The organism is Streptomyces sp. SGAir0957, from assembly GCF_043523415.1.
In genome coordinates this window covers 7,246,623-7,301,293 of the sequence record NZ_CP027293.1, presented here as the reverse complement: position 1 = coordinate 7,301,293, position 54,671 = coordinate 7,246,623, and the positions used below count along the sequence as shown (strand labels likewise).

Sequence of the window (54,671 nt, the reverse complement as noted above, 5' to 3'; positions counted from 1 at the left end):
CACGATCTCGCAGGGGGCGGCCTCGCCGGCCTGCACCGCGGCGGCTATCCGCACGGCGGTGTCGTAGGGGGTGAGCGCCCCGTTGTCGACGAGGTAGGCGTCGGCCGCGAGCCAGCTCGCGAGGGCGGCGCGGTAGGGCCCGATGTCGGCGGGGAGTTCGCCGCCGGGGTCACGTCGGCGCAGGATCGTTTCCCCTGGAGCAAGGAGCACATGGCACACGGGGATGCGGCGGGCGGCGAGACCGCCGAAGATCTCGTCCCGGTACTCCTGGCGCATCAGCCCCATCGGCACCACGAGGACGCCGCCCAGCTCGGCGAGGAGGGCAGCCGCGGTGTCCACCACGAGCCGCCGCCAGATCGGGAGATCCTGATGCTCGTTCACCTCGGCGAGCCGCTTGGCCGGCAGCAGCCGCTCCAACTCGCCGTCGATCACCGCGGGGTCGAAGAGCGTGCAGTTCGGGATCAGGTCGCTCAGCTCCCGTGCGGCGGTGGTCTTGCCCGCGCGGGACGTGCCGTTGACCCAGACGATCACGGTTCCCCCTCATCCATCGGCCCCCTGAGGCTTGCCCGCAACACCCTGCCATGGAAACCAGCCGCAGATCAGAGCCGGTACGCGCGGCGCGCGGAGCCCGCCGGTCACCCGTCGGACCGCGGCCGTTCATTACTCGGAGGCGCGTTGTCAGTGCCGCCCACTAGGCTCTCCACATGACCTTCACCGAGAACCGCGCACCCGCGCGGTCCGCCGACGAGCTGAACGACCGCATCCGCCTCCTCATGACCCACTCCGGCGGCAGCCTCAGCGAGTCGCAGCGCCGGGAGTACGAGGTCCTGGTCGTGGAGTGGGCGGCGGCGGCCGGCGGCGACATCGTCAAGGCGGCGTGACCCTCCGGGGGTTGAGCGGGCGACGACGTCAGCGGGGCGGAGGGGGCGTTAGGCGGGGCGCCGCAACAGCACCCTCCGTACCGCCCCACGCAGCGGACCGCACATCACGACGCCGGGCCATCGCAGCCCCAGGGCACCGGGCAGGGCGAGCGCGCGGCCCGAACCCCGACACAACGGCGCCCACCAACCGGCGCCGCCCAGCCCGCCACACCACCGGCCCCGCTGCCCGCTGCCCGCTGCCCGCTGCCCGCTGCCCGCTGCCACCACGCGGCCACCCGCGCCAACCCGTCGCCGGGCCCGCTGAGGCCACCGTCACCCGGCCGGACAGGTCCCGTCACCCGGCCGCACAGGTCCCGTCACTCGGCCGCGCAGGCCCCCTCACCGGGGCGCCCAGCCCCCCGCCCCCACCAACCGCACCGCATCCGCCGCCGCAGGCGACAAGCTCGTCGCGTCGAGGTTCGTGAGCGGGAGCCACCTTGCCGCTTCCGTGGTTCCGTCGACCTCCACGACCTCGGGGGCGGTGTCTCCGTCGAGGTCGACCGCGTAGAACAGGGCGATCAAGTGCCAGTCGACGGCGCCCCGCCGGACCGTGTAGGCCCGGCTGTCGAGGAGGCGGGCGTCGGTGAGTCGCTGGCCCGTCTCCTCGCGGAGCTCCCGTTCCAGCGCCTGGACGGGCTGTTCGCCGTGGTCGATGCCGCCGCCGGGCAGATGCCACAGGCCCGGCGCGAAGACCGGTGAGGTGTCCGCGAGGCGGGCCAGGAGGATCCGGCCCTGCTTGAGCGCCACCGCGTACGCGGAGACGCGGGTCCGCGCCTCGTACCCCATGCTGCTTCCCTCCCCCGGGACGGTCCCCCGTCGCGATCATGGTGAGGGCACTCTACGGGCCGCCCGCGCACCGTCTCAGGGATGTCACGGCGGCGGGCGCCCCGAAGACCCGCGCGGAGAACCGGAAGGCCGGGGTGTCCGCCGCTGCCCGACGGCGTACCACCGGCCCATGTCCGGCCTCCCGGTGTCTCCACTACGCAGTGAATCGCAGCGGGGCGGGCGCCAGAAGCGTGTGCGGGGACGCCGTCGCGGCGCGCTTTTCACACGGGTGCGAACGAAGCACACGCCCCGCGGCGCCGCGACGTACGTCCTACCCGGCGAGGGCCGCCCGGATCTGCCGCTCCGTCTGGGCCCGGACCCGCGGGTCGCTCGCGGCGTACGCCGTGTGGGCGGAGAGGCCGGTCGTCAGCGCCCACCCGCGCCCGCGCAGCCAGGTCGCCTCGTCGACGCCGAGTGCGGCGCGGAAGACGGCGCGGGCGGCCGGGGAGAGCAGGGTGAAGGCGACCATGAGGTCGACGGCCGGATCGCCGAGGCCGAGGCCGCCGAAGTCGATGACGGCGCTGAGCCGGCCGTCGACGGTGAGCAGGTTGCCGGTGTGGAAGTCGCCGTGGAACCACACGGGCGGCCCCTGATGTCCGGGGCAGGCGAGCGCGGCGTCCCACAACGCCGTCATCGCGGGCGCGTCGAAGGCACCGGCGACGGCCGCGATCGCCTCCCGCGTGGACCGGTCCCGCTCCGCCAAGGTCTCGGCCGCCCCGGCGGGCCCGTCCTCACCCGCGTCGAAGCCCCACAACACCCGCAAGAACGCGGCCAGTTGACCCGCCGCCTCGGTCGAGGCGCCGAGCCCCTCGACCGTCGCCACCTCCCCCTCCAGCCACCGGGTCACGGCCCAGTCCCACGGGTACCCGAGCGCCGGTTCGCCCACCGCCACCGGGACGGGCACGGCCAGGGAGAGCCGCGGCGCGAGCCGGGGCAGCCAGTACTGCTCCTTCCTCGCCTGCCCGACGGCCCCGCGGTGGCGCGGCAGACGCACCGTCAGTTCGTCGCCGAGACGGTGGATGACGTGGTCCGATCCGGCGGGGTCGACGAGCGTCAGGGGCAGCCCGGCCCACTGCGGGAACTGCCGGTCGACGAGGTCACGGACGAGCGCCGTGTCGATGTGCGGGCGGTCCGTTCCACCGCTCAGGACGCCCACATCGAACCCCTTTTCCGTTCACTTGTACCTTTAGATGTCAAGCACTTCATTCTCAATTCACTCCATCAAGTGATGTGGACGATCGGGAATCGTTACGCCACAACGCCGTACGGAATATGCCGATACGGTGACCGACCAGGCGCCCCAGTCCCCGGCGACCTCCCGATTCGTTCGCACGAAACATGTGGCAGCGCGGACGGCTCCCGTGGAGCCGGACTAGTGCTCGGCCCCGGGGGGACCGATGCGACAGGGCAACCGACAGAACTACGTCTCCGGCGACTGCGGAGACCACGACGGCACCGCCGGCATGCCGGGCTCCGAGGAGTTCCTGCACCCGCCCGTGGTGCACACACCCGGCGACTGCGCGGTCGTCGAACTCCACGGCGAGATAGACCTTCTGGCCTTCCAGCGGATGGCGCCCCTGCTCGACACCGTGGCGGCGGGCCCGTACCGGGTGGTGGCGATAGACCTCACCGGCACCACCTTCTTCGACTGCTCCGGGCTCTCCCTCCTGGTGCGGGCCCACCGCAGGGCCGCCCACCGGGGCGGCCGGGTCACCGTGGTCTGCCGTCACCGCCTGACACTGCGCATCATCGAACTCTCCGGGCTCACCGAGGTGCTGACTCCCGTGGCGACGGTGGAGGAGGCGCTCCGGCCGTCACCGTGAGTATCGACTGCGGGTGCGGGTGCGGGAAAACGCTTTTAGCGTGGCAGCTGTCTTGGCTCACCTACTGAGGAGCGAACGATGGGCGAGAGCGGCATGGACAAGGCCAAGGGCAAGGCCAAGGAGATGCTCGGCCAGGCCACGGGCAACGAGCGCAAGAAGTCGGAGGGCAAGGTCGACCAGGCCAAGGCCAAGGCCCGCGAGACCGCCGACGACATGCGCGACCGGGCCGACGGCGCACGCGACTCCCTGCGTGACGACAAGTAGCCGCGCACACGGGTGGGCCCCCTCGAACGAAGAGGGGGCCCACCCGTGTACGCGGGGAAACTCTAGAGATTGGGCGGCCCACAGATCAGCCAGCCCGCAGATCAACCAGCTCACAGATCAACCGGCCCGCAGGTAGGCGGAGTTCGCCACCTGCCCCAGGAACCTGAACCGGCTGGCTCCCCCAGGAACCTGAACCGGCTCTCCCCAGCCCGGCCGCGGAGTGGGTTCCGCCTACTCCAGATCGGCTCCGGAGCGGCGGCGACACCGGGCCGCGGAGCAATCACCAGCAGGGCCCGTCGCCGTGATCGTCACACCGCCTGGCGCTGCGCCCCGCCGAGGACCGCGTCGGACTGCAGCGCGGCCGCCGCGGCGCCCACCAGGCCCGCGTCCGTGCCCGTCGACGCCGGGGCCACCGTGAGCCGCTGCACGAAGGAGAGCGTCGCGTAGTCGCGCAGAGCGCGGCGCAGCGGGGTGAAGAGGACGTCGCCCGCCTTCGCCACTCCCCCGCCGATCACCGCGATGTCGATCTCGACGAGCGTCGCGGTCGCCGCGATGCCCGCCGCCAGGGCCTGGGCCGCGCGCTCGAAGGAGGCGACGGCCGCGCGGTCCCCGGCGTGGGCGGCGCGGGCCACGGCGGCGGCGGACGTGTCGCCGTCCTCGCCCGGCTGCCAGCCGTCGCCGAGGGCGCGGCGGGCGATGTTGGGGCCGCTGGCGATGCGCTCGACGCAGCCGCGCGCGCCGCAGGGGCACGGGTCGCCGTCGAGGTCGACGCTGATGTGACCGATGTGCCCCGCGTTGCCGGTGGGGCCCGGCCGGAGCTGGCCGTTGAGGATCAGGCCGCCGCCGACGCCCGTGGAGACCACCATGCACAGCGCGTTGTCGTGGCCGCGCGCCGCGCCCTGCCAGTGCTCGGCGGCCGTCATCGCCACACCGTCACCGACCAGCTCGACCGGGAGGCCGCCCGCGAGCGCCCGTACGCGGGAGACGAGGGGGAACGCGCGCCACCCCGGCACGTTGACGGGGCTGACCGTGCCGTTCGAGCGGTCCACGGGGCCCGCGCTGCCGATGCCGACCGCCCGGACCCGGGGCCACAGCTCGGAGACGGTCAGCTCGGCGAGGACCGAGTCGACCGCGCCCATCACCGTCTCCCCGTCCTCCTGCGCGGGGGTCGGACGCTGCGCGCGCGCCAGGATGCGGCCCTGGTCGTCCACGAGGGCGCCGGCGATCTTGGTGCCGCCGATGTCGAGCGCGGCGACGAGGTCCATGTGCATCAGTGTCAGATCCCCTGGAAAAAATGGCAGGTCGGAGAAGGAAAGTTTAGGAAGCCAAGTAGAGCGGTGCACAGTCTCTCCCGAGCCTGACAACGTTGTCCAGGCCCTATGCTCGACGGCACACGCCCGTGCAGGATGATGAGCCCTGACGCATCGGGCCCGTCACCCGTCCGGGTGGCCGGCTTTCCCGGCAGCGACGACAGGACAGGACAGCGCATAGTGGACCGCACCGCCCGCCGCACCGAGAACCGCTACGGCAATCGCCCGACCATGAAGGACGTCGCCGCGCGCGCCGGGGTGGGCCTCAAGACGGTTTCCCGGGTCGTCAACGGCGAGCCGGGCGTCACCCCCGACACGGAGCGCCGCGTACAGGAGGCCATCGCCGCGCTCGGCTTCCGGCGCAACGACAGCGCGCGGGTCCTGCGCAAGGGACGTACGGCCAGCATCGGGCTCGTCCTGGAGGATCTGGCGGACCCGTTCTACGGACCGCTCAGCCGCGCCGTCGAGGAGGTCGCGCGGGCGCACGGGGCGCTGCTCATCAACGGCTCCAGCGCGGAGGACCCCGAGCGCGAGCAGGAACTGGTGCTCGCGCTGTGCGCGCGGCGGGTCGACGGGCTCGTCATCATCCCCGCCGGGGACGACCACCGCTACCTGGAGCCGGAGATCGCGGCCGGGGTCGCGACCGTGTTCGTGGACCGGCCCGCCGGGCGGATCGACGCGGACGTGGTGCTCTCCGACAGCTTCGGCGGCGCGCGCGACGGGGTCGCCCACCTGATCGCGGGCGGGCACCGGCGGATCGGCTTCATCGGCGACCAGCCCCGTATCCACACCGCCGCGGAGCGGCTGCGCGGCTACCGGACGGCCATGGAGGACGCCGGGATAACCGTCGACGAGCGGTGGATGTCGCTCGGCGTCACCGACCCCGAGCGGGTGCGGCGCGCCGCGGAGTCCATGCTGAAGAGCGAGGAGCCGGTCACGGCGATCTTCGCGGGCAACAACCGTGTGACGGTGACCGTCGTCCGGGTCCTCGCCGAGGCCGGCCGCAGCGTCGCCCTGGTCGGCTTCGACGACATCGAGCTGGGCGACCTCCTCCGGCCCGGGGTGACCGTCGTCGCCCAGGACGCGGCGCAGCTCGGCCGCACCGCCGCCGAGCGGCTGTTCCGTCAGCTCGACGGGGCGACGCTGCTGCCGGAGCGCATCGAACTCCCGACACGGTTGATCAAGCGGGGCTCGGGCGAACTGCCCCCGGCGTGACGAGGGGCCCGGCGCCTGCGCCGGGCCCTCCCCTTCCTCTGGGCGATGTCAGGCCTTGACCGTCAGGTCGCCGCGGCGCGGCCCCGCGTAGCCCTCCAGGTCGGCCCGCGTCAGCCCGCTGAGCCGTGCCACCTCGGCGACGTCCAGGGCGCCGCAGTCCAGGCCGCGCAGGAGGTATCCGGCGAGGGCCTTGGCGGTGGCGGGCTCGTCGGCGATGTCGCCGGAGGCCTGCCGCGCGTAGGCGGCGAGGCGGGCGGCCGCCTGCTCGAAGCCCTCGCGGTAGAAGGCGAAGACGGCGGCGTAGCGCGTCGGGATGTGGCCCGGGTGCATGTCCCAGCCCTGGTAGTAGGCGCGGGCGAGGGCGCGGCGGGTGAGGCCGTAGTGCAGCCGCCAGGCGTCGTGGACCTTGGCGGTGGTGCCGACGGGCAGCACGTTGGTGGAGCCGTCGGAGACGCGGACGCCCGTACCGGCGGCGGCGACCTGCATGACGGCCTTCGCGTGGTCGGCGGCCGGGTGGTCGCTGGCCTGGTACGCGGCGGAGACGCCGAGGCAGGCGCTGTAGTCGAAGGTGCCGTAGTGCAGCCCGGTGGCGCGCCCCTCGGCGGCGTCGATCATGCGGGCGACGGCGGCGGTGCCGTCGGCGGCGAGGATGGACTGGCTGGTCTCGATCTGGATCTCGAACCCGAGCCGCCCGGCGTCGAGACCGTGCGCCTTCTCGAACGCTTCGAGGAGCCGGACCATCGCCGTGACCTGCTCGGGGTAGGTCACCTTGGGCAGGGTGAGCACGAGCCCGTCCGGCAGGCCGCCGTGCTCCATGAGGCCGGTGAGGAAGATGTCCAGGGTGCGGATGCCGCGGTCGCGGACCGCCGCCTCCATGCACTTCATGCGGATGCCCATGTACGGGGCCGCGGTCCCCTTCTCGTACGCCTCGGAGATGACGCGCGCGGCCCGCGCGGCCGTCTCGTCCTCGTCGGCGTCGGAGGCGGGCCGGTAGCCGTCCTCGAAGTCGACCCGCAGGTCCTCGACGGGCTCGCGCTCCAGCTTGGCCCGTACGCGGCTGTAGACGGGCTGGGCGAGGTCGTCGCTCAGGCCGAGCACCTCGGCGAACGAGGCCGCGTCGGGGGCGTGCTCGTCGAGCTGCGCGAGGGCCTGGTCGCCCCAGGAGCGGATGGTGCCCGCGTCGAAGGCGTCACCGGGGACGTACACGGTGTGGACCGGCTGGCGGGTGCCCGGGTCTCCGGGATAGCGGCGGCCCAGCTCCGCGTCGACCGGGGCGAGTGAGGCGCTGATGCCCTCGCTGACCGCGCCCGCGAGGCTCGTCGACACCTTCTCCTGCTGACCCATCCCTGCACCCTCCATACGCTCACTGTTTCCGCTTCACGGAATCAACAATCCGTATAGCGAAGTTAACGGCCGGGGTGATCGGCGTCAATGGCCCCCCGACATGGTCCCGGTACGCGGACGGGGCCGCGCGGCGATGAACGCCACACGGCCCCGTCGAGGCAGCGGAACAGGTCAGCCCTTGCGGGTCTTGACCTCGTCGGTGAGCTGCGGGACGACGTCGAAGAGGTCGCCGACGACGCCGTAGTCGACCAGGTCGAAGATCGGGGCCTCGGCGTCCTTGTTCACCGCGACGATCGTCTTCGAGGTCTGCATACCGGCCCGGTGCTGGATCGCGCCGGAGATGCCGTTGGCGATGTACAGCTGCGGCGAGACACTCTTGCCGGTCTGGCCGACCTGGTTGGAGTGCGGGTACCAGCCCGCGTCCACCGCGGCGCGGGAGGCGCCCACGGCCGCGCCGAGAGAGTCGGCGAGCGCCTCGATCAGCGCGAAGTTCTCCGCGCCGTTCACGCCCCGGCCGCCGGAGACCACGATCGCGGCCTCGGTCAGGTCCGGACGCCCGGTCGACTCGCGCGGGGTCCGGCCGGTGACCTTCGTACCGGTCGCGGCCTGCGAGAAGGACACCTCGAGCGCCTCGACCGCACCGGCCGCCGGGGCCGCCTCGACGGCCGCGCTGTTCGGCTTCACGGTGATCACCGGGGTGCCGGCCGAGATCCGGGACTTGGTGGTGTAGGACGCGGCGAACACCGACTGGGTCGCCACCGGGCCCTCCGCGCCGGCCTCCAGGTCGACGGCGTCGGTGATGATGCCCGACTTGATCCGCAGCGCCAGACGCGCGGCGATCTCCTTGCCCTCCGCCGAGGACGGCACCAGCACCGCGGCCGGGGAGACCGCGGCGACGGCGGCCTGCAGCGCCTCCACCTTCGGCACCACCAGGTAGTCGGCGTACTCGGCGGCCTCGTGGGTGAGCACCCGGGTCGCCCCGTGCTCGGCCAGGGCGGCGGCGGTGTCACCGGCGCCGCTGCCCAGCGCCACCGCGACCGGCTCACCGATCCGGCGGGCCAGCGTCAGCAGCTCCAGGGTGGGCTTGCGGACGGCACCGTCCACGTGGTCGACGTAGACCAGAACTTCAGCCATGGGACTTCAATCTCCTGCAATCACAAAGAAGGTGGGGTGAACCTGCCGGAACGGCCTGCGCGGCCGTTGTTCGGGCTAGATGAACTTCTGGCCCGCGAGGAACTCGGCGAGCTGCTTGCCGCCCTCACCCTCGTCCTTCACGATCGTGCCCGCGGTCCGCGCCGGACGCTCGGCCGCCGACTCGACCTTCGTCCAGGCACCCTCGAGACCGACCTCCTCGGCCTCGATGTCCAGGTCGGACAGGTCCCAGGACTCCACCGGCTTCTTCTTCGCCGCCATGATCCCCTTGAACGAGGGGTAACGCGCCTCACCGGACTGGTCGGTCACCGACACCACCGCCGGCAGCGAGGCCTCCAGCTGCTCGGAAGCGGTGTCACCGTCACGGCGCCCCTTGACGACACCACCCTCGACCGCGACCTCCGACAGCAGCGTCACCTGCGGCACACCCAGCCGCTCGGCCACCAGCGCGGGCACGATGCCCATCGTGCCGTCGGTCGAGGCCATGCCGGAGACCACCAGGTCGTAGCCGGCCTTCTCGATCGCCTTGGCCAGCACCAGCGACGTGCCAAGCGCGTCCGTGCCGTGCAGGTCGTCGTCCTCGACGTGGATCGCCTTGTCCGCGCCCATCGACAGCGCCTTGCGCAGCGCGTCCTTGGCGTCCTCCGGACCCACGGTCAAAACGGTGATCTCCACGTCGTCGTCGGAGTTCTCCGAGATCTGCAGCGCCTGCTCCACCGCGTACTCGTCCAGCTCCGAGAGCAGCCCGTCCACGTCGTCACGGTCGACGGTCAGGTCATCGGCGAAGTGCCGGTCGCCGGTGGCGTCGGGCACGTACTTCACGGTGACAACGATCCTCAAGCTCACGCCGGCTCTCCTACTGCAATCGTCTTGTACGGGGCGTCTCTGCCGCTGCGGCTGACAGCGCCTTCTACCAGGCAGCATAGGCGCCCGTTGCGGACAACTCCGGTCGGGGCGGCCCGCGCTCCGAACGAAATATTACTCGTCAGTACATCGAGTCGATGCCCACTAAGCAAGCGCTTTGAACTGTGACCTCAGTCGCGCAGCCCGTTGAAGCGGCCCTGGTGGTACAGGAGCGGGCGGCCGGCCCCCGCGGGGTCGCCGCAGATGGCCTCCGCGAGCACGATCCGGTGATCGCCCGCGGGCACGCGCGCGATGACCTTGCAGACGAGCCAGGCGAGGACGCCGTCGAGGACGGGGACGCCCTCCGGGCCCTCGTACCAGCGGGTGGGCGCGGCGAAACGGTCGGCGCCGCTCCTGGCGAAGGTGGCGGCGAGGTCGGCCTGGTGCTCGCCGAGTATGTGCACGCCGACGTGGCCGGCCTCGGCGACGGTCGGCCAGCTGGAGGCGCCGAGGCCGATGCCGAAGGAGATCACCGGGGGTTCGGCGGAGACGGAGGTCAGGGAGGTGGCGGTGAAGCCCACGGGCGCAGCGCCGGGGGCCGTGATCACCGCGACCCCGGCGGCGTGCTGCCGGAAGACCGAGCGGAGCAGGTCGGGGGTGGCGGGCCGGGCGGTGCGCAGGTCGGGCGTGGCCGTCATGGAGTTGTCCTTCTGCCGAGGGGTTCGGGCGGGGTCCGTGGCTTCGTCAGGAAGCAAGACAGCGCGCGCTCGAACAGCGGGCCAGGTCGACATGGACCCGCCCGTACAGAAGGAGTTCCTCAGGCATACGGTCAGACTGACGATACGTGGCGCGTGCAGTCAAGTGCGCCCCGTCAACTGGGAGCATGATCACTGACCGCGAGGCCGAGCGCGGCGATCACATCCGCCTTGCGCGGCTGTCCGGCCGCGCGGCGCACCTCACGGCCGTCGGCCGCCAGGACGAGCACGGTCGGCGTCTTGACGACGCCGCTGCGGCGTACGAGGTCGAGCCGGTCCTCGGCGTCGATCTCGATGTGCGAGACACCGGGGACCATCGAGGCGACGTCCGCGAGGACCCGCCGGGTGGCGCGGCACGGGGCGCAGAAAGCGCTGGAGAACTGGACGAGCGTGGCCCGCTCCCCCAGCTCCGCACCCAACTGCTCCGCATCGAACGTCACTTCACCCGCGGTCATCGTGCGCCTCCTCCATCCGCCGCTCCCCTTGCAGCACCGAAACGTCCGGCCGCATTCCCGGGCACGTGACGAGGATCTCGCGCGCGGCCGGAACCAGGACTGTTCTCCCGGCCGTTCTTGGGGCACGATCTGCGCAAGCCGGAAAACCTACGGCTGCGTAACTTACCGCGCGGGAGCCGCCTCGACCGAAAAGCCTTCGGAAGAAACTCCCCACGGCAATAAGAAGGGTCCACCCCCTCCATGGCAGAGCTCGTCTACCGTCCGGTCATCGGCGTCGCCAAGACGTTTTTCAAGGCGCTCGACCTGAAGATCGACTGCAAGGGCTCGGAGAACATTCCGCGCTCGGGCGGAGCCGTCCTGGTCAGCAATCACATCAGCTACCTGGACTTCGTCTTCGACGGCCTGGCCGCGCTGCCCCAGAAGCGGCTCGTCCGCTTCATGGCGAAGGAATCGGTGTTCCGGCACAAGGTCTCCGGCCCGCTGATGCGCGGCATGAAGCACATCCCCGTCGACCGGGCGCAGGGCGAGCACGCCTACCAGCACGCCCTGAAGGCGCTGCGCTCGGGCGAGATCATCGGGGTCTTCCCGGAGGCGACGATCTCGGAGTCGTTCACCCTGAAGAGCTTCAAGACGGGCGCGGTGCGGCTCGCGCAGGAGGCCGGGGTGCCCCTGGTTCCCGTGGCGCTCTGGGGCACGCAGCGCCTGTGGACGAAGGGCCGTCCGCGCAACTTCAAGCGGCAGCACATCCCGATCACGGTCCGCGTGGGCGAGGCGCTCGAAGCCTCCCGCGACCAGTACGCGGGCGCGCTGACGCGCAAGCTGCGCGAGCGCATGCAGGAGCTTCTGGAGGCGGCGCAGCGGGCCTACCCGGTACGCCCCAAGGGGCCGGACGACACGTGGTGGATGCCGGCGCACCTCGGCGGGACGGCCCCGACCCCGGAAGAGGTCAAGGCCGCCGAGGCGCGCTGACGCTGCCGCTCAGAGCGCCGGGTGGACGACGAGGCGGGCGCCGGGGCTGAACTTCTGGAGCAGCTCGGCCAGCTCGGCCCCCGCCTCCTCCAGGCCCGCGTGCGCGCCCATGCCCTCCAGGAGGAACAGGGCGTCCACGGAGGTGTCGGTGAGGCGGGTGCGGGTGCCCTGGCGCCAGTTCCAGCGGCGGCAGGTGACGCCCTCGTCGTCGCACCAGACGACCTCGCCCGCGTCCGGGTGCTCGACGGTTTCCTCGCCGGAGGCGACGGTGGCGAAGTCCTCCGCGCCGGTGGCCCTGATGAGGCGCATGCCGCCCTTGATGTGGCCGAGGTCCTCGCCGCCGACCGGGATGAGATGGGCGACGCTGATCGCGTTGTAGACGTCCACGAGCGTGTTGATGCGCGGCAGCCCGCCGTCGGCGAGGGCCCGCTTGGCGAGCGCCTCGGCGGAGTTGCGCGTGCGGTTCGGCTTGGCGCCGAAGGCGGTGTACGCGGCGCGCCAGGCCACCATGTGCGGGTCCTCCTGCGGGGCGCGCCCGTCGAGGCGCCCGGCAAGGCGGCTCGCCGCGTCGTCGAGCAGCGCCGACGTCTCCGGCGTACTGGGCGTGTTGACGAGCCCGTAGGCCTCGATCGCGAGGTGGTGGAAGTCCGGGCCGAGGGCGCGGACGTCGTCGGAGACGGTGATCTTGAGGGGCATGGCCTGCCTTACACGTGGAACTTACGACGGGAGCGAGTCGGGGAGGTTCTCCCAGAGGTACGGGCGGTCCGGGGCGCTGCGCAGGACGTCGAGCACCACCGGATGCGGTGCATCAAAGAGTACCGGATAGTCCATCTCATTGGACTCGGCATCGGGTATCCACGCCAGTCGCTCCCCGTCGAGCGAGAACTGGGCGTCGACGCCCGGCTTGTTGCCGCGCGCGTCCTGCCGGTGCCATGCGCCGTGGAACCGTACGGCGACGAGGCCGTGCACGCACCAGCCCGTGCCCGCGTCGTGCGTGAGCCGCTGATAGCACAGGGCGGTGGGGATGTCCTCGGCGCGCAGGAGCGCGGTGAGCGCGTGGGCCTTGGCGTGACAGATGCCGGTGCGCCGCTCCAGGACGTCGGAGGCGCGCCAGGTGACGCGCGGGTCGCCGCTGTCGGCCGAGTGCGGAATCGCGTCGCGGACGTACTCGTAGGCGGCGCGAGCGTATGCATATGAATCGGCCGCGTGGCGCGCGAGGCCGGCGGCCACCTCCCGGACGAGCGGATGATGGTGGTCGATGACGTCGTCCGCCGCCAGATACGCCGACAGATCAGGGTTCCGCTGGATCAGCTGCATGGATCGGAAGCATAGAAACGCGACCGGCCGCGGTCAATGGAATTGCGGCCGATCGCATACCTATGCAGAGGGTGAGTGGGGCGACTACCGCGCCATCTCCTCCTTGAGCGCCGCGACGAAGCCGTCCACGTCGTCCTCGCTCGTGTCGAAGGCGCACATCCAGCGGACGTCGCCGGCCGTCTCGTCCCAGAAGTAGAAGCGGTAGCGCTTCATGAGGCGCTCCGCGACATCGTGCGGAAGGCGGGCGAAGACGCCGTTGGCCTGCACCGGATGGAGGATCTCGACGCCGTCGACGGCGCGGACGCCCTCGGCCAGGCGCTGGGCCATCTCGTTGGCATGGCGCGCGTTGCGCAGCCACAGGTCCTTGGCGAGCAGCGCCTCCAGCTGCACCGAGACGAACCGCATCTTCGAGGCGAGCTGCATGGAGAGCTTGCGCAGGTGTTTCATGTGGCGCACCGCGTCCTGCTGGAGGACTACGACGGCCTCACCGAACAGGGCGCCGTTCTTGGTGCCGCCGAGCGAGAGGATGTCGACCCCGACGGCGTTGGTGAACGTACGCATCGGCACGTCCAGGGACGCGGCCGCGTTCGCTATGCGCGAGCCGTCCAGGTGCACGCGCATGCCGCGCTCGTGCGCGTGATCGCAGATCGCGCGGATCTCGTCGGGCGTGTAGAGCGTGCCCAGCTCGGTGGACTGCGTGATCGAGACGACCTGCGGCATCGCGCGGTGCTCGTCGTCCCAGCCGTACGCCTCCCGGTCGATCAGCTCGGGGGTGAGCTTGCCGTCGGGGGTCGGGACGGTGAGCAGCTTGAGGCCGCCCATGCGCTCGGGGGCGCCGCCCTCGTCGACGTGGATGTGCGCGGACTCGGCGCAGATCACCGCGCCCCAGCGGTCGGTGACCGCCTGGAGCGCGACGACATTGGCGCCGGTGCCGTTGAAGACCGGGAACGCCTCGGCGCCGGCCCCGAAGTGGCTGCGGATGACCCGCTGGAGGTTCTCCGTGTAGTCGTCCTCGCCGTACGCGACCTGGTGCCCGCCGTTGGCCAGGGCCAGGGCGGCCAGGATTTCGGGGTGGGCGCCCGCGTAGTTGTCGCTGGCGAAGCCACGGACCGTGGGGTCGTGGTGCCTGCGGGCGTCGGTCCTGGGAGGATTCACGGCTTCTCGGTCAGCCACAGACGGGTCCCGTTCACTTCGGCGGCGGGCTTGTCCCACACATCGGCGATGGCGTCGGCCAGCTCCGTGACGTCGGTGAAGCCCGCGAACTTCGCTTGGGGGCGCTCGGCGCGCATCGCGTCGTGCACCAGTGCTTTGACCACCAGGATCGCAGCCGCCTGACGTGGGCCGGACTCGCCCCCCGCCTTGCGGAACGCGTCCCCGAGGGCGAGCGTCCACGCCTCGGCCGCGGCCTTGGACGCGGAGTACGCGGCATTGCCCGCGGTCGGCTTCGAGGCGCCCGCGGCGCTGATCAGCAGGTAGCGGCCGCGCTCGGAGCGGCCGAGCGGCTCCTGGAAGGCGAGCGAGGTGTGCTGCACGGTGCGGATCAGGAGCTTTTCGAGCAGGTCCCAGTCGGCGAGGTCGGTCTCGGCGAAGTTCTTGCTGCCGCGCCAGCCGCCGACGAGGTGGACCAGGCCGTCGACGCGGCCGAAGTCCTTCTCGACGCGGCCGGCCCACTCGCGCGTCGCCGCCAGGTCGAGCAGGTCCACGGTGTCGCCTATGACGGTGGCGCCGCCGTGCGCGTAGCGCGCCGCGTCGACCGCCTCGGCGAGCCGCTCCGCGTCCGCGTCGGCGCCGATCACGGTGGCACCCGCCTCCGCGAGCCGCTTCAGCGTGGCCCGCCCCGCGGGCCCGGCCGCTCCGGCGACCGCGATCACGGCGCCGTCGAGGGAGTCCCTGGTGGCTTCGGTGTCGGTCATGGCAGTCGCCTCCTGTACGGAATCGCTCACGCGGCGACCCGCTCGCGGCCCGACGCGGTGATGCCCTTGGTTGAGGCGATCACATGCTTCAGCTTCTTGGACAGGGCCTCGTAGAACATGCTGAGCGGGAACTCGTCCGGGAGCACCTCGTCCACCAGTTTGCGCGGCGGCAGGCTCGTGTCGAGGGCGTCGGGGCCCTTGGCCCAGCGGGAGCCGGGGTGCGGGGCGAGGTAGGCCGACACCAGGTCGTAGGCGGCGAACCAGTGCACCAGCTTCGGGCGGTCGATGCCCTCGCGGTACAGCGTCTCGATCTCGCCGCACAGCTGGTTCGTCACCTCGGGGGCGCGGTCCCAGTCGATGTGCAGCTTGTTGTCCGTCCAGCGCACCACGTCGTGCTTGTGCAGGTAGGCGAAGAGGAGCTGGCCGCCCAGGCCGTCGTAGTTCTTGACGCGGTCGCCGGTGACGGGGAAGCGGAACATCCGGTCGAAGAGGACCGCGTACTGCACGTCGCGGGCCTGCGGTACGCCCTCGGCCTCCAGCTTCACGGCCTCCTTGAAGGCGGTGAGGTCGCAGCGCAGCTCCTCCAGGCCGTACATCCAGAACGGCTGGCGCTGCTTGATCATGAACGGGTCGAAGGGCAGGTCGCCGTGGCTGTGCGTGCGGTCGTGGACCATGTCCCACAGCACGAACGCCTGCTGGCAGCGGTCCTGGTCGCCGACCATCTCCGCGATGTCGGCGGGCAGCTCGACGCCGAGGATGTCGACGGCCGCCTCGGTGACGCGGCGGAAACGGGCCGCCTCGCGGTCGCAGAAGATGCCGCCCCAGGAGAAGCGCTCCGGGGCCTCGCGCACGGCGATCGTCTCGGGGAAGAGCACCGCCGAGTTCGTGTCGTAGCCCGAGGTGAAGTCCTCGAAGGTGATGCCGCAGAACAGCGGGTTGTCGTAGCGGGTCGCCTCCAGCTCGGCGAGCCACTCCGGCCACACCATGCGCAGCACGACGGCTTCCAGATTGCGGTCCGGGTTGCCGTTCTGCGTGTACATCGGGAAGAGCACGAGGTGCTGGAGGCCGTCGCGGCGCTGGGCCGCGGGCTGGAACGCGAGCAGCGAGTCCAGGAAGTCCGGCACGCCGAACCCGCTGTCGGCCCAGCGGCGCAGGTCGGCGACGAGCGCCTCGTGGTACGCGGCGTCGTGCGGCAGCAGCGGGGCGAGCTGCTCCACGGCCGCGACGACGCGGTCCAGGGCCAGGTCGGCGGCGGCCCGCGCGGGCGCGCCCTCGGCCTCGAAGTCGATCGACCCGTCCGTGCGCTGCCAGGTCCTGATCTCCTCCACGGCCTCCTTGAGCACAGGCCACGCCGGGTGGTCCACCACCCTGTCGCCGACCACCGGAGCCGGAGGAACGATTCCCTCCGCACCCGCCTGCACAAGAATTTCCGTCATGTCCCATCCTCCACAGGAGAACCTCGCGTCAGACCACCGTATGCGGGACCGGTTCTCCTGGACAAGGGGAGACGGAGGGGAGATTCAGGAAATCATCCGGCGAACCCCCGGGTGTCACCGCCGTTTTTCCTGTCGCGGCCGTTTGAAACGATGACCCCTGCCACAGCGGCCCGCGCAGCTCCGTCCGGGAACGCGGGCGTCCGGCCTAGGCTGTGGCCCGTCACCACCCGACCACCCCTGGGAGCCCGCCCGTGTCCGACGCCGCCGCGCCGCCGTACCCGTACCCGTACCCCGACAGCGACCGGCCCGACGGGGCGCCCGGCCCGCATTCGCTGCTCACGCCCGTGCTCGGGCTGCTCGGGGTCTGGCACGGGCGCGGACGCGGCGGGTATCCGACCCTCGACGGGGAGTTCGCCTACGCGCAGGAGGTCACCTTCACGCACGACGGCCGCCCCTTCCTGCGCTACGAGGCGCGGGCCTGGCTGCTCGGCGACGACGACGCGCCGCTGCGCCCCGCCGCGCGCGAGAGCGGCTGGTGGCGGATGCAGCCGGACGGCCGCGTCGAGGCGCTGATCACCCAGCCGACCGGCATCGCGGAGCTCGCGGTCGGCCGCGTGGCCGACGGCACGGTCGCCCTCGCGACCGACGGAGTGGCGCTCACGCCGACGGCGAAGAAGGTGGAGGCGACGACGCGCCGCTACGTCCTGAACGGCGCCGACACCCTGGAGTTCACCCACGAACTGGCCGCGGTGGGGCAGCCGTTGCAGCACCACCTGTCGGCGCGCCTGCACCGCCGGTAGCCGGACCCGTCGATCTCGCGGAACCCGACGCCCACGTCGGTCCCGTCGATCGGAGCCGTCGATCGGTCCCGTCGATCGGAGCCATCGTCAATCGGCGACGCACCGACCCGCGAACGAGTGAGGCCAACCGTTCGCCCAGGACCCGCCGCGCCCCCTCGCGGCGAAGCCGCACCCCGGTGCGGGCGGGCCGTTAGGCTCGGCCGGAGCCGATCCGCTGTCGACGGAAGCGAGACCACCTTGAACTTCCTCACCATCGGGCATCGCGGAGCCATGGGCGTCGAACCCGAGAACACCCTGCGGAGCTTCGTCGCCGCAGAGCGCGGCGGGCTCGACGTCATCGAGCTCGATCTGCATCTGAGCAAGGACGGCGCTCTCGTCGTCATGCACGACGCCAACGTGGACCGCACCACGGACGGCAAGGGCCCCATCGCCGAGAAGACCCTCGCCGAACTGCGGACCCTGGACGCGGGGCGCGGTGAGCGGGTGCCGGTGTTCGAGGAGGTGCTCGACGCGGTGAGCGCCCCGTTGCAGGCGGAGATCAAGGACACGGCCGCCGCACGCGCGCTCGCCGAGGTCATGCTGCGCCGCGATCTCGTGCACCGCGTCGAGGTGATCTCCTTCCACGACGAGGCCGTGGCGGAGATCGCGCGCCTCGTGCCCGGTGTGCGTACGGCGCTCGTCGCCAGCCGCTACGGCACCGACGTCGTGCGGCGGGCGGTCGCCGTCGGCGCCACCACCCTGGTCCTCAACATCCGCCGCCTCACCCAGGAGATCGTGGAGCACGCCCGCAAGGCCGACCTGCGGATCATCGGCTGGACCGTGAACACCCAGGACGACCTGCGGCTCGTCCGGGCGCTCGGCCTGGACGGGGCGACCACCGACTACCCGGAGATCAAGCGCACCGGCCGCTTCACCGCGTGAGCCTCAGCCGAGCGGCTTGACCAGGAGCTCGAACTCCAGGTCCGCGCGGAGCGGGATGCCGAAGCGCTCGTCGCCGTACGGGAAGGGGCTCATCTTTCCCGTACGGCGGTAGCCGCGCCGCTCGTACCAGGCGATCAGCTCCTCGCGCACGGAGATCACCGTCATGTGCATCTCGCGCACGCCCCACGTCTCGCGCGCCGTGCGCTCCGCCTCCGCGATGATCACCTTGCCGAGCCCGGCGCCCTGGAGGGCGGGGCTGACGGCGAACATGCCGAAGTAGGCGTGGTCGCCGCGGTGTTCCAGCTGGCAGCAGGCGACGATCGCGCCGTCGCGCTCGACAGTCAGCAGGCGGCTGTCAGCGTGGTGGACCACATCGCGCACGCCCTGCGGATCGGTGCGCCGGCCCTCCAGGATGTCCGCCTCCGTCGTCCAGCCGGCCCGGCTGTCGTCCCCGCGGTAGGCCGACTCGATGAGCGCGACGAGCGCGTCGACGTCGGCCTCGGTGGCCTCGCGGAAGCTCAGGCCGTCGGTGGCGGGGTGCGGGGCGGCGGTCATGGGCGGCTCTCCGAATCTGCTGCGGGGTACGGGATCTGGTGCGGGGTACGGGATCTGCTGCGGTGTACGGGCCTGTCGGCGCCGTCGAGGTTAACCCGGTCGCAGTACTCTCCGTCGTCATGGTGCACGTACTGAGCAGCAGGGTTCTCATCAGGCCGGCCGACCCCGAGCGGTCCCGCGCGTTCTACGGGGAGGCGCTCGGGCTCGCTGTGTACCGCGAGTTCGGCACCGGGCCCGAGCGGGGCACGGTGTACTTCCTCGGCGGCGGTTTCCTGGAGGTCGCGGGGCGCTCGGAGCCGCCCGTGCCACCCGGCCTGCAGTTGTGGCTCCAGGTGGCGGACGTGGACGCGGCGCACGAGGAGCTGGTGGCGCGGGAGGTGCCGGTGCTGCGGGAGCCGCGTACCGAGCCGTGGGGGCTGCGCGAGATGTGGATCTCCGATCCGGACGGCACCCGCATCTGTGTGGTGGAGGTCCCCGAGGATCACCCGATCCGGTCCAGGCCGTCCCTCTGACGTGCCCGCTGACGTGCGGTGACGCGGGGCGCGTCGGACGATGGCGAGGAGTCAGGGGATTCGGCGGCGTCGATCCGGATACATGACCGGGGCAACGCTCCTCGCCTGTCCGTCCACCGTCCAGCCCAGGAGAGATCCGATCATGACCGCTCCCCGTACCTCGACCGTGCCCCGGATTCTGATCATCGGCGGTGGGTTCGCCGGGATGGAGTGCGCCCACAAGCTGGAGAAGGAGCTGAAGCCCGGGGAGGCGGTGCTGAAGCTCATCAGCCCCATGGACCATCAGCTGTATCTGCCGCTGCTGCCCCATGTGGCGTCCGGTGTGCTGACTCCGCAGTCGGTCGCCGTGCCGCTGCGCCGGATGCTGCGGCGCACCTCGATCATCCCGGGCGGCGCCATCGGCGTGGACCCGAAGGCGAAGGCCGTCATCGTCCGGAAGATCAACGGTGAGTGCACCATCGAGCGCTACGACCACCTGGTGCTCACGCCCGGCAGTGTGACCCGGCAGTTCGACATCCCCGGGATCGACGAGCACGCCGTCGGCGTCAAGACGCTCGCCGAGGCGGCCTGGATCCGCGACCACGTCATCTCGCAGCTCGACCTCGCGGCGGCCAGCACGGACCCGGCCGAGCGGGAGGCGCGGCTGCAGTTCGTGGTGGTGGGCGGCGGTTACGCCGGGACCGAGACGGCGGCCTATCTGCAGCGCCTGACCACGGCGGCGGTGAAGCGCTACCCCGGCCTCGACCCGCACCTGATCAAGTGGCACCTGATCGACGTGGCCCCGAAGCTGATGCCGGAGCTGGGCCCGCGCCTCGGCGACAAGGCGATGGAGATCATGAAGAAGCGGGGCGTCCTGGTCTCGCTCGGGGTGTCGGTGGCCAAGGTCACCGAGGACCGGGTGACGTTCACCGACGGGCGCGAGCTGCCCTGCCACACCCTGATCTGGACGGCGGGCGTCGCGCCGAGCCCGCTGGTCGCCACGCTGGGCGCGGAGACGAACAAGGGCCGCCTCGTGGTCACGCCCGAGCTGACGGTCCCGGGCCTCGACGGGGTCTTCGCGCTCGGCGACGCCGCGGCCGTGCCGGACCTGGTCAAGGGCGGCGACGCGATCTGCCCGCCGACCGCGCAGCACGCGATGCGGCAGGGCTGGGCGGCGGCCCGCAATGTGCTCGCGGCCGTGCGTGGGACGCCGCTGACGCCGTACCGCCACAAGGACCTCGGGCTCGTCGTCGACCTGGGCGGTGTCCAGGCCGTGTCGAAGCCGATGGGCGTGCAGCTCACCGGCCTGCCCGCGCAGATCGTGGCCCGCGGCTACCACCTGGGCGCGCTGCGCACGGTCACGGCCCGTTTCCGCACGGCGGCGAACTGGGGTCTGAACGCGCTCGCGGGCGACGACTTCGTCCGCACCGGCTTCCAGCGCAACCGGCCCGCCACGCTCAAGGACTTCGAGATGACGGACGCGTACCTGACGCCGGAGGAGATCCACCAGATGATGGCGGCGGAGGCGGACGGCCGGTCGATGGCGCCGGAGAAGCCGGAGCTGCCGATCAACCTGGCCGCCAACTCCTGACGGGAACCACGCCCTAGACCAGCCCTGGACCTGCCCTAGACTCGGGGGCCGCCCAGGCGGCCCTCCAGCTGGGACAGCAGTTCGCCGAGGAGGGCGCTGAGGTCGCTGTCGCGGCCGCCGTCGAGACCGGCGAGGACCGTCGCCTCGTAGGCGAGCTGCCGCGGCAGGATCTCGTCGACCAGGGCGCGGCCCTCTTCCGTGAGGCTGAGGTGCGACACCCGCCGGTCGCGGGTGTCGCCGCGCCGGGCGACGAGGCCGCGCTCCTGGAGCTGCTTGAGGCGCTTGGTGACGGCCGCGCCCGAGGAGAACGTCTCCCGTGCCAGATCGCCGGGGGTGAGTTCGCGCCCGGTGCGGCGCAGGGTGCCGAGCAGGTCGAACTCGGGCCGGGTCAGCCCGGCGTGGCGCAGCGGCGCGTCCTCGGCCTGCTGGAGCAGTGCGGCGCACCGGTTGATGCGGCCGATGATCTCCATCGGCGCGGTGTCGACGTCGGGGCGTACGGCCTGCCACTGCCGGACGACCGACGACACGGTGTCGGGCGGCCGCGCTGCCGCCGACTCGGCTCTCGTGCTCATGCTCGCTGCCGGGACCTTCCGCTAGGGCTTCAACGGCGGGCGCCGCTCGGGTCGCCCGCCGTGTCACCAGTGTCGTCGACGATGTCACCAGTGTTGCCGACGACGGGCTCCGCGAGGCCCGGGGCCTGGCGGCGGACCGTCGCCGCGAGCGTACGGTGTCCGCCGCGTTCGGCGGCGACCACCCGCTCCTCGGGCAGCGCCCGCTGCCACCACTCCCCCGCCGCGGTGTCGGTGGCGGTACGCAGTTCGACCAGGGCGGCGACCAGTGCGCGGCGGGCCGTCTCCAGGGCGGCGGGCCCGGGGTCGGCCGAGGCGAGGGTGCCCTCCGCGTTCTCGCGGGCGGTGTCGACGCGCGCGAGGGCCTGCTCGATGTGGTCGCCCGCGCGCCGGTTGGTCACGATGACGGCGGCGACGACCCCGAGCACCGCTCCGACCAGGGTGTCCACGATGCGGTCGGTGATCAGCTCGGCGGGCTCCTGGAACCGGGCGAACTCGGTGACCAGCAGCGCCATCGGTGTCACGCAGAGGCTGCCGAGCCAGTAGTTGCGGGTGATGAGCGCCTCGGCGCCGAAGCTGAACGCCATGCAGCACAGCACCAGGGCGAGCGGCGCGAGGTGCGCGAGGGGGACGACGGCGGCGAAGACGAGGACGCCCGCGAGGTTGCCGACGACGCGCTGGACACCGCGGTTCCAGGTCAGGGTGGTGTTGGCCTGGTAGAGCGAGGCGGCGGTGACCAGGGCCCAGTACGGGCGGCCGATGCCGAGGGCGAGCGAGGCGTACCCGGCGAGCGCGCAGCCGACGAAGGTGCGCAGGGCGACCGGGAGCAGCGGTGATCCCGGGCCGATGCGCCGCCACAGGGACGGGGAGCCGCCCCCGACCAGCTCGGCCTCGACGCCGAGGAGTTCGTCGTCCATTCCGGCGACGCGGGCGGGGCGGGGTACGGCGCCGGTGCCGCGCAGTCCTGCGGCCCAGGCGCGCAGCTGGGCCGCGTCGGTGTCACCGGGCGCGGCGATGGCGACCTCCGCGCGCACGACGAGCCGCTCCAGGGCGCGCCGGGAGGCGCTGCGCGCCCCGGTGGCGAGCAGCGACTGCCAGGCGGCGTGCACGGCGGCGGCCGCGGCGCCGCGCGCGGGGGCGTGCTCGGGGCGCTCGGCGTAGGCGGCCGCCGCGTTGAGGGCGCGTGCGGTGGCCCGCCGCTCGGGGCCGTGCGGGCGGACGAGGACGGGCGCCATGCCGACGACCCAGGCGACGGCGCCCGCGCCGAGGGTCAGTGCGAGGTGGCCCGGCACCTGGCCGATGCTCTGCGGTGCGAACAGGGACGCCGAACTGATGAACGTGAAGATCAGGTGGCCGGGCGGGCCGATCCGGGTGGCGTCGCAGAGCGTCTTCTGCGCGGCGGCGAGCAGCGCGCCGATGGCGACGAGCGCGGCGGCCGAGGAGAGGAACGACGCCGCGACGAGGGCGACGGCGACGCTCAGCCACATCCCGAGCACGACCCCGGCGAGGGCGCGGGCGCGGGCCGCGTAGGGCAGGTTGTGCCCGTACAGGGCGCAGAAGCTGCCGGCCATCGTGTACATCATCAGGTCGAGGCGGCCGAGGGCGAGCAGGGTCAGATTCGGCAGCGCGGCGGAGGCGACGACGCTCGTGGCCGGTTTGAACCAGATGTCCGAGGGCCGGTTCGGACGCAGCACCCCCGCGAGCGGGAGTCGGCGGGCGGTGACGGTCCTCGGGGCTGAGGGGGGTGTGCTGCGCATACCTCAAACCTTAACAGGTGTTTTACTCGTAAAAGATACGCGCGTGCCTCCCTGCGCCGCCTTACGCGCCCGCGTGCACGGGCATCTCCCCCACAGCCACCGAACAGAGGGGGATGCGGGGTGCACGGACCGATGTCGGCCGCCTGGCTGCTCGTCGCGTTGTGCGCGGCGACCGGCGCGTACTGCCTGCTGCGTATGCGCAGCAGGGTCGAGGACCAGCGCCGCACGGCCGGCGGCGAGGCCCTGATGGGGTTCGGGATGGCGCTGATGGCGGTCCCTGCCGCGGTCCTCGCGCCGCCCACCTGGGCGTGGCTGCTGTACGCGGTGGTGTTCGGCGCCGCCGCGCTGCCCGCCCTGTGGTCGGCGCGGCGCGGCGGGCACCATCTGCACCACCTGGTGGGGACGCTGGCGATGGCGTACATGGCGGTGGAGATGGCCGGGCGCCCGGCGGGGCACGCGCACCACGGCGGTTCGGCGGGGACCCCGGCGCTCACCGCACTGCTCCTCGTGTACTTCGCGGTGTACGTCCTGTGGGCGGGCGCACGGCTGGTTCCGGCCGCGTCCGGGGTCCCGGCCGGCGCGGCCTGGGGCGACCGGCCGGAGCTGGCGCGGGCCTGCCGTCTGTCCATGGGGATCGGCATGCTGGCGATGCTCCTGACGATGTGAGCCGCGCCTCGCGCCGTGTCGTGCGTCACTTGCGGCGCTGAGCCATACCCCGGCGCGCGCCCCGCTACATAGGCTGACGGCCATGACGGTCCCCGTAGCGCTGTTGCTGCTCGGCACCCTTCTCGCTGTCGTCGCCCCGCGCATGCTCGCGCGCGCCGACTGGCCCGAGCGGGAGCCGATCGTCGCGCTGTGGGCGTGGCAGTGCGTGGTCGCGGCCGTACTGCTGTGCTGCGCGCTGTCGATGACGCTGAGCGCGGCCGCCGCCTGGCAGGCCGTGCGCGGCCATCTGTTCGCCCCCGCGCCGCACGCGGTCGTGGACGCCTACGCGCTGCGCACCACCGGGCCGTGGGCGGCTACCGTCGCCGTGGCGCTCGCGCTCGGCGGTGCCTGGACGGCCGCGATGCTGGTGCGCGAGGTGCGCCGGGCGCGGGTCCGGCGCAGGCAGCGGCGGAGCGAACTCCTCGTACGCGCGCCCTTGTTGCCCGGTGAGGAGCCCGGATCGGACCGGCTCGTGGTCCTGGAGGCCGAGCGGCCCGACGCGTGGTGGCTGCCGGGTCCGACGCCTCAACTGGTCATCACCACCGCGGCGTTGCGTCGTCTGAAGGGGCATCAGCTGGACGCGGTGCTCGCGCACGAGATCGGGCACGCGCGGTGGCGCCACGACTGGCTGCTGCACTGCTCGGGCGCGCTCGCGGGCGGGTTTCCGCAGGTGCCGGTGTTCGCCGCGTTCCGGGACGAGATGCACCGGCTGGTCGAGCTGGCAGCCGACGACGTGGCCTCGCGCCGGTTCGGGCGGCTCACCATCGCGCTCGCCCTGGTGGAGCTGAACGAGGACCGGGGCGTCTTCGGGCCCTGTCCGACGCCGCACACGCACGTCCCGCAGCGCGTGCACCGGCTGCTCACGCCGCCGTCCCGGCTGTCCCCCGCGCACCGGCTGCGGCTCACCGCCGTGGCGGCGCTCGTCCCGCTGGTCCCGCTCCTTGTGACGTTCGTGCCGGGATTGCGCGCGTTGGGATAGTGTGCGCCGCCGAAGTCGGGTCAGGATCAGGTATATGTACCCGGCGCGACTCGACTCACCTCCCCGGCCGTCCGCCCCGCTGACGGCGGCGCTCGCCCTGGCGTGCGCCCTGCTGCTCGCCCTCGTGGCGGTGCGCTGGTCCCCGCTGATGGGCCTGGACGCGGACATCGTGCGGACGCTGCATCGCGGCGCCGTCGCCGAGCCGGGCCTCACCCGCGCCCACCGCGTCCTGTCCGACTGGGTCTGGGACCCGTGGACGATGCGGGCGGGCTGCGCGGTGCTCGCCGGGCTCGTGGTGTGGCGGCTGCGCGACCGGGTGCTCGGGGCGTGGCTCATCGTGACGTGCGCGCTCGGCTCGCTCGTCCAGCAGGCGCTCAAGGCGGCCGTCGACCGGCCGCGCCCGGTGTGGCCCGACCCGGTCGACTCGGCGCACTTCGCGGCGTTCCCGTCCGGGCACGCGATGACGGCGACGGTCGTGTGCGGGCTCGCCCTGTGGCTGCTCCGCCGGTACGGGGCCGGGCCCGCCCTGTGGGGCGCCGCCCTCGCCGTCGCGGTGGTGTCGGTGCTCGGCGTGGGCCTCACCCGGCTCTGGCTCGGGGTGCACTGGCCCTCGGACGTGCTCGGCGGCTGGCTGCTCGGGGCGCTGACGGTGGCCGCGTCCACGGCCGCGTACGGGAAGTACCGCGGGGCCAGGACCGGAGCCGGGACCGGGACCAGGACCGGAGCCGGGACCGGGACCGGACCTGGTCCGAACAGTCCGTCTTGACCGCGTACTTGCCCGCCGAGCAGGATCGGGCGCATGACGATCAAAGCCGTGCTCTTCGACTTCTCGGGGACGCTCTTCCGGATCGAGTCCGCCGCGGCCTGGCTCCGCGGGGGCCTGGACGAGCTCGGACTGACGCTGCCGGAGCCCGCCTTCACCCGCGCCGCCCAGGGACTGCACGAGGCCGGTGCGCTCCCGGGAGGCAGTACGGCGCACGTCACCGTCCCCGGCCACCTCGCCGAGCTGATGGCGGTCCGTGACGTGGACGCCACCCGCCACCGCGCCGCCTACACGGGCCTGGCCCGCGAGGTCCCGCTCCCCGACGACCGGCTCTACGACGTCCTGTACGACCGCCACATGCGCCCGGCGGCCTGGCACCCCTACCCCGACGCGCACGACGTCCTCGCGGAGTTGCGCGAGCGCGGGATCCCGGTCGGCGTCGTCAGCAACATCGGCTGGGACCCGCGCCCCGTCTTCGTCGAGCACGGGCTCGACGCCTACGTGGACACCTACGTCCTGTCGTACCGCCACGGCGTGACGAAGCCGGACCCGCGCCTCTTCGAGGCGGCCTGCGAGGCGCTCGGTGTCGCGCCGAGCGCCACCCTGATGGTCGGCGACGACCGGCACGCGGACGCCGGCGCGGCGGCCCTCGGCTGCGCGGTGCACTTCGTGGACCATCTGCCGGCGGCGGAGCGGCCGGACGGGCTGCGCCCGGTGCTCGGCCTGGTCGGCGACGAGCGCGTGGGGTGACATGGGGCACCGGCCCCCGGGCGGCGCCGACACCGTCCGGAGACCGGCGAGCGGATATGACGCGGCCGTATTCGGACGATCCCCCGCGTCGCCCGAATACGGCCGCTTCCCTGTGCGCACCGCACCCGTCGGGCCGGTGGCCGGGACGCGCTGAGTATAGTTGGCTCGGAGCCAGTCAACGCAGGAGTCAAGGATGTCCCCCCGCAGCGCATCGGTCAATGAGGAGTTGCGCCGACGTTCGCGCGAGCGGCTCCTGCAGGCGACGTTGGAGCTCGTCGGGGAGCGCGGATACGACGCGACGACCCTCGGCGCCATCGCGGACCGCGCCGGTTCGGCACGCGGTCTGGTCTCGTACTACTTCCCCGGCAAACGGCAGTTGCTCCAGTCCGCCGTGCACCGTCTGATGCACCGCAGCCTGGAGGAGGCGCTGGAGAGCGAGCCGCGGACGCAGGACGGGGACGAGCGCCTCGCGCGCGCCATCGACGCGATCCTGGGTCTCGCCCGGGACCAACCGGTCCTGATGCGTACGCACATGGCGGGCATCCTGCAGGCCGAGGGGTTCGTGCAGTGCCCCGAGCAGCAGCGGCTCGCGATGCTGCTGCGCGACACCGTGGTGCGCCACGGCGCGCTCGACGTCGACCGGGACTACCCGATGCTGCGCGCCGTCCTGATGGGCGCGGTGTTCGCGATGCTCGTGCCGGGTGTGCCGATGCCGCTGAGGGCGCTGCGCGCCGAGCTGTTCGCCCGCTACGACCTGGCGTGGGAGCGGGGGTTCCCGCCGGGCGACGGGGATGACGCGTCGCCCGGCGGGAACCCGGTCCATGGCGGGGCCGCCGATTTCTCCCGCTACTTCGAGCGGCTCAGCCCTGCCGGGAGCACCGGAGGCCCTTCGGGGTCTCAGTCGAAGTAGTCCGGCTGCGTCTGGACGTTGAGCTCGTCCACGCGCACCCGCTTGGCCGGATCCGTTCGCTTGTCACTGAGCTTCAGGACGTCGAAGCCCTTCTGGATGTCGTTGGAGTAGATGTATCCGTTGTAGTAGTACGCCGACCACGAGCCGCCGAGGGACAGCGTGTCGGTGCTGACCGGGCCGCGCTCGAAGTAGCCGATCTCCTTCGGCCTGTCCGAGTCGGTGAAGTCCCAGACGGAGACGCCGCCCTGGTACCACGCCTGGACCATGATGTCCTTGCCCTTGACCGGGATCAGCGAGCCGTTGTGCGCGACGCAGTTCTCGGTGTCGGCCTGGTGGCGCGGGATCTTGAAGTAGCCGCGGAAGACGAGCTTGCGCTTGTCGCCCTTGCCGACGATGTCGTAGATGCCGTCCGCGCCGCGGTTCGGGCCGATCGCGGCGTTGCAGGTGGCCGCGCCGCCGCCGCCCAGCTCGTCGGTGAAGACGACCTTGTTCGCCTTCTGGTTGAAGGTCGCCGAGTGCCAGAACGCGAAGTTCACGTTGTCCTGGACCTGGTCGATGACCTTCGGGCGCTCGGGGTCCTTGATGGAGAACAGGATGCCGTCACCCATGCAGGCGCCGGCGGCCAGGTCCTCGGAGGGAAGGACGGTGATGTCGTGGCAGCCGGTGGTCTTGGAGACGCCGGGGTTGGTGGGACCGCCGGGGTTGCCGCCGCCGTCCGGGCCCTCACCGGGGAACAGGACGGGGAAGTTGACGAGGGCCGCCTTCTGCGGGGCCTTGCGCGGCACCTTGATGACGGAGATGCCGTCGTGCGGCGGCTGGCAGTCGGGGAACGACGCGCTCGGCGAGTAGGAGGAGACGTAGAGGTAGACGTCCTTCTTCTTCGGCACCAGGGTGTGCGTGTGAGAGCCGCACGCGGTCTCGACGGCGGCGACGTACTTCGGGTTCCGCTTGTCGCTGATGTCGAAGACCTTCATCCCCTCCCACGACGACTTCTCGGTCGCGGGCTGGGTGGTGGAGGCGCAGGAGTTGTCGCTGCGGGAGCTGTCCGTGGACAGGAACAGCAGGTTCCCGGAGACGGAGATGTCGTTCTGCGCACCCGGGCACAGGACCTGCGAGACGGTCCTGGGCGCCTTCGGGTTGCTGATGTCGAAGATGCGGAAGCCGTCGTAGTTCCCGGCGAAGGCGTACTTGCCCTGGAAGGCGAGGTCGCTGTTGGTGCCCGGGAGCACGTCCTTGGGGATGTTGGTGAGGTGCTCGATGTTCCCGGAGTGGACGATCTCGTCCTTGCCGGGTATCTCTCCGGCGGCGATCGCCGCGCGCGCCTCGTTCTCGGCGCTCTGCGAGACGCCCTTCGGCGCGGCGGTGCGGTCGCCCGGGTCGGGGGTGGCCGACACCGGGCCCGCGGCCAGCAGAGCCGTGAGGAGTCCGGCGGCTGCGGTGGCAACTCCGAGGCGTCTGCGACGCGTTCGGGTGGAGTCCTGCAACAGGGTCACTGTTGTCTCCCTGACTGACGGTGCTGACGACGACTGACGCGAGCGTCAGCGATACGTGAACGGTTCACGGATCCCCCGAGTATCGTCTTCCTCATGCACAGATCAACAGATGGCAACAAGCTCGTCATGAAAGTTGCCGCTCCCGCGCTGCTCGCGGCGCTCGCGCTGGGGTTGACCGCGTGCGACTCGGGGGGCTCCGGCGACGCGGATCGCGCCAAGTCCCCCACGGACACCGGGCCTTCGGTCATCGCGCCGGGCAAGCCGGGCGAGGCCGCGGAGACGCTGTCCGCGCGGGACGCGGAGGAGCGCCGCGGGGACGACGGGCCCAACTCGGCCGACGTCCGCTACGCGCAGCTGATGATCCACCATCACCGGCAGGCCCTGGAGATGACGGAGCTCGCACCCGGCCAGGCGCGGTCGGAGGCCCTCAAGCGCCTGGCCGAGCGGATCTCCGCCGCGCAGGGGCCGGAGGTCGAGACGATGCGCGGGTGGCTGAAACAGCACGGCCGTGAGGAGACCCCGCCGGGGCACGCGGGGCACGACGTCATGCCGGGGATGGCGAGCGAGGCACAGCTGAAGACGTTGCGGGCCGCGCACGGCAAGGCGTTCGACGCGCTCTTCCTGAAGTTGATGATCACGCACCACCAGGGGGCGGTCACCATGGCCACCGAGGTGAAGAGCGAGGGCAACGACGTGCAGATCGAGGAGATGGCGGACGACGTGATCGCCCAGCAGACGACGGAGATCAGCCGGATGCGCGACATGTCCTGAACCCGTACCGCTCCCGCGGGGCGGGCGGCGCCGCAGCCTCCCCAGACGCCTCCGCCGGTGCCATGCTGTGAAGAAGCAGCGCACCTGCGGAAGGAGCGCCCGTGCCGTACATCGCCGTGGTCGGTTCCGGGCCGAGCGGGGTCTACACCGCCCAGAGTCTCGTGCAGCAGGCCCGCGTCCCCGACGTCCGGGTCGACGTGCTCGACCGGCTGCCGTGCCCGTACGGCCTGGTCAGGTACGGTGTCGCGCCCGACCACGAGAAGATCAAGTCGCTGCAGGGCACGCTCCGGACGGTGCTCCAGGACGAGCGCGTCCGCTTCCTCGGCGGCGTCGAGGTGGGCCCCGCGCTGCCGCCCGTGAAGCTCCTGCGGCTGTACGACGCGGTCGTGTACTGCGTCGGCGCGGCGGCCGACCGGCGGCTCGGAGTACCCGGCGAGGACCTGCCGGGCAGCTGCTCGGCGACGGACTTCGTGGCCTGGTACAGCGCGCATCCGGACGCCCGCGACGCCGGTTTCGTCCGGGGCGTGCGCACGGCCGTCGCGATCGGCGTCGGGAACGTCGCGGTGGACGTGGTCCGCATCCTCGCCCGGGGCGCCGCCGAGCTGAGGCCCACGGACATGCCGGAGGCGGCGCTCGGGGCGCTGGCCGCGAGCGGGGTGCGGGACGTGTACATGGTGGGCCGGCGCGGCCCGTCGCAGGCCCGTTTCACCACGAAGGAGCTGCGGGAGCTGGGCGGGCTCGCCGACGCCGAAGTCGTCGTGGACGAGGCCGAGTTGGCGCTCGATCCGGGTTACCTCGACCCGGGCGAGCTGCCCTCCGCCGTCCGCCGCAACGTCGAGGTGCTGCGCGGCTGGGCCGGGTCGCCGCGCCGGGGCGCCGCCCGCCGGATCCATCTGCGGTTCTTCCTGCGGCCCGCCGAGATCGTCGGGGGCGGCGGCCGGGTCGCCTCGGTCCGCTTCGAACGGACCCGCCCGGACGGGCTCGGCGGCGTGGCCGGCACCGGCCGGTACGAGGAGATCGGGGCCGAGCTGGTGCTGCGCTCCGTCGGCTACCGCGGGGTGCCGCTCGAAGGGCTGCCGTTCGACGCGGCGCGCGGGACGGTGCCGCAGGAGGCGGGCCGGGTCCTGCGCGGCGGGCGCGTCTCGCCCGGCGAGTACGTCGCGGGGTGGATCAAGCGCGGCCCGACCGGCGTCATCGGCACGAACCGGCCCTGCGCGAAGGAGACGGTGGCCTCGCTGACGGCCGACCTCGCCGCGCTCACCGGCCCGGAGCGGGTGACGGGGGACCCGCTGGCCGGGCTGATCACCGCCGGGGCGGAGCCCGTGGAGTGGACCGGCTGGCAGTCCATCGAGCGCGCGGAGGCGGCGCTCGGGCGCTCCCTGGGACGCAACTCCGTCAAGATCGCCGACTGGGCGGGGCTGCTGAGCGCGGCGCGGGACGCCTAGGGCGCGGGACGCCTGGATCGCCACACGCCCCAGGACTCTCAGAGCCGGTCCGAGGGCTCCTCCCCCAACCGCTCCGCCTGCTGGTGCGCCGCGGCCAGGACGCTGTCGAGCAGGCCGGGGAAGAGCGCGTCCAGGTCGGCGCGGCGCAGGCCGTTCAGTTTGGCCGTGCCGCGGTAGACCTGTTCGATCACGCCGCTCTCGCGCAGCACGCGGAAGTGGTGCGTCGACGTGGACTTGGTGACGGGCAGGTCGAAGTGGGAACAGGACAGGCCCGGGGAGTCCTCCCCCTGCGCGGAGGCCATCTCGCGCACGACCGAGAGGCGCATCGGGTCGGAGAGCGCGTGCAGCACGGCTTCGAGCCGGATCTCGCTCCGGTCGGGGTGCGCGAGGGCCCGGCTGCCGGTGGAGGGCGCTGCGTGCGGCGCGGCGGTCGTCATGGCGCCCATTGTACGAGTTCCCTCGTAGTTTGACAGCTACCGTACTACGGTGCCTATCGTACTAGGGAAGAGTTCCCGATCCGTCCGAATGGAGTCCGCCGTGAGCGCGCTGTTCGAGCCGTACACCCTGCGATCGCTGACCGTCCCGAACCGCGTGTGGATGCCGCCGATGTGCCAGTACAGCGCCGCCCCCGAGGGCCCGCTGACCGGCGCCCCGAACGACTGGCACTTCCAGCACTACGGCGCCCGCGCGGCCGGCGGCACCGGCCTGATCATCGTCGAGTCGACCGGTATCAGCCCCGAGGGCCGGATCTCCCCCTACGACCTGGGCATCTGGAACGACGAGCAGGTGGACGCGTTCCGCCGGATCACCTCGTTCCTGAAGTCGCAGAACACCGTGCCCGGGATCCAGCTCAACCACGCGGGGCGCAAGGCCTCCACCGACCGGCCCTGGAAGGGCGGCGCGCCCGTCGGTCCCGAGGAGCACGGCTGGCAGACCGTGGCGCCGAGCCCGGTGCCGTTCGACGACAAGCACCCGGTGCCGGCCGAGCTGACCGCTGAGGGCATCGCCGAGATCGTCGCGCAGTTCGCGGACGCGGCGCGCCGGGCGCTGGACGCCGGGTTCGAGGTCGCCGAGATCCACGGCGCCCACGGCTACCTCATCGGCCAGTTCCTCTCCCCGCACAGCAACAAGCGCACCGACGCGTACGGCGGCTCGCACGAGAACCGCGTCCGCTTCGCGCTCGAGGTCACCGACGCGGTGCGCGCCGTGTGGCCCGACGGGCTGCCCCTCTTCTTCCGTATCTCCGCGACCGACTGGCTGGAGGGCGAGGAGGGCTGGACCGCCGACGAGACCGTGCGCCTCAGCGCCGAGCTGAAGGCCCGCGGCGTGGACCTCGTCGACGTGTCGACGGGCGGCAACGCCGCGGGCGTCCGTATCCCCGTCGGGCCCGGCTATCAGGTCCCGTTCGCGGCGCGCGTCCGCAACGAGGCCGGGGTGCCCGCCGCCGCCGTCGGCCTGATCGACAACGCCGAGCAGGCCGAGAAGATCCTCGCCAACGGTGAGGCCGACGCCGTGCTCATCGGCCGCGAGCTGCTGCGCGACCCGTCCTTCGCGCGCCACGCGGCGCGCGAGCTGGGCGCCGACGTGCACGTGCCGGACCAGTACCACCGGTCGGTCTGAGCCGTGGAGCCGGCCGGTGCGGGCCGTCGCCTCAGGCGGCCCGCAACGGCGGTATCGCCGGGACCTCGATCGCGTTGTCGAGGTCGGCGGCGGTCAGCTTGAACAGGTCCGGGTAGGCGTCGCGCCGGGTGCGCCGGGCGGGCTCGGTGGTGCGCCAGGTGTAGAGACAGCGCTCGCACTGGAGCACGTCCCAGACACCGGGGACGGGCGAGGAGGCGAGCAGGCTGACCGCCTCGAAGGCGCAGCGGGGGCACTCAAGGTGCTGATTCTGCATGGGAGTTGACCTCTCTTGAGCTGGAGTCCGGACGGATTTCAGTGGCGGGCCGCGATCATGCGCTGCAGCCGGGCCGCCCACTCGGCGGTCTCGGGCAGGTCCTTGGCCGGGGTGGAGAAGTTGCCGCGGATGTCGGGGGCGACCGGCGTCGTCGCGTCGATGATCATCTTGCTGGTGATCCCCGCGGGCTGGGCGGCGGGCGCGAGTTCGAGGACCGAGAGGTTCGGGATGACCACGACGTCGTCCTTGGGGTTGACCTTCGCGGACATCGCCCACATGACCTGCGGCAGATTGAACGGGTCCACGTCCTCGTCGACGACGATGACCTGGGCGACGTAGCCGAGCCCGTGCGGTGTCGTCATCGCCCTCATGCCGACCGCCTTGGCGAACCCCCCGTACCGCTTGGCCGTCGAGATCACGACCATCAGGCCGTGCGTGTACATGGCGTTGACCGCCTGGACCTCGGGGAACTCCGCGCGCAGCTGCTTGAGCAGCGGGACGCAGGTGTTGGGGCCGACCAGATAGTCGACCTCGGTCCACGGCATACCGAGGTAGAGCGACTCGAAGACCGGGTTCGTGCGGTACGAGACGCGCTCGACGCGGATGACGGGCATCCGGCGCCCGCCCGAGTAGTGCCCGGTGAACTCGCCGAACGGGCCCTCGATCTGCCGCGTACGTGACTCGATGTACCCCTCGACGACGACCTCGCTGCCCCACGGCACGTCGAAGCCGGTGAGCGGCGCGGTGGCGATCGGGGCGGGCGCCCCGCGCAGCGCGCCGGCCATCTCGTACTCGCTCTGGTCGTACGCCATCGGCATCCCGGCGACGATCGCCATGACGGGGTCGTTGCCGAGGGTGATCGCGATGGGCAGGTCCTCGCCGACCTCCTCGGCCTTGCGCAGGTGCTGCGCCACGTCGTGCATGGGGACGGGCTGGAAGGCGAGGCGGTCCTTGCCGATGACCTGGATGCGGTAGGTGCCGACGTTCTGCTTGCCGAAGTCGTCCGGGGCCTCGGGGTCGCGGGAGACGACGGCGGCCTTGTCGAGGTAGAAGCCGCCGTCGCCGTCGTTGAGGCGGAAGAGCGGGAGGACGGAGAAGAGGTCGACGTCCGCGCCCTCCTGGGTGTTCTCGCGCCAGGGCGCGTCCTCGCGGCGCTCGGGCGCGACGGGGAAGGCGTCCCAGCGCCGGGCGAACTCCTCGACCTGCTCCTTGACCGGGGTGTTGCGGGGCAGGCCGAGGGCGAGCGCGTGGTTGGCCCAGGAGCCGTGCACGTTGAGGGCGATGCGGGCGTCGGTGAAGCCCTTGACGTGGTCGAAGTACAGGGCGGGGGCGTTCTCGCCGATGCGGCCCGTCGCGTTGGCGGCGGCCGCGAGATCGGGCTCGGGCAGCACCTCGTCGGTGATGCGCAGGAGTTGACCTTCCTTCTCCAGGGTGGCGAGGAAGCTGCGCAGGTCGTCGTATGCCATGGGGCGAATTCCCTTGTGCGGTGGGGGGTTCAGGCGGCGTCGCGGTCCGTGCGGGCGGCGCGCATGCCCGCCCAGCGGCGGGCGGCGGGCGCGGGCAGCTCGAACTGGTCGAGGATGCGGGCCGTGACGTGGTCGACGATGTCGTCGACGCTCTTCGGGTGGTTGTAGAAGGCGGGCATGGGCGGCACCAACTGCACGCCCATACGGGCGAGTTCCAGCATGTTCTGGAGGTGGATCTCGTTCAGCGGCGTCTCGCGCGGGACGAGGACGAGCTTGCGGCGCTCCTTGAGGACCACGTCGGCGGCGCGCGCCACGAGCCCTTCGGCGTAGCCGGTCCTGATGCCCGCGAGGGTCTTCATGGAGCACGGCACGATGACCATGCCGTCGGTGCGGAACGAGCCGGAGGAGATCGTGGCGCCCTGGTCGTCGGGGTGGTGTGTGACGTCCGCGAGCGCCGAGACCTCGGCCACGGACCGGCCGGTCTCCAGCTCGATCGTCGTGCGCGCCCAGCGGGAGAGGACGAGGTGGGTCTCCACGTCCGGCAGCTCGCGCAGATTCTCCAGGAGCCGGACACCGAACGGTGCGCCCGTCGCTCCCGTCATGCCGACGACCAATCGCACAGATCTCTCCTCACACGTCGCTGACCTGTGCTTTCACGCTAGGCGGCAGGGTGATGCGGGGAGCGGTACGCTCGGGACTCGCCATGGGGAAAAACGGACAGAAAGCAGCCGCTACGGGTGGCGCGGGCGTCAGGGACCTCGCGTACACGCCGACCGTCGGCGCGCCCGCCGGGGTCGAGGTGATGGAACTCGCGGACCTGTACGAGCGGGCGCGGCGGCACGGCAACGACCCGTACGTCCCCTCGCGCCCCGCCTTCCACCAGCTGATCGGCGCCCGCGGGCGGCCGGTGCGGATGTGGGTCGACTTCGTCGAGCGGGAGCTGCGGCCCGGGGCGTGGCTGTGGATCCGGCCGGGTCAGGTGCAGCGGTTCGGCTCGGACCTGGCGGCGGCGGACGGGGTGATCGTCCTGTTCCAGGCGGGCTTCCTGCCGCCCGCGACGGTCTCGGCCGCGCACATGGACCCGCCGTACGAGCAGCGCCCGCTGATGCCGGAGGGCGCCGACGCCGAGGCGGTGGCGCGCGCCCTGGACCATCTGCGCCACGAGTACGGGGCGATGGCCGCACTCCCCCTGGACGCGCACACCGAGGTGGTTCGCGCCCTGCTCTCCGTCCTGCTCGTGCGCCTGGCGGCCGTGCGGGAGCCGGCGGCGGACGCGGCGGCGGTGTCCGGCACGTTCCGCCGCTTCCACGCCGCCGTCGAACGCGACCACGCCGTGACCCGGCGGGTGGAGGACTACGCGGCGGCGCTCGGCTACAGCCCGCGCACCCTCAGGAGGGCGGCGCTCGCCGCGACGGGCCGCACGGCGAAGCAGTACGTCGACGACCGGGTCCTCCTGGAGGCGAAGCGGCTGCTGTGGCACAGCGGCCTTCCGGCCCGGGAGGTGGCGGCGCGGCTCGGCTTCGCCGACGCGAGCGACTTCACCAAGTTCTTCCGGCTGCGGGCCGGGGAGACACCAGGGGCGTTCCGCGCGGGGCCTAGAGCAGGACGGGGGTGAGGTCGGGCCCGGTCCCGTCCTCGAAGGCGTTCTCGTCGAAGGGGTACAGCGGGCGCTCCACCCGGTGGTGTCCCAGGCGCAGCAGATCCTGGTCGACGCCGCCGGGGGTGAGCGCGAGCAGCCAGTCGGCGGCCATGTCGTACAGCTCGGGCTCCAGGTAGCCGATCTTGACGACGACGAGGTCGTAACGGCGCGGGTCGATGCCGAGCCCGCCGTCGGCCGGGCCCAGGAAGTCGGCGAGCGTGTGGAACGGCTTGCGGCGCTCGACGAGGATCACGGTGAGGCCGCCGACGCGGACGGCCGCCATGTCGACGCCGCGGTCGTAGGCGCCGCCCGCCGCCGGGTACGCGTGGTCGGCGGCGCACTGCAACGCCTCGACGGTGCCGGTGAGTTCGTACGGGCCGCCGTGGCCCGCGTCGACCTTGCCGCCGACGGAGAGCGTGACCTCGGCGCCGACCCCGGCGGCGAAGCAGGCGGCGACGGCGGCCGGGTCGGTGATGCCCGGGTGGACGGCCGTCACCTCGCCGCTGCGGATCGCGTCGTTCGCCAGGAGCTTGCCCAGCATGTACGCGAGGTCGCCCGCGCCGCCCGCCGTCGGGTTGTCGCCGGAGTCGCTGATGAGGAACGGGCGCTTGTCGGAGGCCACGGCCCTCTCGACGCACTCCTGCGCGCTGCCGGTCGGGCCGACGAAGACGAAGTCCTTGCGGGCGTCCCAGTAGCGCCGCGCCAGCGACTCGGCCTCGCGGGCAGCGAGTTCGGCGTCCTCGCCGGTGACGACGATGGCGGCCTTGCAGCGCGGCTCGTCGGCCCAGGCGTAGCCGACCCACATCGCGGCGTCGAGGATGCCGTCCTTCTTCTCGATGTCGGCGAGCGAGGCGTAGAGCGACTTGGCGGGCTCCAGGCGGGTGCTGGTCTTCTCGCCGGGCAGGAGCACCGGGACCTGGACCCAGGCACGGTGCGGGCGGACGCCCTCGCGCAGACAGCGCACGAGGTTGCGGGCGGCGCGCTCGCGGGTCTCCCAGGCGTCCTCGTGCGGGGCGAGGCGGTGGGCGGTGAGCAGGTCGATCGGTTCGGCGAACCGGCGCGAGACATTGCCGTGCAGGTCCATGGCGGTGGAGATCATGGGGCGGCCGCCGTCGGGGGTGCCGACATGGTCGAGCGCGGCGCGGACGGCCTCGGTCAGGTCGCCCTCGGCGTCGGTGAGGCCGATGACGCTCATCGCGCCGTGGATGTCGTAGACCAGGCCGTCGAGCGGGCCCGCCTCCCGTATCCGCGTGACCAGTTCGTTCTTGAGGATCAGGTACGACTCGGCCTCCACCGGGCCGCCGGGCAGCGAGGTCGCGTGAAGCAGCGGCACCCACTCGACCAGATCGGCGAGGTCGCTGTCGGCCCGCGTCCACGTGTAGCGGTCGAGCAGCGCCTGGCCGCGGGTCTGCCGGAAGTCCTCGGTGGTCGAGCGGTGCGGGCAGAACGTGGAGGACTCGATGCCGATGCCGCCGATGCCGATGCGCAGGCGGCGGGCGGGTGCGGGGGTGGTGCCGGTCATGCGGGGGCGCTCTCTTCCTGGGGTGCGTCCTGGGGTACGGGGGGCTGTGCCGCGGCCGGGGCCGTCGACAGGTTCTGGTGCAGCGCCGTCAGGCCCGCGCCGAGCAGGCCGGCGTCGGGCCCCGCCGTCGTGGTCGTGATCTCCAGGTCGGAGGTGGCGAGCGGCAGGCAGCGCTCGTAGAGGACGCCGCGGACGGCGGCGACCAGCGGCTCGGCGGTGGCGAGGACGCCGCCGATGGCGACGGCCTGCGGGTTGAAGAAGTTCACGACGACCGACAGGACGGTGCCGATGTGGCGGCCCGCCGTGCGCACGAGAGTGGTGGCGAGCGGGTCGCCGTCGGCGACGAGCCGCAGGAGTTCGTTCGTGTCGGCCACCTCGACGCCCTGGGCGGCGAGTTCGCGGATCAGGGCGGCTCCGCTGGCGACGGTCTCCAGGCAGCCGATGTTGCCGCAGCTGCACGGCCGCTCCCCCGCCGCCTCCACGCGTACGTGGCTGATGTCCCCGGCGCTGCCGGTCGCGCCGTCGTGCGGGCGGCCCGCGACGACGATGCCGCTGCCGATGCCCCGGCCCGCCTTGACGACGACCATGTGGTCCAGGTCCGGCCGGGTCGTGCGGTGCTCCCCGACGGCCATCATCGTGGCGTCGTTGGCGACGGTGACGGGCATGCCGAGCCGCTCCGCGAGGACCTTGCGCAGCGGGAAACGGTGCCAGCCCGGCATCCGCGAAGGGCTCAGGACCCGTCCGTCGGCGGGGTCGACGGGCCCGGGGAAGGCCACGCCGAGCGCCCGTACCGTCCGACCCGCCTCGCGCTGGGCCGCGGCGATCCGGGCCACCTGCGCGCACAGCCAGTCGACGGCGGAGTCCGGGCCCGCCGTGATGTCGTGCGGCAGGTCGACGGCGTCGTGGACGGTGCCGCCGAGGTCGACCGCGCCGAGCCGGGCGTGATGGCTGCCGAGGTCGGCGGCGAGGGCGACGCCGCCCTGCGTCTTGACGCGGAGCAGCCGGGGCCGGCGCCCGCCGCGCGAGGCGCCCTCGCCGGACTCGGTGAGGACCCCGGCCGAGACCAGCTCCTGCACGCGCAGCGACACCGTGGACGGGGCGAGGCCCAGCTCCCGTACGAGATCGGCCCGAGAGGAGGCGGCGCCGGAGGAGACGAGCCCGAGTATGTGCTGCGCCGAACCCGGCTCGCCGCCGTGCGCTGTGTCGGCCATGCCGCCCCCGTAGCTCTGGTGCTTCGTTGAGTAGTTCGACGTGTAGTTCGACTTGTTAGTTCGACCTGTTAGTTCGATGACGCACCGAACATTAACCAGAGTCGAACCAAGTTGACCAGGCCTCCCCCGGATCCGAGGTACTTTCCGAATGAACCTATTGACTTGATTCGAACGGCCGACTTAGGTTTCGGGCGCCCCTCCGTCGATCCGTGGCACGGAGCAGGCTCTCTCCCCTTGGAGGCCCTTCGGCATGCGTTCCCCCAGGTCAAAGGCGTCCGCCGCGCTCGCCCTCGCGGCGGCACTGGTGGCGCTCACCGGCTGCACGCACGAGGGCGGCCGGATCGCGATGGGCCCCACAGGGGGCACCCCCGTCGAGGGCGGCACGGCCACGATGGCGCTGCCGCCCGCGGCCACACCCAACTGGATCTTCCCGATCGGCGCGCCCGGCTACGGCGCCTCCTACAACTACGGAATCCAGACACTTCTGTACATGCCGGTCTACGACGCGGTGCAGGAGAAGGGCGAGCTGACCACCACGGGACCGAGCACGCTCGGCCTGAAGCCCACGTACAGCGACGGCAACACGACGGTCACCGTGCCGCTGCGCAAGGGCGTCACCTGGTCCGACGGGACCCCGGTGACCGCTCGCGACCTGGAGTTCTGGTTCAACCTCGTCAAGGCGAACAAAGCCGACTGGGGCAGCTACTCGGTCGGCACGATGCCCGACAACGTGAAGAAGTTCGAGGTCGTCGACGACCACACGGTGCGGATGCGCCTGGACCGCGCCTACAACCCGGACTGGTTCACCGCCAACCAGCTCACCTTGATGCGCGCGATGCCGCAGCACGCCTGGGACGCCACCGAGGACGGCGGGCAGATCGGCGACCACGACCGGACGGCGAAGGGCGCCAAGGCCGTCTTCGCCCGGCTCACCCGGCACGCGAAGAGCCTGGGCTCGTACGGCAGCGACCCGCTGTGGAAGACCGTCAACGGGCCCTGGAAGCTCGCGGGCTGGCGCGACACCGGCCAGGTGACGATCGTCCCGAACGAGAAGTACACCGGTCCCGCGTCCGAGCGTCCGCACCTGGACAAGGTGGTCTTCAAGCCGTTCACCACCGCCGACTCCGAGTACAACGTGCTGCGCTCCGGCGGCGTCGACTACGGCTACATCCCGCCGTCGGTGATGGCGCAGAAGGAGAAGTTCGAGGACAAGGGGTACCGCGTCGACCCGTGGGAGGGCTGGGCGGCCACCTACATCGTCTACAACTTCAACTCCACGCACGCGGGCCCCGCGATGGACCAGCTCTACATCCGCCAGGCCATGCAGCACCTCGTCGACCAGAACGCGATGAGCAAGGTCATCTGGCAGGGCAGCGCGACGCCGACCCTCGGTCCCGTACCGGTCACGCCGAAGAGCCAGTACCTGTCCAAGGAGATGGAGCACAACCAGTACCCGTTCTCCGTCGCCAAGGCCGAGGCGCTGCTCAAGGACCATGGCTGGAAGACGGTCGACGGTGTCGCGCGTTGCGTGCGCCCCGGCACCGGTGACACCGAGTGCGGCAAGGGGATCGACAAGAACGATCCGCTGGAGCTGACCCTGCTCTCCCAGTCGGGCTCGACCGAGACGACGAACACGATGCAGGAGCTGAAGTCCTCGCTGAGCAAGGCGGGCATCGACCTGACCGTGCGCCAGCAGCCGCTCAACTCCGTCCTCGGCAACTCCGTGCCCTGCAAGGCGAAGGACTCCGGCTGCGACTGGGACATGTCCTTCTTCGGCACCGCGGGCAGCTGGTACTACCCGCTCAACCCGAGCGGCGAGCAGCTCTTCTCGACCGGCGCCTCCGCCAACTTCGGCAACTACAGCGACAAGAAGGCCGACCGGCTCATCCGGGCCGTGCAGTACGCACCGGACATGACAGCCGTCCATGAGTACGGCGAGTACCTCGCCGAGCAGCTTCCGGTGATGTGGCTGCCGAACCCCGCCTACCAGGTCTCCGTCATCCGCAACGACCTGCGGGGCGTCGAGCAGAACCCGACGGTCACGTTCGCGCCGCAGCACTGGTACTACGTCAAGAACGTCAAGAAGGGGGCCGCGAAGTGACCGGCTTTCTGGTCAAGCGTTTCCTCCAGGCGCTCGTCGTCCTGTTCCTCGTCTCGCTCATCGTCTTCACCCTGCTGCACCTGCTGCCGGGCGGCCCGGCCCGCGCGATCCTCGGCCCGAAGGGCACCCCGCAGCAGATCGAGCACTTCAACCACGCGCAGGGCTACGACCGTTCGCTGCCGCAGCAGTACTTCATGTATCTCAAGCGGCTGTTCACCGGCGACCTCGGCGAGTCGTACAAGCTGAACTCGCCCGTCTTCGACCTGCTGAAGCAGCGCCTGCCGAAGACGCTGCTCCTGACCGTCCTCTCGACGGTCCTCGCGGTCGTCATCGCGGTCCCGCTCGGCCTGCTCCAGGCGGTGCGACGCGGCAAGGCGTCCGACTACGCGCTCACCGGCCTCGCCTTCCTGCTGTACGCGACGCCCGTGTTCTTCCTCGGCCTCATCATGATCATCGTGTTCGCGCAGGTGCTGCCGGTCTTCCCGGCGGAGGCGCCGCAGGGCGAGACGATCGGCCAGCTCCTCGGCGACTTCACCGGGCTCGTCCTGCCCGTCGTGACCATGGCGTTCGGCATCATCGCCATGTTCAGCCGCTACATGCGCTCGGCGGTCCTCGACAACCTCACCGAGGAATACGTGCGCACCGCCATGGCCAAGGGCCAGTCGAGCCGCCGGATCATGGTCAGGCACGTCCTGCGCAACGCGCTCATCCCGCTCGCCACCCTGCTCGGCCTGTATCTGCCGACCTTGTTCAGCGGCGCGCTCGTCGTCGAGTCGATGTTCAACTACCCCGGCATGGGGCTCCTGTTCTGGAACGCCGCGCAAGGCTCGGACTTCCCCGTGCTGCTCGGCGTGACCCTCGTCGTCGGCATCGCGACCGTCCTCGGCTCGCTGCTCACCGACATCCTGTACGCCGTCCTCGACCCCCGGATCCGGAGCGTGGCATGACGACCGCTGTGACATCTCAGATACCGGGCCACGAGGAGGCCGCGCAGGCCACCCCCTCCCTCGCCCGCCGCACCCTGCGCGTCTTCACCGGCAACAAGGTGGCCCTGACCGGCGTCGTGCTGCTCGTGCTGCTGCTCGCCTTCTGCTACCTCGGCCCGCTCGTGCACTCCACCGAGCAGGTGCACACGGACCTCTCGCAGGCCAACCTCGCTCCGGGCAGCGCGGGACATCTCCTCGGCACCACCGACCTCGGCTACGACATGGTCGGCCGGCTGATGGTCGCCGGGCAGACCTCCCTGGAGATCGGCCTCGCGGCGGGCCTCCTCGCCACGCTCTTCGGCACCGTGTACGGGGCCGTCGCCGGGTACTTCGGCGGCTGGGTCGACGCCGCGATGATGCGCGTCACGGACGCGGCGCTCGCCATCCCGGCGATGTTCCTGCTCGTCGTCGTCGCCGCGATCATCACGCCCAGCAAGGGCGTCCTCGTCCTCATCATCGCGGGCGTCGCCTGGCTCTCCCCCGCCCGTCTGGTGCGCGGCGAGGCGCTGTCCCTGCGCAACCGGGAGTACGTGCAGGCGATGCGGATGATGGGCGGCAGCGGTGCCCGCGCCGTCTTCAAGCACATCGTGCCGAACGCGATCGGCACCGTCATCGTCAACTGCACGTTCCAGATCGCCGACGCCATCCTCTACGTCAGCTATCTCGCCTTCCTCGGCCTGTCCATCCCGCCGCCGTCCGCCGACTGGGGCTCGATGCTGTCCGCCGGCATCACCTACACGCAGAACGGCTACTGGTGGCTCATCTTCCCGCCGGGCATCGCGATCGTCCTCGTCGTCGCCGCGTTCAACTTCATCGGCGACGGACTGCGGGACGCCTTCGAAGTACGGCTGCGCAAGTGAGCAAGAGCCCCTCCTCACACTCCAGGGAAGACGCCAGGGAAGCTGACATGACCGAGCCTCTGCTCAAGATCGAAGATCTGCGGGTCGACATCGCCTCGCGCGACCGCACCGTCCACGCCCTCGACGGCATCTCGCTGGAGCTGGCCCCCGGCGAGGCGCTCGGCGTCGTCGGCGAGTCCGGCTGCGGCAAGACCATGACGGCGCTCAGCGTCCTCGGCCTGCTGCCGCCCGGCGGCACCGTCACCGGCGGCCGCATCCTCTTCGACGGACACGACCTGGCAGCCGCGCCCGCGCCCGTCCTCCAGGACGTCCGCGGCAACACCATCGGCATGGTCTTCCAGGACCCGCTGACCTCCCTCAACCCGACGATGACGATCGGCGCGCAGGTCGCCGAGCCGCTCCTGCTCCACCGCGACGTGACGAGGAAGGAGGCGTACGCGCGCGCGGAGGAGACGCTGCGCCTTGTGGGCATGCCGCAGCCCGCCGAGCGCATGTCGGCCTATCCGCACCAGCTGTCCGGCGGTATGCGCCAGCGCGTCGCCATCGCCATGGCGCTCGTCTGCGAGCCGAAGCTCCTCATCGCGGACGAGCCGACGACCGCCCTCGACGTGACGACGCAGCACCAGATCCTGGAGCTGATCGACGACCTGCGGTCGCGGCTCGGCATGGCGATGATCCTGGTCACCCACGACCTCGGCGTGATCGCCAACCGGGTCGACCGGGTCGCCGTGATGTACGCGGGCAGGGTCGCCGAGCAGGCGGACGTACGCGGCCTGTTCGCGCGCCCGCGCCACCGGTACACCGAGGCGCTGTTCGCGGCGCTGCCCGAGCGCGCCGCCGACCACGACACCGAACTGCACACCATCGCCGGTCTGCCGCCGAGCCTGACGGTGCGCCCGACGGGCTGCCGGTTCGCGCCGCGCTGCCTGTTCGCGACCGACGAGTGCCGCGAGAAGGAGCCGTTCCTCGTCGAGGACGAGGTGCGGGGCGCCGGGCACCGGTTCGCCTGCTTCCACCCCGTGCCCGACGTGCGCGAGGCGGCCCCCGACGAGGTGGTGGCGCCCGCGCCGCTGCCCGCCCGGGACACCGCCAGCGATGACGTACTCCTCGCACTCGACACCCTGGTGAAGGAGTTCCCTCTCAAGGGCGGGCCCTTCTCGCGCTCCAAGGGCACGGTCAGCGCGGTCGGCGGGGTCTCCCTCACCGTGCGCAGGGGCGAGACGTTCGGCATGGTCGGCGAGTCCGGCTGCGGCAAGACGACGCTGGGGCGGATCGTCGCGGGCCTGGAGGAGCCGACGTCCGGCGCCGTCCGCTTCGAGGGCCGCGACCGCGCGGACCTCTCGCGCGCCGAGCGCCGGGCGCACCGCAAGCGCGTCCAGCTGATGTTCCAGGACTCGACGGCGGCGATGGACCCGCGTATGCGCGTCGGCGAGATCCTGCGCGAACCGCTCGTCATCCAGGGCGTCGGCAACCGGGCCGAGCAGGAGAGACTCATCGGCGAACTGCTCGACGCGGTGGGGCTTCCGCGCGGCGCGGTGCACCGTTACCCGCACGAGTTCTCCGGGGGCCAGCGCCAACGCCTCGGCCTGGCACGGGCGCTGACGCTCTCGCCGGAGCTGGTGGTGGCCGACGAGCCGGTCTCCGCGCTCGACGTGTCCGTGCAGGCGCAGATCCTCAACCTGATGCGGGAGCTGCAGCGCGAACGCGGTCTGACGTACCTGTTCATCTCGCACGACCTGGCCGTGGTCCGCTACCTCGCCGACACGGTCGGCGTCATGTACCTCGGCAAGCTGGTCGAGGTGGGCCCCGCCGAGCAGGTGTACAACCGGCCGCTGCACCCGTACACGCGCGGGCTCCTCGACACCGTCAACGTGCCCGACCCGGAGGCCGCCGCGTCCGGTACGCCGCTGGCCGGCGAGACCCCGTCGGCGGCGCGGCCCCCGTCCGGCTGCCGGTTCCGCACGCGGTGCCCGATCGCGCGGGACGTGTGCGCGACGGTCGAGCCGCCCGTGTCGAGCCCGGACACGCCGGGGCACCAGGTGGCGTGCCACTTCCCGCTGGGGGTCGCCGTACCGGCCTGACCTGCGACACAGCCGTCCGGAGCGGCCGTTGTCAGTGGTGGGGTGCAGACTGACGGACACCTGGAGACAACGGCGTTTCGGAGGTGTTCGGCATGACGGACGTACTGCTGGCGGTGGGCACGCGCAAAGGGCTCTTCCTCGGGCGCAGGCGCGGCGGCGGGGCCTGGGAGTTCGACGCGAGCCCGTACTTCAACGCGCAGGCGGTGTACTCCGTCGCGCTCGACACCCGCACGGACACGCCCCGGCTGCTCGTGGGCGGCGACAGCGCGCACTACGGCCCGTCCGTGTTCCACTCGGACGACCTCGGGCGCACCTGGACGGAGCCGTCCGCGCCCGCCGTGAAGTTCCCCAAGGACACCGGTGCCTCCCTGGAGCGGGTGTGGCAGCTGCACCCGGCGGCGGCCGAGCCGGACGTGGTCTACGCGGGCACGGAGCCGGCGGCGCTGTACCGCTCGGTCGACCGGGGCGAGTCCTTCGAGCTGTGCCGCCCGCTCTGGGAGCATCCGACGCGCTCCCGGTGGGTGCCGGGCGGCGGCGGTGAGGGCCTGCACACGGTCCTCACGGACGCCCGGGACCCGGGGGCGCTGACGGTGGCGGTGTCGACGGCCGGGGTGTTCCGCTCGGCGGACGGCGGCGAGAACTGGGCCCCGTCGAACTCCGGGGTGGCCGCCGTGTTCCTGCCCGACCCCGATCCGGAGTTCGGCCAGTGCGTGCACAAGGTGGCGCGGGACGCGGTGGACCCGGACCGGCTGTACCTGCAGAACCACTGGGGCGTGTACCGCAGCGACGACGCGGGCGCGAAGTGGACCGACATCGGTGCGGGGCTGCCGTCGACGTTCGGCTTCGGCGTCGCCGCGCACCCGCACCGCGCGGACACGGCGTACGTCTTCCCGATCACCGCCGACATCGACCGGGTCCCGGCCGAGCGGCGCTGCCGCGTCTACCGCACCCAGGACGCGGGCGCGAGCTGGGCGCCGCTGACCAGCGGGCTCCCCGAGGGCGATCACTACGGCACGGTGCTGCGGGACGCGCTGTGCACGGACGACGCGGACCCGGCGGGCGTCTACTTCGGCAACCGGAACGGGGAGGTGTACGCGTCGGCCGACGACGGCGACAGCTGGCGGCAGGTGGCGTCCCACCTGCCGGACGTGCTGTGCGTGCGCGCGGCGGTCGTGGGGTGAGGCCGTGGCGCCGGGCGGCCGCGAGGGTTAGGGCAGGCGCCAGTCCACCGGCTGCGCGCCGAGCCCGGTCAGCAGCTCGTTGGTGCGGCTGAAGGGGCGGGAGCCGAAGAAGCCGCGGTCCGCCGACATGGGCGAGGGGTGCGCGGACTCGATCGCCGGCAACTGTCCGAGCAGGGGGCGCAGATTGCGTGCGTCGCGCCCCCACAGCACGGAGACGAGCGGCCGGTTCCGGGCGACCAGCGCCCGTATCGCCTGCTCGGTGACCTCTTCCCAGCCCTTGCCGCGGTGCGCCCCGGGGCTGCGCGGAGCGGTCGTCAGCGCCCTGTTGAGCAGCAGCACGCCCTGCTTCGTCCAGGGGGTCAGGTCGCCGTTGGACGGGCGGGGCAGGCCGAGGTCCGCGTTCAGCTCGCGGTAGATGTTCTGCAGGGAGCCGGGCAGCGTCCGGACGTCGGGCGACACGGCGAAGCTCAGGCCGATCGCCATACCGGGGGTGGGGTACGGGTCCTGGCCGACGATGAGCACCCGGACGTCGTCGAACGGCTGCTGGAAGGCTCTGAGCACGTTCGCCCCGGCCGGGAGGTAGGTCCGCCCGGCGGCGATCTCGGACCGCAGGAAGTCCCCCATGGCCGCGATGCGTCCGGCCACGGGCTCCAGGGCCTTCGCCCAGCCGTCTTCGACAAGTTCGTTCAAAGGTCGCGCTGCCACGACGCGTCACTCTACTGCCCCGGCGCCCTCACCCCGCCGCCGGGGAACCCATGCGCGGAAGGGGTGTACGGGAGGGGGTGCGGCGGCGCTAGTGTTCCTCCTCGTCCCTTCCCCGCACCGGGCGGCGGGGACGGACGGACCGAGGACAGGAGGGCACCGGGTGCGCACAGCGAACGAGGCGACGGCCGCCGACACGGCGCCGGACGCGGCGCGTTGGGTGCTCGGCGTCGACTCCGGCGGCTCGGGCCTGCGCGTCGCGCTCGCCCCCGCCGACGCCCTGTCCCGCGCGCAGACCACGGTGTCCCGCGAGCCCGTACGCACCGTGACGGCGGGCATCGACCCGGCGCATCTGCTGGATCAACTGCTGCCCATAACCCGGGAGTTGCTGAAGACGGCCGGAGACCCGGACCTGGCCGCCGTGGCCGTCGGGGCCGCCGGAATGGCGACGCTCGGCGACGGGCTGCGGGCCGAACTGCCCGACGCGCTCAAGCGTGAACTGGGCGTCACACGGCTCGCGTTGGCCGGGGACGCCGTCACCGCGTACGCGGGCGCGCTCGGCCAGCGGCCCGGCGCGGTCGTCGCCGCCGGGACCGGACTTATCGCCCTCGGCACCGACCTCACCGCCTGGCGCAGGGCCGACGGCTGGGGCCATCTGCTCGGCGACAGCGGGGGCGGCGCCTGGATCGGCCGGGCCGGGCTCGACGCGGCGATGCGGGCGCACGACGGGCGGCGCGGCGGCAGCGCGGCGCTGCTCGACGAGGCCGAGAAGCGGTTCGGCCCGGCCGGCGAGCTGCCCGGACGGATCTACCCGCGCGCCGACCGGCCCGCCGCGCTCGCCTCGTTCGCCCCGGACGTCGCCCGCTGCGCCGGGCACGACCCGGTCGCCGCCGGGATCCTGCGCGACGCCGCCCGGCACATCGCGGAGGCGGCCGCCGCGGTCTGCCCGGCGGACGGCGGCGAGGTGGCACTGACCGGCGGGCTCCTCAACATGGGCGAACCCCTGCTCGGCCCGCTCCGCGCGGAGCTCGCGGAACAGCTCCCGGGCGCCACCGTCGTCTCCGCCGCCGGTGACCCGCTCAACGGGTCGCTCGTCATCGCGGACGCCCTCGCGGCGGGTGACCTCCGGTTGCCGCGGGAGGGGCGTCTGCTGTACGTCCCGTAAACCTCACGCACCCGCGCGGACCAGGACACTTGAAGCATCCGTAACCGATCGGACAATCGCGGACGGATACCGCTCAGCTGCCCCCTGACCGCGCGACAGGGCCGGGAGAGCCAGTAGCATGCGGCGCCATGAGCTCCCCCAATGGGCCCGCTTCCGGCCTGCCTGTACGAATGCCGCGACCTCGCCAGCCCGGACGCCACCGCCGTCCGGAACCCGTGGCCGCCCCCGAGGGCGCACCGGCCCTCGTGCTGGCCGTGCCCGGCACGCCCAGCGCCGAGACGCGCATGCTCGCCGACGAGGTCGTGAGCATCGCCCGGTCCGAGCTCCCCGGTCTGGACGCGCGCGTCGGCTTCGTCGACGGGGAGAGCACCGACTTCCCGGTGTCCGCCGAGTTCCCCTCCCTCGCCTCCGTGCTCGCGCACGCCGCGAAGGAGCGCACCGCCCGCTACGAGCAGGCCGTCGCCGCCGGCGTCGAGGCGACCGCGCCCGAGGGCCCCGTCGCGGTCGTCGTACCGCTGCTCGCCGGTCCGGACAGCGCGCTGCTGCGCGAGATCCGCCAGTCCCTCGCCGACAGCCGCGTCGCCGCCGAGCTGACGGACGTCCTCGGCCCGCACCCGCTGCTCGCGGAGGCCCTGCACGTGCGGCTCTCCGAGGCCGGGCTCGCCCGCGCCGACCGGGCCCGCCTGTTCACCGTGGCGACCGCCGCCGACGGCATCATCCTCGCGTCGGTCGGCGGCGAGGAGGCGGTGCAGGCCGCCGGGATCACCGGAATGCTGCTCGCCGCGCGGCTCGCCGTGCCCGTGATCGCCGCCGCGCTCGACGAGGAGGGCGCCATCGCCGCCACCGCCGAGCAGCTGCGCGGCTCCGGCTCCCAGCAGCTCGCGCTCGCGCCGTACCTCGTCGGGCCCGAGCTGGACCCGAGCGTGTGGGAGGCGGCCGCCAAGGACGCGGGGCTCGCCTCCGCGGCGCCGCTCGGGGCGTATCCGGCGATGGGGAAGCTGGCGCTCGCCAAGTACACGGCGGCGCTGGGGATCACGCCCCAGCCGGTTGCCTCCGGCGGTTGACCGGTACGACAGCGGGCCCGGGACTTTTTGTCCCGGGCCCTTTGTCGTGGGTGCGGTTTTCGCTGTGCGGGGCTCCTTTGCTCGGCTCGCCCTGCGGGCTCGATCATCGCCCTTCGGGCTCGTCCTCAAGCGCCGGACGGGCTTGATCGGCCGACCTCGCGCGCCCCGCGGGCACGGTGGCCGTACCTGCAGCTTGCTCGCTTCTCGCTCGACGGGCGGGGCTGGTCAGTCGAAGATCACGCAGGATGCCGCCTGGACCCGTACCGAGCCCCTTCTCGTCGGCTCGCCCGTCTGCTTGTCCAGGGTGAACCAGGTGACGTCTCCGGAGTGTTCGTTCGCCGCGTAGAGGTGGTGGGCCGACGGGGCCAGGGCCAGGTCGCGGGGCCAGTGGCCGCCGCAGGGGGTCGTCGCGCGGAGGGTGGGGTGTTCGCCCGTGGGGTCCAGGGTGAACGTGGAGATCACGTCCTCGCCGCGCGTCGCCGTCCACAGGAAGCGGCCGTCGGGCGAGACGACGATCTCGGAGGGGTAGGCGTCCCCGCGCGGCGCCTCGGCCAGGACGGAGACCTCCGTCAGCGGCTTGAGGATGCCCGCGTCCGCGTCCCACTGGCAGACGGTGAGCGTCGGGGTGAGTTCGTTGAGGACGTACGCGAATCCGGCCGACGGGTGGAAGACCAGGTGGCGGGGGCCGGAGCCGGGGCGCAGGGCCGTCTCGTGGTGGACGGTGAGCCGGCCGCCGGTGAGGGCGCAGACGCGGACGGAGTCGGTGCCGAGGTCGACGCCGACCGCCCACCGGCCGCTCGGGTCCGGCAGGACCTGGTGGGCGTGCGGGCCCTGCTGGCGCTGCGGGTGCGGACCGGAGCCGGTGTGCCGCAGCAGGGCGCGGCCGCCCGCGTCCGGGGAGCCGTCGGCGCGCAGCGGGAGCGCGGTGACGCTGCCGGAGCCGTAGTTGGCGGTGAGCACGTGGCCGCCCCAGAGGGACAGGTGCGTGGGGCCGTCGCCGTCGACGGGGGCGGGCTTGCCGACCGGGGTCACCGGGGTGGTGTCCGTGCGGTACGCGGTGACCGTGCCGTCGGCCGTCTCGCCGACCGCGTAGAGGAGCCCGCCGTCGGCGCCGAGCGCCAGGTACGAGGGGTCGGGCGTGGCGTCGCTGGCGCCGAGGAGGGTCAGCGCGCTGTCGAAGGGGTCCACCGTCGCGGTGACGATGCCTGGACCGCCCGCCGCCGTGAACGATCCGATGTAGGCCCGTCCTGACCGTCCTGACTGACTGCCGGTCACTGTGTCCCCTTTCGGCGTACGGGCCGCGTGCCCGTGCGCCGACCGTAGCAGCGGGCCCTCGGCAGGCCGTCGAGGGGAGACGGGCGGTGTCGGGGCAGCGCGTGCCCCGGTCCACGGCCCCGCGCCCGCTCCGCCTACGCCCGCGCGGCCGCTCCGCGCAGCGGAACCGCCATCTCGACCAGGGCCCGCTCCAGCGCGTGCAGGTGGGCCAGGACGGGTTCCGCCTCGGGCGCCCCGGGCGCGGTGTCGACGCCCGCCGCGTACGGGGCCGGGGCCGTCAGCGCCTCCACCGCCGCCTCCACACGCCAGCAGGCGGCGGCCAGGCGGGCGTCGTGCGAGGCCTCCGGGTCCGCCGCGACGGAGGCGAGGCCGCGGACCTCGCGGGCGCAGTCGTCGAGGAGGGCGAGGATGTGCCGGGCGCGGCCCTTGCGGGCCCCGAGCGGGCTGAGCGGGTGGACGAGGGGGGCGAGGGAGAGGCGCACGCGGGCCAGCAGCGACTCCAGTTCGGCGACGCGCGGGGCGGGGTCCGCCGTGTCGTCCCCGGCGAGGCGGGCTGCGGCCTCCGCGGTGCAGGTGTGGACGCAGCGCAGGGCGCGTGCGACCCAGGCGTCGGTGACGGAGTGCGTGGTGACGGGCAGGACGAGGAGCACGGCGAGGACGGCGCCGAGCGCCCCTACCGCCGTCTCCGCCACCCGCAGGGCGAGGAGGGCGGGGTCGAGGACGCCGAGGAGCCCGTAGAGCATGCTCGCCATGGTGGTCACGGCGAGCATCATCCACGTGTAGGAGACGGCGGCCGTGTAGAAGATCCCGAAGACGCTGAGGGCGATCACCAGGGCGGCCACCACCGGCTCGTCGTGCAGCGGTACGGCGACCAGGAAGCCGAGGACGATGCCGAGCACGGTGCCCAGGAAGCGCCGGAAGCCCCGTACGAGGGTCTCGCCGCGCGAGGTCGTGTTCACGAAGACCCACCAGGTGGCGCCGACGGCCCAGTACCAGCGCTGGTCGGAGAGGAGCTGACCGACGGCGAGCGCGAAGCCCGCGCCCGCGGTCGCCTGCACGGCCTGGCGGGTCGTGATCCGGGCGAGACCCGTCCCCGTGAACGGGACGGGTACGGGCGCGGGGACCGGCGCCCGGCGCTCGTAGCACCACGCGCCGAACCGCACCCCGGCGGCGACCGCGAGCGAGAGCAGCACCGCCGCGTACAGCTCGGGGAGCCGGCCGGGTGTGGTGTGCAGGAACTGGGCCGCGAAGTAGGTCATGAAGGCGAACACGCCGAGGGAGTGGCCGCGCGGCCCCCACCGCCGCGCATAGACGCCCGCCCCGACGATCGCGAGGAAGACCAGGTCACGGGCGAGCGGCTGGGCGTGCAGGAGCGCGGCGAGCGCGAGGACGGGGAGGCCCGCGACGGGCAGCAGCGCCGTCGTCACCGCCTGGCCGCGGACCGTCGCGTCGGTCACCGTGAACAGGGCGAGCAGCGCGGCGAGCCCGCCCGTGACGGCCGACGTCAGCGCGTGGCCCAGCGCCCCGCTCACCGCCACGGCGAGCCCGATCCCGAGCACGGCCCGGCTCGCGAACCGCAGCCGCGCCCGTCCCGGATCCGGCGCCACGAAGGCCCTCTTCAGCAATGTCCCCGCCCTTCCCGACCGTTCCGCTCCGCATTCCGGGCCGTTCGCGGCCCGGACATGAGGAAGGCGCCACGGAGATCCCGGAGGATCCGCGGCGCCATCGACCCGTGCATTGCAGCATCCGGGGGACTGATGGTTCAACAGGCCCCGGATGCGCTGGGCCAATGGTTCAGCCATGGCGCGCGCCGGGCGGCCGGGAGAGGGCCAACGGACCACCCCGCCCGCTCCCCCGGCCGCCGCCGCGTCCGTGTCACCCGCACAAGGTGATGCGCCGCGTCGCGGCCCGGCGGCAGGGTCGTCCACGGGCCGGGCTCGCGTACGGGAGGTGGCGTCATGGGCGGGGCGCGGACGGGCTCCGGATCGGACGGGCCGTCGTCGGGCGCCGACTACGAGATCCGGGTCCGGGGCAGGATCGCCGAGGCGTTCCGGGCGGAGTTCGGCGAGTTGACGATCGTGCTGCACCCGGCCGAGACCGTCCTCCTCGGCTCCGGGCTCGACCAGGCTGCGTTGTACGGGATCCTCGACCGCGTCCAGACGTTCGGCCTTGAGCTGCTCGAGGTACGGCGGCTGCCCGGCCCCCGCGACGCCGGACGCTGAGTCCCGGACCCGGCCGCTGAGCCCCGGACCCGGCCGCTGAGCCCCGCCCCGGCCACGGAGGGCCGACAAGCCCCTTCCCCGGCCCCCGTTCCGCCCCCACCGTGGGAGGGAGATGCCCTGTCACATGGGGAGGTGGAGGGCATGCACACGCACATGCTGCGCCCGGGGCCCGACGGCCCCGGGCCGGTGGACGGGCGGGTGGCGGATCTGCACGGCCGGCTGCGCTCGCTGAGCCGCGGCCCGCTGGGCGCGGACGAGGCGGTGACGACGTGTCTGGTGTGGGTCGCCGGTGTCCTGGTCGAGATCGCGGAGGACGTGACGGACGCGCGGAGCGCGCGTGAGCTGAGGGACGAGGCGTCCGCCGTGCTGGCCTCCGTGCCGGAAACGGGACGGGCGGCCGGCGCACCCGCCGCGCTCGAACCGCTGACGGACCGCCAGCTCGCCGTGCTCCACGCATTGCAGCACGAGGCGCCGCTGCGGCAGATCGCCGACGGCATGTACGTCTCGTACAACACGGTCAAGAGCCACACCCGCGCGGTGTACCGGAAGCTCGGCGCGCGCACCCGCGCCGAGGCCGTGGACCGGGGACGGGAGCTGGGGCTGATGTGAGACGGGGCGCGGGCCCCTCAGGACACGTGCGGGCCGCCGAGGTAGATGCCCGCGCGGTCGTACGGCCAGGCGTTCGCGGTGCAGCCGTGCAGGCCCTTGATCTGCTGCATCATCGCGGGCGCGGGCCGGCCGGCCGCCGGGCACGTCTCGTGGCCGTGGCCGATGCGGTGGCCGACCTCGTGGTTGACGATCAGCGCCCGGTAGTCGGTGAGGGGCCCGTCGAACTCGGGCGAGCCCTGCACCCAGCGCCGCAGATTGACCACGACCGACTGGCCGATGCTGCAGTTCACCTCGCCGCCGGTGTCCAGGCCCGCGGAGCCGCAGAGGCAGTCGACGGTGTGCGGTGTGGCGATCTTGATGATGAAGTCGCGCGGCCCGGAGCCGACGAGCTGGAACCGGTCGACGCCGTCGCGGCTCCAGCCGCGCGGGTCGCCGAGGATGCCCGCGATCTCCCGGGCGGCGGTGTCCGCCTTGATCCCGATGCCGTCCTCGACCTGCACCTTGTAACGCCGAAGCCGGTGCCCGGAGCCGACCGGTGCCCCTTCGCCGCGCGCCGTGCTGAAGGTGCCGGGGCCGACCACGGGCAGCGTGCCCGGCGCGGCGCCGATCGCGGCCGTGTCCGCTCCGGCGCCGTCCCGGACGCACCGGGTGATGGCGAGCGCCTTGCTGTGGCGCCAGTACGCGTAGGCGCCGCCGGCGGCTCCGAACACGGCGGCGACCACCACGCCCGACACCAGCACCCGCGTCAGGCGTCTTCGCGCCCTCCCGGCACGGCGCGCCCCTTGTTCCCGTCGTGTCACCCTGGCCCCCCTGAGTTCGCGAACCCCTAGATCCTGCCACTTGGTCCGGACCAGGTCACGGCCGGGGCCCGGCCGCCCGGGGACGGCACTTGTGGCCGGACTCAGCCCTCGCTGGGCACGACGCAGTCGTCGGGCTGCGGGCGCCCCTTGGGCCAGCCGATGCCGACGAACTCGACGGCGCGGGTCTCGGGGTCGAGTTCGACGACGGAGACCGGCTTGTCGTAGGCGTTGCCCGCGTTGGTCAGGCAGATCCAGCCGCTGGTGCCGATGACGCGGTGGCGGGACTCCAGGCGCGGCCACTCCGCGGTGACGCGCTGGAGGGAGGGCACGTCTCCCCCGGTCTGCGAGTTGGCGAGGAAGACGGCGGTGGCGATGGTCCGGACGCCGTCGTGGACGAGCATGGTGCGGGAGTCGTCGAACCGCACCGGGCCGATGTCGCCCGCCGTCCGCCGCTCGGCGAGGCGGCGCAGGTCCGCCAGTTCCCCGGCGGGTTGGGTGAGGTACTCGGGGCGGTCGTCCTTGCCGGGGTGGGCGCGGTCCCAGTCGCGCAGGGCCCGGTTCCAGGCGTCGGGGTGGCCGGGGGCGGTGTACTGGACCGTGACGGTGGGCGCGGCCGTGCCGTCGCCGCCGCGCAGCGTCTCCCAGTCACCGTTCTTCAGGTACCGGTTGAGGGTGGCGGAGCCGGAGCCGCTGACGATCCTGTACTTCTTGCCGTGGCAGGGCGTCTCGGCGAGTTTCAGGGCGAACAGGCGCAGGTGGACGGGGCGTCCGGCGAAGTAGACGTAGTGGGCGTCGGAGTCGCAGATGTTGAGGCTGATCTGGACGAAGTCGTTGCCGGTGTCGCCGGTCCCG

General features: G+C 72.6%; 56 protein-coding genes (2 of these 56 cut by a window edge). 27 read left to right on the top strand and 29 right to left on the bottom strand.

Translation table 11 applies throughout. From position 1 onward, the window contains the following. Positions 1 to 531, bottom strand: partial view of an NUDIX domain-containing protein gene (locus C1N81_RS37955; protein ID WP_394435927.1) — the 5' portion only. The gene continues 465 nt to the left of window position 1, outside the view; only the first 531 of its 996 coding nucleotides appear in the window; the start codon lies at positions 529 to 531; its stop codon lies off the left edge, out of view. Between the two features lie 173 nt (positions 532 to 704). On the opposite strand from C1N81_RS37955, the gene C1N81_RS37950 reads away from it, so the two are divergent. Then, on the top strand, positions 705 to 881 hold the full coding sequence (locus C1N81_RS37950) for a hypothetical protein (protein ID WP_394435926.1): 177 nt from the start codon (positions 705 to 707) through the stop codon (positions 879 to 881). A gap of 378 nt (positions 882 to 1,259) precedes the next feature. Here C1N81_RS37950 and C1N81_RS37945 read toward each other — a convergent pair whose 3' ends face one another. Together C1N81_RS37945 and C1N81_RS37940 are read right to left on the bottom strand one after the other, a co-directional pair. Continuing rightward, complete coding sequence (locus C1N81_RS37945) at positions 1,260 to 1,706, bottom strand: NUDIX hydrolase (RefSeq protein ID WP_394435925.1); 447 nt, start codon at positions 1,704 to 1,706, stop codon at positions 1,260 to 1,262. A 310-nt stretch (positions 1,707 to 2,016) separates the two neighbouring features. Then, positions 2,017 to 2,892 (bottom strand): aminoglycoside phosphotransferase family protein, encoded by an 876-nt coding sequence (locus C1N81_RS37940; RefSeq protein WP_394438491.1) that lies wholly within the window; start codon positions 2,890 to 2,892, stop codon positions 2,017 to 2,019. 250 nt (positions 2,893 to 3,142) lie between these two features. On the opposite strand from C1N81_RS37940, the gene C1N81_RS37935 reads away from it, so the two are divergent. Beyond that, positions 3,143 to 3,568: an STAS domain-containing protein gene (locus tag C1N81_RS37935; RefSeq protein ID WP_394435924.1), complete on the top strand. Its 426-nt coding sequence runs from the start codon at positions 3,143 to 3,145 to the stop codon at positions 3,566 to 3,568. Positions 3,569 to 3,646: 78 nt separating this feature from the next. Beyond that, a complete protein-coding gene (locus C1N81_RS37930; RefSeq protein ID WP_394435923.1) occupies positions 3,647 to 3,832 on the top strand; it encodes a CsbD family protein in 186 nt (61 codons plus the stop codon). A gap of 308 nt (positions 3,833 to 4,140) precedes the next feature. On the opposite strand, the gene C1N81_RS37925 is transcribed toward C1N81_RS37930, so the two are convergent. After that, positions 4,141 to 5,103, bottom strand: coding sequence for an ROK family protein (locus C1N81_RS37925; protein WP_394435922.1), 963 nt, complete (start codon positions 5,101 to 5,103; stop codon positions 4,141 to 4,143). Between the two features lie 219 nt (positions 5,104 to 5,322). Here C1N81_RS37925 and C1N81_RS37920 point away from each other — a divergent pair, with 219 nt between their 5' ends. Then, positions 5,323 to 6,357: a LacI family DNA-binding transcriptional regulator gene (locus C1N81_RS37920; protein WP_394435921.1), complete on the top strand. Its 1,035-nt coding sequence runs from the start codon at positions 5,323 to 5,325 to the stop codon at positions 6,355 to 6,357. A 48-nt stretch (positions 6,358 to 6,405) separates the two neighbouring features. Here the strand turns inward: C1N81_RS37920 and C1N81_RS37915 are convergent, their stop codons facing one another. The 5 genes from C1N81_RS37915 to C1N81_RS37895 form a co-directional block, all read right to left on the bottom strand. After that, positions 6,406 to 7,701, bottom strand: coding sequence for a DUF6986 family protein (locus C1N81_RS37915; protein ID WP_394435920.1), 1,296 nt, complete (start codon positions 7,699 to 7,701; stop codon positions 6,406 to 6,408). A 171-nt stretch (positions 7,702 to 7,872) separates the two neighbouring features. Further along, positions 7,873 to 8,835 (bottom strand): electron transfer flavoprotein subunit alpha/FixB family protein, encoded by a 963-nt coding sequence (locus C1N81_RS37910; protein WP_394435919.1) that lies wholly within the window; start codon positions 8,833 to 8,835, stop codon positions 7,873 to 7,875. A 75-nt stretch (positions 8,836 to 8,910) separates the two neighbouring features. Continuing rightward, positions 8,911 to 9,699, bottom strand: coding sequence for an electron transfer flavoprotein subunit beta/FixA family protein (locus C1N81_RS37905; RefSeq protein WP_394435918.1), 789 nt, complete (start codon positions 9,697 to 9,699; stop codon positions 8,911 to 8,913). A 188-nt stretch (positions 9,700 to 9,887) separates the two neighbouring features. Next, entirely contained in the window at positions 9,888 to 10,394 is a 507-nt protein-coding gene (locus C1N81_RS37900) for a flavin reductase family protein (protein ID WP_394435917.1), read from the bottom strand. Positions 10,395 to 10,567: 173 nt separating this feature from the next. Then, a complete protein-coding gene (locus tag C1N81_RS37895; RefSeq protein WP_394435916.1) occupies positions 10,568 to 10,906 on the bottom strand; it encodes a TlpA family protein disulfide reductase in 339 nt (112 codons plus the stop codon). A gap of 240 nt (positions 10,907 to 11,146) precedes the next feature. Between C1N81_RS37895 and C1N81_RS37890 the strand changes: the two genes are divergently transcribed. Further along, entirely contained in the window at positions 11,147 to 11,875 is a 729-nt protein-coding gene (locus tag C1N81_RS37890) for a lysophospholipid acyltransferase family protein (RefSeq protein WP_394435915.1), read from the top strand. Positions 11,876 to 11,884: 9 nt separating this feature from the next. Here C1N81_RS37890 and C1N81_RS37885 read toward each other — a convergent pair whose 3' ends face one another. The 5 genes from C1N81_RS37885 to C1N81_RS37865 form a co-directional block, all read right to left on the bottom strand. Then, entirely contained in the window at positions 11,885 to 12,571 is a 687-nt protein-coding gene (locus C1N81_RS37885) for a B3/B4 domain-containing protein (RefSeq protein ID WP_394435914.1), read from the bottom strand. Positions 12,572 to 12,592: 21 nt separating this feature from the next. Further along, entirely contained in the window at positions 12,593 to 13,192 is a 600-nt protein-coding gene (locus C1N81_RS37880; RefSeq protein ID WP_394435913.1) for a transglutaminase-like domain-containing protein, read from the bottom strand. 84 nt (positions 13,193 to 13,276) lie between these two features. Further along, on the bottom strand, positions 13,277 to 14,347 hold the full coding sequence (locus tag C1N81_RS37875) for a threonine aldolase family protein (RefSeq protein ID WP_394435912.1): 1,071 nt from the start codon (positions 14,345 to 14,347) through the stop codon (positions 13,277 to 13,279). Then, positions 14,344 to 15,105 (bottom strand): SDR family NAD(P)-dependent oxidoreductase, encoded by a 762-nt coding sequence (locus C1N81_RS37870; RefSeq protein ID WP_394435911.1) that lies wholly within the window; start codon positions 15,103 to 15,105, stop codon positions 14,344 to 14,346. The genes C1N81_RS37875 and C1N81_RS37870 overlap by 4 nt, the downstream gene beginning before the upstream one ends. Positions 15,106 to 15,131: 26 nt before the next feature. Further along, a complete protein-coding gene (locus C1N81_RS37865) occupies positions 15,132 to 16,541 on the bottom strand; it encodes a DUF6421 family protein (protein ID WP_394435910.1) in 1,410 nt (469 codons plus the stop codon). Positions 16,542 to 16,792: 251 nt separating this feature from the next. On the opposite strand from C1N81_RS37865, the gene C1N81_RS37860 reads away from it, so the two are divergent. Both C1N81_RS37860 and C1N81_RS37855 read left to right on the top strand, forming a co-directional pair. Further along, on the top strand, positions 16,793 to 17,341 hold the full coding sequence (locus tag C1N81_RS37860; protein WP_394435909.1) for an FABP family protein: 549 nt from the start codon (positions 16,793 to 16,795) through the stop codon (positions 17,339 to 17,341). Positions 17,342 to 17,578: 237 nt separating this feature from the next. Next, positions 17,579 to 18,262 (top strand): glycerophosphodiester phosphodiesterase, encoded by a 684-nt coding sequence (locus tag C1N81_RS37855; protein ID WP_394435908.1) that lies wholly within the window; start codon positions 17,579 to 17,581, stop codon positions 18,260 to 18,262. 3 nt (positions 18,263 to 18,265) lie between these two features. Here the strand turns inward: C1N81_RS37855 and C1N81_RS37850 are convergent, their stop codons facing one another. Then, positions 18,266 to 18,817: a GNAT family N-acetyltransferase gene (locus C1N81_RS37850; protein WP_394435907.1), complete on the bottom strand. Its 552-nt coding sequence runs from the start codon at positions 18,815 to 18,817 to the stop codon at positions 18,266 to 18,268. A 119-nt stretch (positions 18,818 to 18,936) separates the two neighbouring features. Here C1N81_RS37850 and C1N81_RS37845 point away from each other — a divergent pair, with 119 nt between their 5' ends. Next, positions 18,937 to 19,329, top strand: a complete 393-nt coding sequence (locus C1N81_RS37845; protein ID WP_394435906.1) for a VOC family protein — start codon at positions 18,937 to 18,939, stop codon at positions 19,327 to 19,329. Positions 19,330 to 19,471: 142 nt separating this feature from the next. Continuing rightward, on the top strand, positions 19,472 to 20,899 hold the full coding sequence (locus C1N81_RS37840) for an NAD(P)/FAD-dependent oxidoreductase (RefSeq protein ID WP_394435905.1): 1,428 nt from the start codon (positions 19,472 to 19,474) through the stop codon (positions 20,897 to 20,899). Between the two features lie 35 nt (positions 20,900 to 20,934). Here C1N81_RS37840 and C1N81_RS37835 read toward each other — a convergent pair whose 3' ends face one another. Both C1N81_RS37835 and C1N81_RS37830 read right to left on the bottom strand, forming a co-directional pair. Then, on the bottom strand, positions 20,935 to 21,471 hold the full coding sequence (locus C1N81_RS37835; protein WP_394435904.1) for a MarR family winged helix-turn-helix transcriptional regulator: 537 nt from the start codon (positions 21,469 to 21,471) through the stop codon (positions 20,935 to 20,937). Between the two features lie 29 nt (positions 21,472 to 21,500). Continuing rightward, positions 21,501 to 23,225, bottom strand: coding sequence for an FUSC family protein (locus C1N81_RS37830; RefSeq protein WP_394435903.1), 1,725 nt, complete (start codon positions 23,223 to 23,225; stop codon positions 21,501 to 21,503). 120 nt (positions 23,226 to 23,345) lie between these two features. On the opposite strand from C1N81_RS37830, the gene C1N81_RS37825 reads away from it, so the two are divergent. From C1N81_RS37825 to C1N81_RS37805, 5 genes are all read left to right on the top strand, one after another. Continuing rightward, positions 23,346 to 23,891 (top strand): DUF5134 domain-containing protein, encoded by a 546-nt coding sequence (locus C1N81_RS37825; protein WP_394435902.1) that lies wholly within the window; start codon positions 23,346 to 23,348, stop codon positions 23,889 to 23,891. 82 nt (positions 23,892 to 23,973) lie between these two features. After that, positions 23,974 to 24,909, top strand: a complete 936-nt coding sequence (locus C1N81_RS37820) for a M56 family metallopeptidase (RefSeq protein ID WP_394435901.1) — start codon at positions 23,974 to 23,976, stop codon at positions 24,907 to 24,909. A gap of 34 nt (positions 24,910 to 24,943) precedes the next feature. Then, entirely contained in the window at positions 24,944 to 25,675 is a 732-nt protein-coding gene (locus tag C1N81_RS37815; protein ID WP_394435900.1) for a phosphatase PAP2 family protein, read from the top strand. A gap of 33 nt (positions 25,676 to 25,708) precedes the next feature. Further along, positions 25,709 to 26,422, top strand: a complete 714-nt coding sequence (locus C1N81_RS37810) for an HAD family hydrolase (protein WP_394435899.1) — start codon at positions 25,709 to 25,711, stop codon at positions 26,420 to 26,422. 193 nt (positions 26,423 to 26,615) lie between these two features. Continuing rightward, positions 26,616 to 27,332 (top strand): TetR/AcrR family transcriptional regulator, encoded by a 717-nt coding sequence (locus C1N81_RS37805; RefSeq protein WP_394435898.1) that lies wholly within the window; start codon positions 26,616 to 26,618, stop codon positions 27,330 to 27,332. Here the strand turns inward: C1N81_RS37805 and C1N81_RS37800 are convergent. Then, entirely contained in the window at positions 27,320 to 28,825 is a 1,506-nt protein-coding gene (locus tag C1N81_RS37800) for an LVIVD repeat-containing protein (protein WP_394435897.1), read from the bottom strand. The two genes, C1N81_RS37805 and C1N81_RS37800, sit on opposite strands and share 13 nt — an antisense overlap. Positions 28,826 to 28,918: 93 nt before the next feature. On the opposite strand from C1N81_RS37800, the gene C1N81_RS37795 reads away from it, so the two are divergent. Both C1N81_RS37795 and C1N81_RS37790 read left to right on the top strand, forming a co-directional pair. Beyond that, on the top strand, positions 28,919 to 29,596 hold the full coding sequence (locus tag C1N81_RS37795; RefSeq protein WP_394435896.1) for a DUF305 domain-containing protein: 678 nt from the start codon (positions 28,919 to 28,921) through the stop codon (positions 29,594 to 29,596). Positions 29,597 to 29,697: 101 nt separating this feature from the next. Further along, positions 29,698 to 31,041, top strand: coding sequence for a ferredoxin--NADP reductase domain-containing protein (locus tag C1N81_RS37790; RefSeq protein ID WP_394435895.1), 1,344 nt, complete (start codon positions 29,698 to 29,700; stop codon positions 31,039 to 31,041). 38 nt (positions 31,042 to 31,079) lie between these two features. Here C1N81_RS37790 and C1N81_RS37785 read toward each other — a convergent pair whose 3' ends face one another. Further along, complete coding sequence (locus C1N81_RS37785) at positions 31,080 to 31,478, bottom strand: ArsR/SmtB family transcription factor (protein ID WP_394435894.1); 399 nt, start codon at positions 31,476 to 31,478, stop codon at positions 31,080 to 31,082. A gap of 100 nt (positions 31,479 to 31,578) precedes the next feature. Here C1N81_RS37785 and C1N81_RS37780 point away from each other — a divergent pair, with 100 nt between their 5' ends. Next, positions 31,579 to 32,661 carry an NADH:flavin oxidoreductase/NADH oxidase gene (locus C1N81_RS37780; RefSeq protein ID WP_394435893.1) on the top strand — a complete coding sequence of 361 codons (1,083 nt, stop codon included), beginning with the start codon at positions 31,579 to 31,581 and terminating at the stop codon, positions 32,659 to 32,661. Between the two features lie 31 nt (positions 32,662 to 32,692). Here the strand turns inward: C1N81_RS37780 and C1N81_RS37775 are convergent, their stop codons facing one another. From C1N81_RS37775 to C1N81_RS37765, 3 genes are read right to left on the bottom strand one after another with little or no spacing between them, the layout of a single operon-like run. After that, positions 32,693 to 32,935 carry a non-oxidative hydroxyarylic acid decarboxylases subunit D gene (locus C1N81_RS37775; protein WP_394435892.1) on the bottom strand — a complete coding sequence of 81 codons (243 nt, stop codon included), beginning with the start codon at positions 32,933 to 32,935 and terminating at the stop codon, positions 32,693 to 32,695. Positions 32,936 to 32,973: 38 nt separating this feature from the next. Beyond that, positions 32,974 to 34,401, bottom strand: coding sequence for a non-oxidative vanillic acid decarboxylases subunit C (gene vdcC / locus C1N81_RS37770; RefSeq protein ID WP_394435891.1), 1,428 nt, complete (start codon positions 34,399 to 34,401; stop codon positions 32,974 to 32,976). 29 nt (positions 34,402 to 34,430) lie between these two features. Beyond that, positions 34,431 to 35,021, bottom strand: coding sequence for a non-oxidative hydroxyarylic acid decarboxylases subunit B (locus tag C1N81_RS37765; RefSeq protein ID WP_394435890.1), 591 nt, complete (start codon positions 35,019 to 35,021; stop codon positions 34,431 to 34,433). Positions 35,022 to 35,104: 83 nt separating this feature from the next. Here C1N81_RS37765 and C1N81_RS37760 point away from each other — a divergent pair, with 83 nt between their 5' ends. Next, on the top strand, positions 35,105 to 36,016 hold the full coding sequence (locus C1N81_RS37760) for a helix-turn-helix domain-containing protein (protein ID WP_394435889.1): 912 nt from the start codon (positions 35,105 to 35,107) through the stop codon (positions 36,014 to 36,016). Here C1N81_RS37760 and C1N81_RS37755 read toward each other — a convergent pair. Next, complete coding sequence (locus tag C1N81_RS37755) at positions 35,997 to 37,562, bottom strand: M81 family metallopeptidase (protein WP_394435888.1); 1,566 nt, start codon at positions 37,560 to 37,562, stop codon at positions 35,997 to 35,999. The two genes, C1N81_RS37760 and C1N81_RS37755, sit on opposite strands and share 20 nt — an antisense overlap. Then, positions 37,559 to 38,773 carry an ROK family transcriptional regulator gene (locus tag C1N81_RS37750; RefSeq protein WP_394435887.1) on the bottom strand — a complete coding sequence of 405 codons (1,215 nt, stop codon included), beginning with the start codon at positions 38,771 to 38,773 and terminating at the stop codon, positions 37,559 to 37,561. Before C1N81_RS37750 ends, C1N81_RS37755 begins: the two co-directional genes overlap by 4 nt. 250 nt (positions 38,774 to 39,023) lie before the next feature. Here C1N81_RS37750 and C1N81_RS37745 point away from each other — a divergent pair, with 250 nt between their 5' ends. The 5 genes from C1N81_RS37745 to C1N81_RS37725 all read left to right on the top strand — a co-directional run bounded on the left by C1N81_RS37745 (position 39,024) and on the right by C1N81_RS37725 (position 45,982). Further along, entirely contained in the window at positions 39,024 to 40,874 is a 1,851-nt protein-coding gene (locus C1N81_RS37745) for a peptide ABC transporter substrate-binding protein (protein ID WP_394435886.1), read from the top strand. After that, positions 40,871 to 41,821 carry an ABC transporter permease gene (locus C1N81_RS37740; RefSeq protein WP_394435885.1) on the top strand — a complete coding sequence of 317 codons (951 nt, stop codon included), beginning with the start codon at positions 40,871 to 40,873 and terminating at the stop codon, positions 41,819 to 41,821. Before C1N81_RS37745 ends, C1N81_RS37740 begins: the two co-directional genes overlap by 4 nt. Next, positions 41,818 to 42,720, top strand: coding sequence for an ABC transporter permease (locus tag C1N81_RS37735; RefSeq protein ID WP_394435884.1), 903 nt, complete (start codon positions 41,818 to 41,820; stop codon positions 42,718 to 42,720). The genes C1N81_RS37740 and C1N81_RS37735 overlap by 4 nt, the downstream gene beginning before the upstream one ends. Before the next feature lie 47 nt (positions 42,721 to 42,767). Then, positions 42,768 to 44,801, top strand: coding sequence for an ABC transporter ATP-binding protein (locus C1N81_RS37730; RefSeq protein WP_394435883.1), 2,034 nt, complete (start codon positions 42,768 to 42,770; stop codon positions 44,799 to 44,801). 92 nt (positions 44,802 to 44,893) lie between these two features. Next, entirely contained in the window at positions 44,894 to 45,982 is a 1,089-nt protein-coding gene (locus C1N81_RS37725; protein WP_394435881.1) for a WD40/YVTN/BNR-like repeat-containing protein, read from the top strand. A 27-nt stretch (positions 45,983 to 46,009) separates the two neighbouring features. On the opposite strand, the gene C1N81_RS37720 is transcribed toward C1N81_RS37725, so the two are convergent. After that, entirely contained in the window at positions 46,010 to 46,687 is a 678-nt protein-coding gene (locus C1N81_RS37720) for a uracil-DNA glycosylase (RefSeq protein WP_394435880.1), read from the bottom strand. Between the two features lie 160 nt (positions 46,688 to 46,847). On the opposite strand from C1N81_RS37720, the gene C1N81_RS37715 reads away from it, so the two are divergent. Together C1N81_RS37715 and C1N81_RS37710 are read left to right on the top strand one after the other, a co-directional pair. Then, positions 46,848 to 47,849 (top strand): N-acetylglucosamine kinase, encoded by a 1,002-nt coding sequence (locus C1N81_RS37715; RefSeq protein ID WP_394435879.1) that lies wholly within the window; start codon positions 46,848 to 46,850, stop codon positions 47,847 to 47,849. Between the two features lie 128 nt (positions 47,850 to 47,977). Further along, positions 47,978 to 48,913, top strand: coding sequence for a sirohydrochlorin chelatase (locus tag C1N81_RS37710; protein WP_394435878.1), 936 nt, complete (start codon positions 47,978 to 47,980; stop codon positions 48,911 to 48,913). Between the two features lie 225 nt (positions 48,914 to 49,138). Here the strand turns inward: C1N81_RS37710 and C1N81_RS37705 are convergent, their stop codons facing one another. Continuing rightward, entirely contained in the window at positions 49,139 to 50,188 is a 1,050-nt protein-coding gene (locus tag C1N81_RS37705) for a lactonase family protein (protein WP_394435877.1), read from the bottom strand. A gap of 134 nt (positions 50,189 to 50,322) precedes the next feature. After that, entirely contained in the window at positions 50,323 to 51,813 is a 1,491-nt protein-coding gene (locus tag C1N81_RS37700; RefSeq protein ID WP_394435876.1) for an FUSC family protein, read from the bottom strand. 333 nt (positions 51,814 to 52,146) lie between these two features. Here C1N81_RS37700 and C1N81_RS37695 point away from each other — a divergent pair, with 333 nt between their 5' ends. Both C1N81_RS37695 and C1N81_RS37690 read left to right on the top strand, forming a co-directional pair. Then, positions 52,147 to 52,410: a hypothetical protein gene (locus C1N81_RS37695; RefSeq protein ID WP_394435875.1), complete on the top strand. Its 264-nt coding sequence runs from the start codon at positions 52,147 to 52,149 to the stop codon at positions 52,408 to 52,410. 141 nt (positions 52,411 to 52,551) lie between these two features. Further along, a complete protein-coding gene (locus C1N81_RS37690) occupies positions 52,552 to 53,019 on the top strand; it encodes a LuxR C-terminal-related transcriptional regulator (RefSeq protein WP_394435874.1) in 468 nt (155 codons plus the stop codon). A 17-nt stretch (positions 53,020 to 53,036) separates the two neighbouring features. Here C1N81_RS37690 and C1N81_RS37685 read toward each other — a convergent pair whose 3' ends face one another. Together C1N81_RS37685 and C1N81_RS37680 are read right to left on the bottom strand one after the other, a co-directional pair. Further along, positions 53,037 to 53,744 carry a DUF3152 domain-containing protein gene (locus C1N81_RS37685; RefSeq protein WP_394435873.1) on the bottom strand — a complete coding sequence of 236 codons (708 nt, stop codon included), beginning with the start codon at positions 53,742 to 53,744 and terminating at the stop codon, positions 53,037 to 53,039. Between the two features lie 176 nt (positions 53,745 to 53,920). Beyond that, on the bottom strand, positions 53,921 to 54,671 hold the 3' portion of the coding sequence (locus C1N81_RS37680; protein WP_394435872.1) for a type 1 periplasmic-binding domain-containing protein. Its footprint extends 851 nt past the window's final position; only the last 751 of its 1,602 coding nucleotides appear in the window; its start codon lies off the right edge, out of view; it ends in the stop codon at positions 53,921 to 53,923.

Excerpts from the sequence above, each read along its gene's own strand:
- C1N81_RS37950 (WP_394435926.1), top strand. The coding sequence starts at position 705 with ATGACCTTCACCGAGAACCGCGCACCCGCGCGGTCCGCCGACGAGCTG.
- C1N81_RS37945 (WP_394435925.1), bottom strand. The coding sequence starts at position 1,706 with ATGGGGTACGAGGCGCGGACCCGCGTCTCCGCGTACGCGGTGGCGCTC.
- C1N81_RS37935 (WP_394435924.1), top strand. The coding sequence starts at position 3,143 with ATGCGACAGGGCAACCGACAGAACTACGTCTCCGGCGACTGCGGAGAC.
- C1N81_RS37930 (WP_394435923.1), top strand. The coding sequence starts at position 3,647 with ATGGGCGAGAGCGGCATGGACAAGGCCAAGGGCAAGGCCAAGGAGATG.
- C1N81_RS37925 (WP_394435922.1), bottom strand. The coding sequence starts at position 5,103 with ATGCACATGGACCTCGTCGCCGCGCTCGACATCGGCGGCACCAAGATC.
- C1N81_RS37915 (WP_394435920.1), bottom strand. The coding sequence starts at position 7,701 with ATGGGTCAGCAGGAGAAGGTGTCGACGAGCCTCGCGGGCGCGGTCAGC.
- C1N81_RS37910 (WP_394435919.1), bottom strand. The coding sequence starts at position 8,835 with ATGGCTGAAGTTCTGGTCTACGTCGACCACGTGGACGGTGCCGTCCGC.
- C1N81_RS37900 (WP_394435917.1), bottom strand. The coding sequence starts at position 10,394 with ATGACGGCCACGCCCGACCTGCGCACCGCCCGGCCCGCCACCCCCGAC.
- C1N81_RS37895 (WP_394435916.1), bottom strand. The coding sequence starts at position 10,906 with ATGACCGCGGGTGAAGTGACGTTCGATGCGGAGCAGTTGGGTGCGGAG.
- C1N81_RS37890 (WP_394435915.1), top strand. The coding sequence starts at position 11,147 with ATGGCAGAGCTCGTCTACCGTCCGGTCATCGGCGTCGCCAAGACGTTT.
- C1N81_RS37885 (WP_394435914.1), bottom strand. The coding sequence starts at position 12,571 with ATGCCCCTCAAGATCACCGTCTCCGACGACGTCCGCGCCCTCGGCCCG.
- C1N81_RS37880 (WP_394435913.1), bottom strand. The coding sequence starts at position 13,192 with ATGCAGCTGATCCAGCGGAACCCTGATCTGTCGGCGTATCTGGCGGCG.
- C1N81_RS37870 (WP_394435911.1), bottom strand. The coding sequence starts at position 15,105 with ATGACCGACACCGAAGCCACCAGGGACTCCCTCGACGGCGCCGTGATC.
- C1N81_RS37865 (WP_394435910.1), bottom strand. The coding sequence starts at position 16,541 with ATGACGGAAATTCTTGTGCAGGCGGGTGCGGAGGGAATCGTTCCTCCG.
- C1N81_RS37850 (WP_394435907.1), bottom strand. The coding sequence starts at position 18,817 with ATGACCGCCGCCCCGCACCCCGCCACCGACGGCCTGAGCTTCCGCGAG.
- C1N81_RS37845 (WP_394435906.1), top strand. The coding sequence starts at position 18,937 with ATGGTGCACGTACTGAGCAGCAGGGTTCTCATCAGGCCGGCCGACCCC.
- C1N81_RS37840 (WP_394435905.1), top strand. The coding sequence starts at position 19,472 with ATGACCGCTCCCCGTACCTCGACCGTGCCCCGGATTCTGATCATCGGC.
- C1N81_RS37835 (WP_394435904.1), bottom strand. The coding sequence starts at position 21,471 with ATGAGCACGAGAGCCGAGTCGGCGGCAGCGCGGCCGCCCGACACCGTG.
- C1N81_RS37830 (WP_394435903.1), bottom strand. The coding sequence starts at position 23,225 with ATGCGCAGCACACCCCCCTCAGCCCCGAGGACCGTCACCGCCCGCCGA.
- C1N81_RS37820 (WP_394435901.1), top strand. The coding sequence starts at position 23,974 with ATGACGGTCCCCGTAGCGCTGTTGCTGCTCGGCACCCTTCTCGCTGTC.
- C1N81_RS37815 (WP_394435900.1), top strand. The coding sequence starts at position 24,944 with ATGTACCCGGCGCGACTCGACTCACCTCCCCGGCCGTCCGCCCCGCTG.
- C1N81_RS37810 (WP_394435899.1), top strand. The coding sequence starts at position 25,709 with ATGACGATCAAAGCCGTGCTCTTCGACTTCTCGGGGACGCTCTTCCGG.
- C1N81_RS37805 (WP_394435898.1), top strand. The coding sequence starts at position 26,616 with ATGTCCCCCCGCAGCGCATCGGTCAATGAGGAGTTGCGCCGACGTTCG.
- C1N81_RS37795 (WP_394435896.1), top strand. The coding sequence starts at position 28,919 with ATGCACAGATCAACAGATGGCAACAAGCTCGTCATGAAAGTTGCCGCT.
- C1N81_RS37785 (WP_394435894.1), bottom strand. The coding sequence starts at position 31,478 with ATGACGACCGCCGCGCCGCACGCAGCGCCCTCCACCGGCAGCCGGGCC.
- C1N81_RS37775 (WP_394435892.1), bottom strand. The coding sequence starts at position 32,935 with ATGCAGAATCAGCACCTTGAGTGCCCCCGCTGCGCCTTCGAGGCGGTC.
- vdcC (WP_394435891.1), bottom strand. The coding sequence starts at position 34,401 with ATGGCATACGACGACCTGCGCAGCTTCCTCGCCACCCTGGAGAAGGAA.
- C1N81_RS37760 (WP_394435889.1), top strand. The coding sequence starts at position 35,105 with ATGGGGAAAAACGGACAGAAAGCAGCCGCTACGGGTGGCGCGGGCGTC.
- C1N81_RS37755 (WP_394435888.1), bottom strand. The coding sequence starts at position 37,562 with ATGACCGGCACCACCCCCGCACCCGCCCGCCGCCTGCGCATCGGCATC.
- C1N81_RS37750 (WP_394435887.1), bottom strand. The coding sequence starts at position 38,773 with ATGGCCGACACAGCGCACGGCGGCGAGCCGGGTTCGGCGCAGCACATA.
- C1N81_RS37745 (WP_394435886.1), top strand. The coding sequence starts at position 39,024 with ATGCGTTCCCCCAGGTCAAAGGCGTCCGCCGCGCTCGCCCTCGCGGCG.
- C1N81_RS37735 (WP_394435884.1), top strand. The coding sequence starts at position 41,818 with ATGACGACCGCTGTGACATCTCAGATACCGGGCCACGAGGAGGCCGCG.
- C1N81_RS37730 (WP_394435883.1), top strand. The coding sequence starts at position 42,768 with ATGACCGAGCCTCTGCTCAAGATCGAAGATCTGCGGGTCGACATCGCC.
- C1N81_RS37725 (WP_394435881.1), top strand. The coding sequence starts at position 44,894 with ATGACGGACGTACTGCTGGCGGTGGGCACGCGCAAAGGGCTCTTCCTC.
- C1N81_RS37710 (WP_394435878.1), top strand. The coding sequence starts at position 47,978 with ATGAGCTCCCCCAATGGGCCCGCTTCCGGCCTGCCTGTACGAATGCCG.
- C1N81_RS37695 (WP_394435875.1), top strand. The coding sequence starts at position 52,147 with ATGGGCGGGGCGCGGACGGGCTCCGGATCGGACGGGCCGTCGTCGGGC.
- C1N81_RS37690 (WP_394435874.1), top strand. The coding sequence starts at position 52,552 with ATGCACACGCACATGCTGCGCCCGGGGCCCGACGGCCCCGGGCCGGTG.